At 64.7% G+C, this 55,010-nt stretch carries 55 protein-coding genes and 1 pseudogene (2 of these 56 cut by a window edge); 25 read left to right on the forward strand and 31 right to left on the reverse strand.

Translation table 11 applies throughout. The features are described from left to right. The 8 genes from ACVJGD_RS12790 to flgB form a co-directional block, all read right to left on the reverse strand. Positions 1–342, reverse strand: partial view of a Tim44 domain-containing protein gene (locus ACVJGD_RS12790; protein ID WP_456634671.1) — the 5' portion only. Its footprint begins 630 nt before the window's first position; 342 of the gene's 972 nt are visible here — the first part of the coding sequence; the start codon lies at positions 340–342; its stop codon lies beyond the left edge, outside the window. 238 nt (positions 343–580) lie between these two features. Then, complete coding sequence (gene cckA / locus ACVJGD_RS12795; protein WP_456640243.1) at positions 581–3,145, reverse strand: cell cycle histidine kinase CckA; 2,565 nt, start codon at positions 3,143–3,145, stop codon at positions 581–583. 149 nt (positions 3,146–3,294) lie between these two features. Continuing rightward, positions 3,295–4,362 carry a flagellar biosynthesis protein FlhB gene (gene flhB, locus ACVJGD_RS12800; protein WP_456634672.1) on the reverse strand — a complete coding sequence of 356 codons (1,068 nt, stop codon included), beginning with the start codon at positions 4,360–4,362 and terminating at the stop codon, positions 3,295–3,297. Positions 4,363–4,371: 9 nt separating this feature from the next. Beyond that, positions 4,372–5,142 carry a flagellar biosynthetic protein FliR gene (gene fliR / locus ACVJGD_RS12805; RefSeq protein ID WP_456634673.1) on the reverse strand — a complete coding sequence of 257 codons (771 nt, stop codon included), beginning with the start codon at positions 5,140–5,142 and terminating at the stop codon, positions 4,372–4,374. A gap of 14 nt (positions 5,143–5,156) precedes the next feature. Then, positions 5,157–5,420: a flagellar biosynthesis protein FliQ gene (gene fliQ, locus ACVJGD_RS12810; protein WP_456634674.1), complete on the reverse strand. Its 264-nt coding sequence runs from the start codon at positions 5,418–5,420 to the stop codon at positions 5,157–5,159. Positions 5,421–5,550: 130 nt separating this feature from the next. Beyond that, complete coding sequence (gene fliE, locus ACVJGD_RS12815) at positions 5,551–5,859, reverse strand: flagellar hook-basal body complex protein FliE (protein ID WP_456634675.1); 309 nt, start codon at positions 5,857–5,859, stop codon at positions 5,551–5,553. A 20-nt stretch (positions 5,860–5,879) separates the two neighbouring features. Further along, entirely contained in the window at positions 5,880–6,305 is a 426-nt protein-coding gene (gene flgC, locus ACVJGD_RS12820; protein ID WP_027583124.1) for a flagellar basal body rod protein FlgC, read from the reverse strand. A 23-nt stretch (positions 6,306–6,328) separates the two neighbouring features. Then, positions 6,329–6,739 (reverse strand): flagellar basal body rod protein FlgB, encoded by a 411-nt coding sequence (gene flgB / locus ACVJGD_RS12825; protein WP_456634676.1) that lies wholly within the window; start codon positions 6,737–6,739, stop codon positions 6,329–6,331. Between the two features lie 341 nt (positions 6,740–7,080). Here flgB and ACVJGD_RS12830 point away from each other — a divergent pair, with 341 nt between their 5' ends. From ACVJGD_RS12830 to ACVJGD_RS12840, 3 genes are all read left to right on the forward strand, one after another. Further along, complete coding sequence (locus tag ACVJGD_RS12830) at positions 7,081–8,043, forward strand: flagellar biosynthetic protein FliO (protein WP_456634677.1); 963 nt, start codon at positions 7,081–7,083, stop codon at positions 8,041–8,043. Continuing rightward, on the forward strand, positions 8,040–8,792 hold the full coding sequence (fliP, locus tag ACVJGD_RS12835; RefSeq protein ID WP_456634678.1) for a flagellar type III secretion system pore protein FliP: 753 nt from the start codon (positions 8,040–8,042) through the stop codon (positions 8,790–8,792). The genes ACVJGD_RS12830 and fliP overlap by 4 nt, the downstream gene beginning before the upstream one ends. A gap of 166 nt (positions 8,793–8,958) precedes the next feature. Further along, entirely contained in the window at positions 8,959–9,159 is a 201-nt protein-coding gene (locus ACVJGD_RS12840; protein WP_456634679.1) for a helix-turn-helix domain-containing protein, read from the forward strand. 14 nt (positions 9,160–9,173) lie between these two features. On the opposite strand, the gene ACVJGD_RS12845 is transcribed toward ACVJGD_RS12840, so the two are convergent. Both ACVJGD_RS12845 and ACVJGD_RS12850 read right to left on the reverse strand, forming a co-directional pair. Continuing rightward, entirely contained in the window at positions 9,174–10,409 is a 1,236-nt protein-coding gene (locus ACVJGD_RS12845; protein WP_456640244.1) for a YbfB/YjiJ family MFS transporter, read from the reverse strand. Between the two features lie 411 nt (positions 10,410–10,820). Then, entirely contained in the window at positions 10,821–14,594 is a 3,774-nt protein-coding gene (locus tag ACVJGD_RS12850) for a tetratricopeptide repeat protein (RefSeq protein ID WP_456634680.1), read from the reverse strand. Between the two features lie 144 nt (positions 14,595–14,738). On the opposite strand from ACVJGD_RS12850, the gene ACVJGD_RS12855 reads away from it, so the two are divergent. Further along, on the forward strand, positions 14,739–14,993 hold the full coding sequence (locus tag ACVJGD_RS12855; protein ID WP_456634681.1) for a DUF3551 domain-containing protein: 255 nt from the start codon (positions 14,739–14,741) through the stop codon (positions 14,991–14,993). A 172-nt stretch (positions 14,994–15,165) separates the two neighbouring features. Then, positions 15,166–15,687: a DUF1269 domain-containing protein gene (locus ACVJGD_RS12860; RefSeq protein WP_456634682.1), complete on the forward strand. Its 522-nt coding sequence runs from the start codon at positions 15,166–15,168 to the stop codon at positions 15,685–15,687. A gap of 32 nt (positions 15,688–15,719) precedes the next feature. On the opposite strand, the gene ACVJGD_RS12865 is transcribed toward ACVJGD_RS12860, so the two are convergent. From ACVJGD_RS12865 to fliL, 4 genes are read right to left on the reverse strand one after another with little or no spacing between them, the layout of a single operon-like run. Further along, positions 15,720–16,496: a MotE family protein gene (locus ACVJGD_RS12865; protein WP_456634683.1), complete on the reverse strand. Its 777-nt coding sequence runs from the start codon at positions 16,494–16,496 to the stop codon at positions 15,720–15,722. After that, a complete protein-coding gene (locus tag ACVJGD_RS12870; RefSeq protein WP_456634684.1) occupies positions 16,493–16,948 on the reverse strand; it encodes a DUF6468 domain-containing protein in 456 nt (151 codons plus the stop codon). The genes ACVJGD_RS12865 and ACVJGD_RS12870 overlap by 4 nt, the downstream gene beginning before the upstream one ends. A 1-nt stretch (position 16,949) precedes the next feature. Next, the gene (fliM, locus tag ACVJGD_RS12875; protein WP_456634685.1) at positions 16,950–18,146 is read right to left on the reverse strand and encodes a flagellar motor switch protein FliM; all 1,197 of its coding nucleotides are present in this window, start codon (positions 18,144–18,146) and stop codon (positions 16,950–16,952) included. Between the two features lie 2 nt (positions 18,147–18,148). Next, complete coding sequence (fliL, locus tag ACVJGD_RS12880; protein ID WP_456634686.1) at positions 18,149–18,643, reverse strand: flagellar basal body-associated protein FliL; 495 nt, start codon at positions 18,641–18,643, stop codon at positions 18,149–18,151. A 384-nt stretch (positions 18,644–19,027) separates the two neighbouring features. On the opposite strand from fliL, the gene flgF reads away from it, so the two are divergent. The 8 genes from flgF to ACVJGD_RS12920 all read left to right on the forward strand — a co-directional run bounded on the left by flgF (position 19,028) and on the right by ACVJGD_RS12920 (position 26,155). Beyond that, positions 19,028–19,792, forward strand: coding sequence for a flagellar basal-body rod protein FlgF (gene flgF, locus ACVJGD_RS12885; protein WP_456634687.1), 765 nt, complete (start codon positions 19,028–19,030; stop codon positions 19,790–19,792). Between the two features lie 16 nt (positions 19,793–19,808). Then, positions 19,809–20,597, forward strand: a complete 789-nt coding sequence (gene flgG / locus ACVJGD_RS12890) for a flagellar basal-body rod protein FlgG (protein ID WP_028163563.1) — start codon at positions 19,809–19,811, stop codon at positions 20,595–20,597. Positions 20,598–20,609: 12 nt separating this feature from the next. Then, positions 20,610–21,674, forward strand: a complete 1,065-nt coding sequence (flgA, locus tag ACVJGD_RS12895) for a flagellar basal body P-ring formation chaperone FlgA (RefSeq protein WP_456634688.1) — start codon at positions 20,610–20,612, stop codon at positions 21,672–21,674. A 5-nt stretch (positions 21,675–21,679) separates the two neighbouring features. Continuing rightward, positions 21,680–22,432, forward strand: coding sequence for a flagellar basal body L-ring protein FlgH (gene flgH / locus ACVJGD_RS12900; RefSeq protein ID WP_456634689.1), 753 nt, complete (start codon positions 21,680–21,682; stop codon positions 22,430–22,432). A 477-nt stretch (positions 22,433–22,909) separates the two neighbouring features. Continuing rightward, on the forward strand, positions 22,910–24,484 hold the full coding sequence (locus tag ACVJGD_RS12905) for a hypothetical protein (protein WP_456634690.1): 1,575 nt from the start codon (positions 22,910–22,912) through the stop codon (positions 24,482–24,484). Positions 24,485–24,665: 181 nt separating this feature from the next. Beyond that, positions 24,666–24,881, forward strand: coding sequence for a hypothetical protein (locus ACVJGD_RS12910; RefSeq protein ID WP_028163567.1), 216 nt, complete (start codon positions 24,666–24,668; stop codon positions 24,879–24,881). Positions 24,882–25,128: 247 nt separating this feature from the next. Then, a complete protein-coding gene (locus ACVJGD_RS12915) occupies positions 25,129–25,557 on the forward strand; it encodes a hypothetical protein (protein ID WP_456634691.1) in 429 nt (142 codons plus the stop codon). Between the two features lie 250 nt (positions 25,558–25,807). Continuing rightward, a complete protein-coding gene (locus tag ACVJGD_RS12920) occupies positions 25,808–26,155 on the forward strand; it encodes a hypothetical protein (protein WP_456634692.1) in 348 nt (115 codons plus the stop codon). Between the two features lie 912 nt (positions 26,156–27,067). Here the strand turns inward: ACVJGD_RS12920 and ACVJGD_RS12925 are convergent. Then, a complete protein-coding gene (locus tag ACVJGD_RS12925) occupies positions 27,068–27,853 on the reverse strand; it encodes a 2-keto-4-pentenoate hydratase (protein ID WP_456634693.1) in 786 nt (261 codons plus the stop codon). A 78-nt stretch (positions 27,854–27,931) separates the two neighbouring features. Then, positions 27,932–28,960, reverse strand: coding sequence for an SDR family oxidoreductase (locus ACVJGD_RS12930; protein WP_456634694.1), 1,029 nt, complete (start codon positions 28,958–28,960; stop codon positions 27,932–27,934). A gap of 96 nt (positions 28,961–29,056) precedes the next feature. Between ACVJGD_RS12930 and ACVJGD_RS12935 the strand changes: the two genes are divergently transcribed. Then, complete coding sequence (locus ACVJGD_RS12935) at positions 29,057–29,485, forward strand: winged helix-turn-helix transcriptional regulator (protein ID WP_456634695.1); 429 nt, start codon at positions 29,057–29,059, stop codon at positions 29,483–29,485. A 21-nt stretch (positions 29,486–29,506) separates the two neighbouring features. Here ACVJGD_RS12935 and ACVJGD_RS12940 read toward each other — a convergent pair whose 3' ends face one another. The 3 genes from ACVJGD_RS12940 to ACVJGD_RS12950 form a co-directional block, all read right to left on the reverse strand. After that, positions 29,507–30,316 (reverse strand): phytanoyl-CoA dioxygenase, encoded by an 810-nt coding sequence (locus tag ACVJGD_RS12940; protein WP_456634696.1) that lies wholly within the window; start codon positions 30,314–30,316, stop codon positions 29,507–29,509. 231 nt (positions 30,317–30,547) lie between these two features. Beyond that, a complete protein-coding gene (gene dksA, locus ACVJGD_RS12945; RefSeq protein WP_196237262.1) occupies positions 30,548–30,913 on the reverse strand; it encodes an RNA polymerase-binding protein DksA in 366 nt (121 codons plus the stop codon). Positions 30,914–31,241: 328 nt separating this feature from the next. Beyond that, on the reverse strand, positions 31,242–31,655 hold the full coding sequence (locus ACVJGD_RS12950; protein WP_456640245.1) for a flagellar assembly protein FliX: 414 nt from the start codon (positions 31,653–31,655) through the stop codon (positions 31,242–31,244). A 270-nt stretch (positions 31,656–31,925) separates the two neighbouring features. Here ACVJGD_RS12950 and ACVJGD_RS12955 point away from each other — a divergent pair, with 270 nt between their 5' ends. The 4 genes from ACVJGD_RS12955 to ACVJGD_RS12970 all read left to right on the forward strand — a co-directional run bounded on the left by ACVJGD_RS12955 (position 31,926) and on the right by ACVJGD_RS12970 (position 34,443). Then, positions 31,926–33,050 carry a flagellar basal body P-ring protein FlgI gene (locus ACVJGD_RS12955; protein WP_456634697.1) on the forward strand — a complete coding sequence of 375 codons (1,125 nt, stop codon included), beginning with the start codon at positions 31,926–31,928 and terminating at the stop codon, positions 33,048–33,050. Beyond that, positions 33,050–33,400 carry a flagellar assembly peptidoglycan hydrolase FlgJ gene (flgJ, locus tag ACVJGD_RS12960; RefSeq protein ID WP_456634698.1) on the forward strand — a complete coding sequence of 117 codons (351 nt, stop codon included), beginning with the start codon at positions 33,050–33,052 and terminating at the stop codon, positions 33,398–33,400. The genes ACVJGD_RS12955 and flgJ overlap by 1 nt, the downstream gene beginning before the upstream one ends. A gap of 21 nt (positions 33,401–33,421) precedes the next feature. Then, positions 33,422–33,919, forward strand: a complete 498-nt coding sequence (locus tag ACVJGD_RS12965) for a hypothetical protein (protein ID WP_456634699.1) — start codon at positions 33,422–33,424, stop codon at positions 33,917–33,919. A gap of 158 nt (positions 33,920–34,077) precedes the next feature. Next, the gene (locus ACVJGD_RS12970) at positions 34,078–34,443 is read left to right on the forward strand and encodes a flagellar protein FlaG (protein WP_456634700.1); all 366 of its coding nucleotides are present in this window, start codon (positions 34,078–34,080) and stop codon (positions 34,441–34,443) included. A gap of 3 nt (positions 34,444–34,446) precedes the next feature. Here the strand turns inward: ACVJGD_RS12970 and ACVJGD_RS12975 are convergent, their stop codons facing one another. The 3 genes and pseudogenes from ACVJGD_RS12975 to ACVJGD_RS12985 form a co-directional block, all read right to left on the reverse strand. Continuing rightward, positions 34,447–34,812: a hypothetical protein gene (locus ACVJGD_RS12975; protein ID WP_456634701.1), complete on the reverse strand. Its 366-nt coding sequence runs from the start codon at positions 34,810–34,812 to the stop codon at positions 34,447–34,449. An 18-nt stretch (positions 34,813–34,830) separates the two neighbouring features. Continuing rightward, positions 34,831–35,196, reverse strand: a complete 366-nt coding sequence (gene flaF, locus ACVJGD_RS12980; protein WP_027579975.1) for a flagellar biosynthesis regulator FlaF — start codon at positions 35,194–35,196, stop codon at positions 34,831–34,833. Positions 35,197–35,406: 210 nt separating this feature from the next. Then, positions 35,407–38,386, reverse strand: a pseudogene (locus ACVJGD_RS12985) (flagellin N-terminal helical domain-containing protein). A 364-nt stretch (positions 38,387–38,750) separates the two neighbouring features. Here ACVJGD_RS12985 and flbT point away from each other — a divergent pair. Next, a complete protein-coding gene (gene flbT, locus ACVJGD_RS12990) occupies positions 38,751–39,182 on the forward strand; it encodes a flagellar biosynthesis repressor FlbT (RefSeq protein ID WP_456634702.1) in 432 nt (143 codons plus the stop codon). A gap of 77 nt (positions 39,183–39,259) precedes the next feature. Here flbT and msrB read toward each other — a convergent pair whose 3' ends face one another. Both msrB and ACVJGD_RS13000 read right to left on the reverse strand, forming a co-directional pair. Then, a complete protein-coding gene (gene msrB / locus ACVJGD_RS12995) occupies positions 39,260–39,760 on the reverse strand; it encodes a peptide-methionine (R)-S-oxide reductase MsrB (protein ID WP_456634703.1) in 501 nt (166 codons plus the stop codon). 72 nt (positions 39,761–39,832) lie between these two features. Next, the gene (locus tag ACVJGD_RS13000; RefSeq protein WP_456634704.1) at positions 39,833–41,257 is read right to left on the reverse strand and encodes an NAD(P)/FAD-dependent oxidoreductase; all 1,425 of its coding nucleotides are present in this window, start codon (positions 41,255–41,257) and stop codon (positions 39,833–39,835) included. Between the two features lie 93 nt (positions 41,258–41,350). Between ACVJGD_RS13000 and ACVJGD_RS13005 the strand changes: the two genes are divergently transcribed. Both ACVJGD_RS13005 and ACVJGD_RS13010 read left to right on the forward strand, forming a co-directional pair. Then, positions 41,351–41,893, forward strand: coding sequence for a SixA phosphatase family protein (locus ACVJGD_RS13005; protein ID WP_456634705.1), 543 nt, complete (start codon positions 41,351–41,353; stop codon positions 41,891–41,893). 122 nt (positions 41,894–42,015) lie between these two features. Next, positions 42,016–42,441, forward strand: coding sequence for a universal stress protein (locus ACVJGD_RS13010; RefSeq protein ID WP_454620031.1), 426 nt, complete (start codon positions 42,016–42,018; stop codon positions 42,439–42,441). On the opposite strand, the gene ACVJGD_RS13015 is transcribed toward ACVJGD_RS13010, so the two are convergent. Further along, a complete protein-coding gene (locus tag ACVJGD_RS13015) occupies positions 42,438–42,782 on the reverse strand; it encodes a DUF1127 domain-containing protein (RefSeq protein ID WP_456634706.1) in 345 nt (114 codons plus the stop codon). The two genes, ACVJGD_RS13010 and ACVJGD_RS13015, sit on opposite strands and share 4 nt — an antisense overlap. A gap of 84 nt (positions 42,783–42,866) precedes the next feature. Here ACVJGD_RS13015 and ACVJGD_RS13020 point away from each other — a divergent pair, with 84 nt between their 5' ends. Next, positions 42,867–44,210, forward strand: coding sequence for an aminotransferase-like domain-containing protein (locus ACVJGD_RS13020; protein WP_456634707.1), 1,344 nt, complete (start codon positions 42,867–42,869; stop codon positions 44,208–44,210). A 20-nt stretch (positions 44,211–44,230) separates the two neighbouring features. Here ACVJGD_RS13020 and ACVJGD_RS13025 read toward each other — a convergent pair whose 3' ends face one another. After that, positions 44,231–44,836 (reverse strand): hypothetical protein, encoded by a 606-nt coding sequence (locus ACVJGD_RS13025; protein WP_456634708.1) that lies wholly within the window; start codon positions 44,834–44,836, stop codon positions 44,231–44,233. A gap of 72 nt (positions 44,837–44,908) precedes the next feature. Between ACVJGD_RS13025 and ACVJGD_RS13030 the strand changes: the two genes are divergently transcribed. Further along, complete coding sequence (locus ACVJGD_RS13030; RefSeq protein WP_456634709.1) at positions 44,909–45,343, forward strand: hypothetical protein; 435 nt, start codon at positions 44,909–44,911, stop codon at positions 45,341–45,343. Here ACVJGD_RS13030 and ACVJGD_RS13035 read toward each other — a convergent pair. From ACVJGD_RS13035 to ACVJGD_RS13045, 3 genes are all read right to left on the reverse strand, one after another. Continuing rightward, a complete protein-coding gene (locus tag ACVJGD_RS13035; protein ID WP_456634710.1) occupies positions 45,340–47,745 on the reverse strand; it encodes an EAL domain-containing protein in 2,406 nt (801 codons plus the stop codon). The genes ACVJGD_RS13030 and ACVJGD_RS13035 overlap by 4 nt on opposite strands. A 147-nt stretch (positions 47,746–47,892) precedes the next feature. Then, positions 47,893–49,323, reverse strand: coding sequence for an MFS transporter (locus ACVJGD_RS13040; protein ID WP_456634711.1), 1,431 nt, complete (start codon positions 49,321–49,323; stop codon positions 47,893–47,895). A 265-nt stretch (positions 49,324–49,588) separates the two neighbouring features. Then, positions 49,589–50,095, reverse strand: coding sequence for a YciE/YciF ferroxidase family protein (locus ACVJGD_RS13045; protein WP_456634712.1), 507 nt, complete (start codon positions 50,093–50,095; stop codon positions 49,589–49,591). Between the two features lie 395 nt (positions 50,096–50,490). On the opposite strand from ACVJGD_RS13045, the gene ACVJGD_RS13050 reads away from it, so the two are divergent. After that, positions 50,491–51,579 carry a lysylphosphatidylglycerol synthase transmembrane domain-containing protein gene (locus ACVJGD_RS13050; protein WP_456634713.1) on the forward strand — a complete coding sequence of 363 codons (1,089 nt, stop codon included), beginning with the start codon at positions 50,491–50,493 and terminating at the stop codon, positions 51,577–51,579. Between the two features lie 87 nt (positions 51,580–51,666). Then, positions 51,667–53,604 carry a hypothetical protein gene (locus ACVJGD_RS13055; RefSeq protein WP_456640246.1) on the forward strand — a complete coding sequence of 646 codons (1,938 nt, stop codon included), beginning with the start codon at positions 51,667–51,669 and terminating at the stop codon, positions 53,602–53,604. A gap of 224 nt (positions 53,605–53,828) precedes the next feature. Here ACVJGD_RS13055 and ACVJGD_RS13060 read toward each other — a convergent pair whose 3' ends face one another. Continuing rightward, positions 53,829–54,419, reverse strand: coding sequence for a DUF2147 domain-containing protein (locus ACVJGD_RS13060; protein WP_456634714.1), 591 nt, complete (start codon positions 54,417–54,419; stop codon positions 53,829–53,831). A gap of 162 nt (positions 54,420–54,581) precedes the next feature. Next, on the reverse strand, positions 54,582–55,010 hold the 3' portion of the coding sequence (locus ACVJGD_RS13065; protein WP_456634715.1) for an NAD(P)/FAD-dependent oxidoreductase. The gene runs 600 nt beyond the window's last position; only the last 429 of its 1,029 coding nucleotides appear in the window; its start codon lies off the right edge, out of view; its stop codon occupies positions 54,582–54,584.

Genomic DNA, 55,010 nt, shown 5'->3' on the forward strand with positions numbered 1-55,010 from the left:
CAGCAGGCCGAACAGGCCGGCACCGAGGAAGCCCGCGGCAAGGCCGCCGAGCAGGCCGCGGCCCATGCCGCCCCGGTTGAACAAGCCGCCCGAATTCGCGGCCGGCGAACCCATGTTGGTGCCCGGCTGGCTATAGGTGCGGTTGAGGGGTTGCGTCATGCCGGGCGCGGTGTTCGTGCTGGGCGGAGCGGCGAAGCTCCGCGAGCCGCGGGAACCCGAGCCGAAGCCGCCGCCGGCGCGGGCGTCGGCCGCCGAAATGCTGATAGCTGTGAGGGGCAGCGCCAGCGCGATCGCGACGGCGATGGCCCGGACAATTCCGCGCGTATGTTGCGTGAAATTCATGTGTGTTTCCTTGAATCCCCGCCATGGGGAGAGTGGCATTAAGATGGGCATGGCTGCCCAAAAGGGAAGCGGGAAAAGGAACCACGACTGCGGCCCTCAGTCGCGGGGATGTGACAATAGCCCGTCTTTTCCCGGGTTTTTGCGGATCTTTAACCCTGTCATTGCGACTGAAACGCGGCTTTCCCCGGCTGCTTTCCGTGGAGGCAGGTTGCTTCGCCGCTTCCCTGTCGCGGTCGCGCTACTGCAGCGTCATCGTCTCCTTCACGGCGGCGACGAGCTGTGTCAGCGTGAACGGTTTCGGCAGGAAGGCGAATTGCTGGTTCTCCGGCAGGCTCTTCTCGAAGGCATCCTCGGCATAGCCGGAGACAAAGATGATCTTCAGCTCCGGATTGCGGCTGCGCATTTCCTTGAGCAGCGTCGGGCCGTCCATCTCGGGCATCACCACGTCGGAGACGACAAGGTCGATCGCGCCGTTCTGCTCGTCGAAGGCCTCCATCGCCTCGATGCCGTTGGACGCCTCGATCACGCTGTAGCCGCGCGAGCGCAGGCCGCGGGCATTCAGTGAACGCAGGCCATCCTCGTCTTCGACCAAAAGGATCGTGCCCTGTCCGGTCAGGTCAGGTTTCGGCTTCGGCGGTTCGGCCGCCGGCTCCCTGGCCGCGCCATTGGTCGGCTGCGGCTCCGGCACGACCTCCTGCTCGGGCCGGTGGCGCGGCAGGAAGATGCGGAAGGTGGTGCCCTCGCCGGGCGTGGAATCGACGTACACGAAGCCGCCGGTCTGCTTGACGATGCCATAGACCGTCGAAAGCCCAAGCCCCGTGCCCTTGCCGACCTCCTTGGTCGAGAAGAACGGCTCGAAGATCTTGTCGATGATCTCAAGCGGAATGCCGGTGCCGGTATCGGTGATGTCGATCCGTACATAGTCCGCCGCCGGCAGGCCCTTGTAGGAGAGCTGGCCGGCTTCCTCGGCCGCGACGTTCTGGGTCTTGATGATCAGCTTGCCGCCGTCCGGCATCGCGTCGCGCGCATTGACGGCGAGATTGACGATCACCTGCTCGAACTGGGAGACATCGACCTTCACCGGCCAGAGGTCACGCCCGTGCACGAGGTCGAGCTTCACCTTCTCGCCGATCAGCCGGCGCAGCAGCATGGTCAGGTCGCTCAATGCGTCGCCGAGGTCCAGCACCTGCGGCCGCAGCGTCTGGCGGCGCGAGAACGCGAGCAGTTGCCGCACCAGCGTCGCCGCACGGGTCGCGTTCTGCTTGATCTGCATGATGTCCTGGAACGACGGATCGGTCGGCTTGTGCGCGTTCAACAGGAAATCGTTCGCCATCATGATGGCTGAGAGCACGTTGTTGAAATCGTGCGCGATGCCGCCGGCCAATTGGCCGACCATGTCCATCTTCTGCGACTGGTTGATCTGGTTTTCCAGCGTGCGCCGCTCGGTGGTCTCGAGCATGTAGACGATCGCGGCCTCGGCATCGCGCTCGTCCTCCTCCACCGCGGAGACGAAGAACTGCGCCCAGCGTTCCTTGGCCCCGTCGAGCATGACCTCGACCGGCGCGATGTCGCCCCTGCCCTCGGCCGCCTGGTTGATCGCTGCGATCACCAGGCTGCGGTCGCGCGGATTGACGGCGCGGAAGATGGACTTGGCGGCCGAGCCCTCCGCATTCAGGCCTTGCGCGAGCTTGGCGTAGCGGGCATTGGCCCGCACCACATTGCCGCCGCGGTCCACGGTGGCGATCGCCATCGGCGTGTGGTCGAAGAAGCGCATGAAGCGTACTTCGGCGGCGCGCTCGGGATCGGAATGCTCGTCGCGGGCGCGGCTGATGACGAGCGTGCGCGAGGCCCCTCGCGTGCCGTCGGCGCCGAAGGCGAGCTTGTGATAGAGGCGCACCGGCACGGTCTTGCCGCCGCGCCTGCGCAAATCGATGTCGAATACTTCCGTCTTCACCTCGCCCGGCGCCGGCACGATCGAGGTGAGCAGCGCGGCGCCGTCGCCGGAGACGATGTCGGTGAGCCTCAAGCCGCCCGAGCCGATCTCGGCAAGATCGTAATCGAGCCAGTTGGCGAGCGTCGCGTTGACATAGGCGATCTCGCCTGACGGCGTGACCGAGAAGAAGCCGCAAGGCGCGTGATCGAGATATTCGATCGCGTGCTGCAGTTCCTTGAAGACGTCCTCCTGGCGCTCGCGGTCGCGGGTGATGTCGGCGATCGACCACACCGCATATTTCTGTTCGCGCTTGCTCTGGCCGAGCGGCCGCACCCGCATCCTGAGCCACCGCCCGTGCAGGCCGTCATGGCCGGCGATGCGGACCTCCTCCTGCTGCCGCTTGCCTTCGCGCGCGGCCTTGAGCAGGCGGAACACGGCCTCGGAAACGTCAGGATTGCCGATGAAGACACGCTCGACCGGCCGGACCTCCTGCGGGCTGGAGGCCCCGGTCAGCGCCAGATAGGCGGCGTTGGAATAGACCACGTGGCCGTGGGAATCCGTGACCGCCAGGCCGTCATAGGCATGGTTGGCGATCCGGCCCATCACGGGATCGTCGGTGGAACGGTCGGAGAAACGGATGATCCCGGCGGCAAAGGCGAACAGGCTGAACAGCCCGACCATGGCCAGCAGCGCCAGCACGCCGAGGATATAGGGCTGCGCCTGGGCACGGCCGATGGTCATCAGCGCGATCGCCACCGCGACGAGGCCGGCCGCCACCAGCAGCACCAGGATGATGCTGCCGCTCCGCCGCGGCGGTTCGTGGGCCACGAACGGCTCGGCAGGCGGGTTGTGATCGGTCTCGGCGGTCATCGAAGGAAACTGCCCGTCGGCGGTGAAGGCGTGCAGATTCGCCCGCCCTCCTGAGTGCCTCAATCGGAGCTTGGAGCGCAAGTCCATCAGGCCGCCATTTCCCAGGTTAAGCCCATCTCAGGCCGGTTTCGTTCCATTTCTCAGGTCCACTATCCCGAAAGCCCGCGCCGCTTCAGGCCCATGACGTAGCCGATGATTTCGGCGACCGCATGATAGTGTTCGACCGGAATTTCCTCGTCGATGTCGACGGTTGCATAGAGGGCGCGGGCCAGCGGCACGTTCTCGACGATCGGGATGTCGTGATCCTTGGCGATCTCCCTGATCTTGAAGGCGATGATGTCGACGCCCTTGGCGACGCAGACCGGCGCCTGCATGCTGCGGTCGTAGGCGAGCGCCACCGAGTAGTGGGTCGGGTTGGTGATGACCACGCTCGCCTTGGGAACCGCGGCCATCATCCGCTTCTTCATGCGCTGCTGCCGCAACTGGCGGATGCGCCCCTTGATGTGCGGATCGCCTTCCGACTGCTTGAACTCCTCCTTCATCTCCTGCAGCGACATCTTCTGCCGCTCGTACCACTGCCGGTACTGGAAGAAATAGTCGGCGATCGCCACCGCGGCGAGCATGGCGACCACCGCCCCCATCAGGTGCACGGTCAGGCTGGTGGTGGCGGGCAGGATCGAGGCGACATCGATCCTGAGCAGCGATTCCAGCCGGTGCCACTCCGGCCACAGCACCGCCGTCATGACCGCGCCGAGCGCGACCAGCTTGAAGATGCCTTTGAGGAAATTCGCCGCCGCCTGCTTGCCGAAAATGCGCTTGAAGCCGGCACCGGGCGAGATTTTGTTGAATTTGGGTTTGAGCTGCTCCGTCGACCACACCAGCCGGTGCTGGATCATGTTGCCGGCGATCGCAGCCAACATCAGCATCAAGAGCGGAATGCCGACGGCGGCAATCACCGCGATGCCCAGCGTCTGCGTCAGCGACAGCAGTCCCGGGCCGTCGGTCCTGATCATCCAGGACTTGGCGATCAGGTTGCGCAGCGGCGTCAGGATGCCTGCTGCCGTCGAGTTCGAGAAGGTCGACAGCACCAGCGTGCCGCCCGCGATCACGAACCAGGTGTTGACCTCCTGGCTCTTGGCGACGTCGCCCTTCTCGAGCGCGTCATCAAGGCGCTTTTGCGTGGGGTCTTCTGTTTTGTCGTCGGTATCCTCGGCCATGGCGGCTCCCTATTTCAGTGGCGTGAGCTGGTGCATGACGCCGATGAAGTAATCGAGATAGGTCCCCATCATCGCGGCGATCACCACGGCGAGGATCAGGAACCCGGCGAGGATCGAGAGCGGCACGCCGACGAAATAGACCTGCATCTGCGGCATCAGCCGCGCCAGCACGCCAAGCCCGATATTGAAGACGAGGCCGAACACCAGGAAAGGCGCGGAAAGCTGCAGGCCGATCTTGAACGCCTCGGCAAAGGCGCGCGTCGCCAGCGCCGCCACGTCGCCGGTCGGCATCGGCGCGCCCGGCGCGAAGATCCGGTAGCTCTCGTTCAGCGCCGCGATCACCAGATGGTGGGTGTCGGTGGCAAACAGCAGCGTCATGCCGAGGATGGTGAGGAAGTTGCCGATCAACTGCCCCTGCTGGCCCTGGGTCGGATCGATCGCGGTGACGAAGCCGAGCCCGAGCTGCTGGGCGATCACCGAGCCCGCGACCGCGAGCGCCGACAGGGTCACGCGCGCGGTCGCGCCGAGCACGATGCCGATAACGATCTCGTGCATCATCAGCACCATCAGCGAGCTCACCGATGTCATGTCGACATGATAGGCATTGCGGTGCAGCGGCAGGATGATCAGCGTCAAGAGCAGCGCGATCCCGAGCTTGACCCGCACCGGGATGTTGCTCTCGCCGAATCCCGGCAGCAGCATCACCATCGACCCCATGCGGGCAAACACCAGCACGAAGGTCGCGGCGAGCGCCGGCAGCAGGGAAACGTCGATGCGCATCTACCCACAGTGCATCAACCGCCGATGATTCGCGACGATATCCGCATCATGTGAGCGTGCAGCGCGTCAGCCATGAACGGCAGCGCCAACAGCAGCGTCACGAAAATCGCGAGGATCTTCGGCACGTAGATCAGCGTCTGCTCCTGGATCTGCGTCAGCGCCTGGAACAGCGACACGATCACGCCGACCACGAGGCCGACGACCATCAGGGGTGACGACACCACCACGATGGTCCAGATCGCATCGCGCGCCACGTCGAGGGTTTCAGCACCGGTCATTTCATTTCCTCTCTGTCTCCCCTCATGGTGAGGAGGCGCGGAGCGCCGTCTCGAACCATGAGGCCCCGATCTCGCTCGTGGCCATCCTTCGAGACGCCGGCTGCGCCGGCTCCTCAGGATGAGGACCGAACTAGATCGGCATCTTCATGATGTCTTCATACGACTGGATCACCCGATCCCGCACCGACACCAGGGTCGAGACCGCGACGTCGGTCTCCGCGACCGCCGTCACCACGTCCATCACATTGGCCCGGCCCGAAGTCATCGCCACGGTCTGGGCATCGGACTTGCGACCCGCGTCCATGACGCTGCCGATGGCTTCCTTCACCAGCGCGCCGAACGAGGGGCCAGTGGTCTCGCCGCCCTTCTCAGCGCCGCCCCGCTCCATCATGCGGGCGAGGCTGGCATAGGCGTTGGCGGCAACTGTCGGTGTAGCCATGATTGATCGCTTCCTGTTCTTTACGACTTGAGGATATCGAGCGTGCGCTGGATCATCCGCCGCGTCGCGCTGATGATGTTGAGGTTCGCCTCGTAGGATCGCTGGGCGTCGCGCATGTCGGTCATTTCGACCAGCGGGTTGACGTTAGGATATTTCACATTGCCGGTTGCATCCGCGGCCGGATTGCTCGGCTCGTATTTGACACGGAATGCCGACTGGTCGGGCCGGACCCTGCCGAGCGCCACAACCTTGGCGTCCAGCGTGCGGTCCAGCGCGGAGGAGAAGGTCGGCACCTTGCGGCGGTAGGGATCCCCGCCGGCGGTCTGCGCCGTCGAATCGGCGTTGGCGATATTTTCCGAGATCACCCGCATGCGGCCGGCCTGCGCGCGCAGGCCGGAGGTGGCAATCGCCATCGAGCGGGCGAAATCGCTTCCATCGTCGGCCATGATCCCTTCCCCCTAAAAATCCGTCAGCGCTTGCCGATCGCGGTTTTGATCAGCCCGAGGCTGCGGCTGTAGAGCGAGGTCACCGCCGCATAATCCATCTGGTTGGCGGAGACCTTCAGCATCTGCTCTTCCAGGTTGACGGCGTTGCCGGCCGGCCTGGTCATGAAAGCGTTCTTCCCGCCGTCATGGTCGAAATTCTCCGGCGCACCGGACGCCGCGATATGCCCGGTGCTGGTCCGCAGCATCGGCAATGTGCCCATCGATCCGCCGACGGCTGCGCCATTGCGGTCGAAGGTCGGCTCGACCAGGTCGCGCGGCTTGAAGTTCGGCGTATCCGAATTGGAGACGTTCTCGGCGAGCACCCGCTGGCGCTCCTGGTGCCACTGCATCTTGGTACGCAGCGCTGACAGGATCGGTAGATCGTTGATGGACATCGCCGTGCCCCCGTTAACCTCTGGGGCCGTCCCCGAGGTAGGCAGAATTTGCCCGGTGTATGGTTAACGGCTGGTTAAATTGTTCCGGCAGGTCGTGGACAGGACCACCGACAACTCGCGAAACATCAGGAAATGCACATTTTCGCCACGATCGCTGCGTTAACCAGCGCGCGCGGGCGGGCTCAGAAGTCGTTTTGGAACAATCGATTCTTGGTCTATTAGTAAACATGGGCGGCGTGACTGCCGTGGGGAATTAAGAAATAAGGCTGATCTCGGGCGTGATTCGCTGATCGGATCGCTTCAGCCCGCATCCGTCGAAGCCAGCATGAAAGCAGGGCCAGATGGCCGGGGACAGTAATATGCAGATCCTGTGGTTCCTCTTTGCGTTCATCGCCGTATTGGCGCTGATCGGTCTGGCGGCGTGGCTGGTCCGCCGTTTTGCCGGCAGCCGCCTCGGGGCCAACACCAACCGCGGGCGGATGCCGCGCCTGGCAGTGATCGATGCTGCCGCGGTGGACGGGCGACGGCGCCTCGTGCTGGTCCGGCGCGACAATGTCGAGCATCTCCTGATGATCGGCGGCCCCACCGACATCGTCGTCGAGCCCAACATCGTGCGCGCGATGGCGGCCCGTGATCAGGCGCCGCCGCGTCCGGTTGTTGCCAGCGCCGAACCACCACCGCGGGTTGCGCCGCTCCCGGATACAGCCTGGGCCGAGGCCGAAAGCGCCCGCACCGATATCTTCGAGACTCCGGAGCCGGCGATACCTGAGCCGCCGCCGCGGCCCGCACGCCCGTCCTTCGCTGAAGAGCTCCGCCGCCCGGCCGGCCCGCCGCTGCCGGAGCGACGCGATCCGCTCGCCGGCTTCACGCCGGAGCCGATCGGCAGCCGTCCCGAACGCACCGAACCGCGGCCCGAGCCGATGCCGCCGCGCGTCCCCCGCGAGCGCTCCGAGCCCCTGATCCCGCGCCCGCCGCGCACGACCGAACCGAAGGTCGCGCCGCTCCGCACCCCCGAGCGCGCCGCGGCGCCGCCGCCACCCCCTCCTCCTTCACCTCCGCCGCCACCGTCAGATACGTCCAGCGCCGACGCCAATCTCGCCGAGATGGCGCAGCGGCTCGAGGCCGCGCTGCGCCGTCCGGCGAGCGAAGCCGCCGCACCGCCGGTCGCTCCCGAGCAGGCGGCGCCGCGCCCCGCGCGCAGCGAACCCCCGCCGGCGCCCTCGCCGGGGCCGCAGAAGAGCGGCTTTGAGAATCTCGAAGACGAGATGGCCTCCCTGCTCGGCCGCCCGAAGAACCCTTCGTGAGGCTGCCGAAGGTCCCGCGTAGAGTTTTATTCACCGCCGTCCTGATCGCCGCCAGCTCGCTGGCGGCGCCTGCTCTTGCGCAGGACATCAGCATCAATCTCGGCCAGGGCAATGGCGGCGTCACCGAGCGCGCGATCCAGCTCATCGCGCTGCTCACCGTGCTCTCGATCGCGCCGTCGATCCTGGTCATGATGACGTCGTTCACGCGCATCGTCGTGGTGCTGTCGCTGCTGCGCACCGCCTTGGGCACCGCGACCGCGCCGCCGAACTCGGTCATCATCGCGCTGGCGATGTTCCTCACCGCGTTCGTGATGGGCCCGGTGCTGCAGAAATCCTATGACGACGGCATCCGCCCGCTTGTCGCCAACCAGATCAGCGTCGAGGAAGCGCTGCAGCGCGCCTCCGTCCCCTTGCGCGGCTTCATGCAGAAGAACGTGCGCGAAAAGGACCTCAAGCTGTTCATGGATCTCTCCGGCGAGCCGCCGCCGGCGACGCCGGAAGACATGTCGCTGCGCATCCTCGTGCCCGCCTTCATGATCTCCGAATTGAAGCGCGCCTTCGAGATCGGCTTCCTGTTGTTCCTGCCCTTCCTCATCATCGACCTCGTGGTCGCCTCCGTTTTGATGTCGATGGGCATGATGATGCTGCCGCCGGTCGTGGTGTCGCTGCCGTTCAAGCTGATCTTCTTCGTGCTGGTCGACGGCTGGTCGCTGGTCGCCGGCAGCCTGGTGCAGAGTTACGGCGGGTAGCAGGGCGTCATGCGAACGAAGCGCAGCAAATCCATCGCCGCACCTCATGCGTAGGCGTATGGAGCGCAGCGCAATCCGGGATTATCGACACTTGCGATCTGGTCCCCGGATTGCGCTGCGCTCCATCCTGGCTACGATAGGATGACAAGGGCAACTTAGGTGCGGCATGTCAGGTGAGATAAAGCCGATCGGGACGAAGCGGGATTACGAGGCCGCACTCAAGGAGGTTGAGCGTCTCTGGGGCGCGAAGTCCGGCACGCGCGACGGCGACCGCCTTGACGTACTGGCGACGCTGATCGATGCCTACGAGACCGAGCACTATCCCATGGACCCGCCTGATCCGATCGAGGCGATCAAGTTCCGCTGACCACACTGGCTTGGCTACGAGCGCGCCCGATTGCCCAATAATCCGACCACGAGATCGACGGCGAGCGCGGCGGTGATGGCGGCTGCGCCGATCATGAACAGGAGCGCGTAATTGCCGGTGGTCTGCTCGAAGCAGTAGGACAGGCCATATGCACCGCCGGCCTGAAACAGCGCAAAGCTCGTGGTCGCTTGCGCCCAGGCCGCGCCCTGCTCGGCGCTGTTGTGCGGAACGAGTTCATGGATGCGGCCGAGCGTCAGCGGCACGACGCCGGGGGTGAACGCGCCAACGATGACGCTCGAGACGATCATCACTGCCGGAGCCGCGCTGACCGCAGGCAGCACGATCGCGATCGCCTGCACCAAAAAGGCGACGCGCAGCGCCGGGCCGAACCCTGCGCGGTCGGCGAGATGCCCGGTGACGAGGGGACCGGCAATGGCACCGATGCCGTAAAGCACCCAGTATTGCGAAGCGGCCAGAATCCCCTGCCCCAGTCCGCGCGCGACGAAGTCGACCAGGAAGACCATGTGCGGCACCAGCGCCACGGCGTTGAGGCCATACTCCGCATACAGCGCGCGGATCGCCAGTGATCCCGGCCGCGCCGCGGTGCGATGGTAGACTACGGCTTTCATGCCGCGAACCTCGGCCGGCCAGGCCTTCCAGCTCGCCAGGGTCAACAGCACGGACAATATGCCAAGCCCGTACCAGGCTTGCTGCAGCCCTTGCCGCAATAGCAGCGGCACGAGCGTGCCGGATGCAGCAACGCCGAGGCCCACGCCGGCGAAGATCACGCCGCCGACCACGCCCTTCTTGTTCGGCGGCGTGTGCGGCAGGATCGTCGACGCCGCGAGCACCATGATCACGCCTCCCGCAAGACCTGCAAGGAAGCGCCACACGAAGAACCAGGCGAAAGAGATCGGCACCGAGCAGGCAAAGCAGCAGAGCGAGGCGAGCACCATCATGGCGCGCAGCGAGCGCACCGCGCCAGCGCGAGCACCGACTTCGCGCGCGACAATCGCGCCGGCCAGATAGCCCGCTAGATTGGCTGCGCCGAGATAAACGACATCCGCCGGACTGAACCATTTCGCCGCGATCAGCGCCGGGATCAGCGGCGTGTAGGCGAAGCGCGCCAATCCGAGACCGACCAGCGAGGCGCAAAGCCCCGCTGCAGCCGAAAGCCAGACCGGTCCGCCTTCATGATGATGATTGGCTGCAACTGAATGCGGATGACGGTGAGCATGGGTGGTTGACATCGACATGGCTTAAGCAGCCTCGCCGCCGGAAAGGGAAATGGTTAGTTCTGATGCCAGCCATCGCCGACGGCGATGGCTGAAGGGCGCTGCGCTCAGTGCAGCGCAATCCGCGAGGTCCTCATCAATGTTTCTGAGCGCAGCTTCACCTCCCCTTGAAAAGCAGGGCTATCCCATATGGCCGTTTGGTGGCTGCGAACGAGGCGGGGCCTCATGGTTCGAGACGCGCCGCAAGCGGCGCTCCTCACCATGAGGGTCTAAGATCCCACCGCGAAATCAGACCTCATCCTGAGGAGCCGCGCAGCGGCGTCTCGAAGGATGGGCCGCGAAGGGACCGCCCACCAAGTTCTATTTCATATGCGATAGCCGGCCTTTCAGGAGGAAGGAAAAGTTCGGAGCCCCGATACGGGATCGCTACCTCGCCGCGCTGGCGCGCTTGACGCCGACGATCGCCGGCAACGTGTCGGGAGCGGCTTTCGTGCCGGGCACGGCGCCGGTTGCGATCGGGTCGGGCAGCGGGGCGCGGGCGGTGGCGTCGGGGAAACGGAGCTTCATGTCGCGGATGAAGCCGTCCAGCGTGTCGACGCTGGCGGCCATCCTGGCGATCTGGGAGAATTCCGCACCGTTGGCGGCAGCAGGCCTCGCTGCAATGTCGAACGCCGTCCGGTCGGCCTCGCCTGACATCAGCGGCGCATATTTGTCGCGGAAGCGCGTCAGCCCGATCGCGTCCTCGGCGAGCGCATAGCCGATCACCGCACGGATGATGTCGCCCTTCTCAGCCGCGTTCAGCGGCGTGAAGTCACGCCAGCGGTCGCCATAATAGAGTTCGATCTGCTCGGAGGCCTCGCGCCAGTGCCGCTGCGCCCAATGGATGTCGGAGCGCAGCCGGATCGCCTCGCGGCCGGAAATGTTGGAGACGATATCGAGCGCAAGATCATGCCGACCGACGTCGCTCTGCGCACGCGCCTCGAGCAGCAGCCGCTGCTGGCGCAATTCGCCTGACAGATCCGAGATGCGGGTCACGTGCAGCGCCGCGATCGCGCGCTCCGGCTTGCGGTTGGTGAGATAGACCATGGCAAGGCGCGCAGCCACCTGCGCGCGCGCGGCGCCCTCGAGCCGCTTGTCGACCTGGTATTGCAGGAGCTCGGCGGCCTGGTCCAAAAGGTCGACGCCGACGAGGCGGTCGGCCAGGCGGCGGATCATCTCGTCGCCCCGGCGACCGATCGGCGTGAGTTCGCGATATTCGTAGAACATCGTGAGCGCATCGATCGGCGGGATGCTGTCGCCGGCGGGCCCGAGGAAGAGCTGGGCGAACAGCGCGGACGCCGCATCCTGCGCCTGCCGCGATTCCGGCGAATTCGGCAGCAGCCTGGTCGCGGCGCGGGTGGCCGCGAACGCTTCCGCATAGCGCCCGGTGTCGGAATAAATCTTCGCCAGGATCTGCAGCGTGCGCAGCTCGATGCTGTCGCCGCGCCACATCACCGCGAGCAGTTCGAGCTCGCGCAGGATCTCTCCTTGCGTGATCTCGCCCCGCTTCTGCTTCAGGATGATCTCGAGCAGCTTGCCTTCGGCCGCAGCCTGCCGGTCGGGCGAGTTCGCGGCGAAACGGTAAGCGTCGAGCGCGTCCTTCTCATAGCCGAGCGCTTCGGCGAGGCGGCCGCGCAGCACTGCGGCGGCCGGCTTCAATTCCTTCGGCAGGCCGATCACCTCGAGCTCACTGCGGCGGCGCGCGGCGCCGGCAAAATCTTTCACTTCCAGCGCAGCCTTCATCGATTCCAGCATGACGACGCGCTGCAGGTCCGGCGGCAGCGTCGCGACCGAGAACTCCGCGTTCTTGAATTTCTCCCGCGCATCCGCCCATTTGCCCTGCCGCGCGAGGGCAAGCCCTTTCCACAATTGGGAATCATAGCCGTTGCCGATCGCGGGATTGGCGAGGTCCTTGAGCGCGCGCTCGGGCCGGCCCATCATGATGCTGCTGGCGGCATGGATCATCAGCACGGACGGATCCTCGGCGCCGCGCTTGCTCTCCGACAGCATCAGGTTGGCGACGCCGTGGGCTTCCTCATACATGGCGCGCGCGACGTAGAACCTGGCAAGGTTGAGCCGCGCCTGCGCGAGCTGCTCGGGCGAGGTGGTCGCCGCCGCGCTGGCCTCGATCAACGCGTCGAGCCGCTTCAGGAAGTTCTCCGCCTGGTTGTTCTTCCATTCCTCGGCATCGAACAGCGGCTTGACCGCGGCGGTGGCGCGTTCGGCGGCGACGTCGGCCGACGACAGCGTAAGCCCGCCCGGACGTCCCAGCACCACCTTGTCGGCGCCTAGTTCGGCCTTCACGTCGTCGGCGTTCGGATGCACCACGAGGCCGTGGACGGATTCAAGCAGCGACAGCTCGACGAAATCCTGTCGCCGGATGAAACCGCGGGCCGGCGGCGGCGCGGTCACGACCCACAGCACGTCGCCGGCGTCGGGATCGACCAGCCGGTGCAGTTGTCCGGGATTGGCCAGGGGCACGCTGACATTGGCGAGCGCGGGATCGCTGACATTGCGCACCACCATCAAGGGCTGCGGCGGCTTCTGCACCCGGTCGGCGAAGGTCACCGTCCAACCGGTGCCGGAGGAGCGGTCGTCGGCTTCGAGCGACGGCATCTGCGGGCGGTTGAGGCGGAAGCGGATCGCTTGTCCGTTGTCCAGCGGCAAGCGGCTGACATCGGAGATGATGGCGCCGGCCTTGTCGCGGATCGGCGCGAGGTCGATGGTCTCTTGGGAATCGAACACCAGCCACACCGCGTCGGCGCGGCGGAACAGCGCTGATGGCGTAGCCTTCTGGAAGCTGAACGTCACGCGCAAGCCATCGCTGTCGCGCCGCGCGTCGACCGTAACAGGCTTTTCGGCGGAGGGAGTCTGCGGCGATGCGGCCACGTCCTGTTTCGGCGCAGCATTTGCTGGTGACGGTGAAGCCTCTTTGACAGAGCCTGCTGCAGGCTTCGGCGGCGCGGCAGGCGCCGCTTCCGCTGGAAGCGGAGACACCTCCTGCGCAACCTTCTCCGACGCCGGCGCAGGCATCTCGGCGGCTGGAGGCTGCGCCTTCGCGGCCGCAGGCGCCGTGCTCTCGGCCGCTGCGATCGGCTCCGCCTGCGGCGCATTTGCGCCCTGCTCGGGCTTGATGGCGATCTTGGCCTGCTCCGCGAACGTCTCGGAGGTCACGGGCGCGATCGGCGCCGGCTGCTGCAACGGCGTGGATTCCCGGATCGCCTTGCCCTGCCCGGCCGCCACGGCGACCAGCGGCTTTGCCGGCGCGGGCGGAACGTTGGCGGCGTGCCCATCGGCTGCCGGCTTCTCCGGCTGCTGGAAGGCGACGTCGACGACATAGTTCTTGTCCTCGCGGAAAGAGCGCACGTCGACTTCGCCGATCAGGTTGATGTCGACAGCGGACGTGTCGGTGTCGGAGCGCTGGTTGATCGAGGCGACGTTCGGCGGCGCCGCCACCTTGGCATCCGCGAGATCGAAGCTGAGCACGCTGTTGAACAACAGCGTCAGCTTCTGCTCGTTCAGCACCGAGGACACGCTGACGCCATCGGGGATTTCGAACACGAAGCGCACGAAGGTCGGCTGCACCGAGGCGCGCACGCGCACCGGCGGCTTCTTCCTGGCCGCGTCCGCCGCCCGCTGCGCACGCAACGCGCGCTCGGCGGCGCGCGCGCGCTCGGCCAGTTCGCGGATCACGTCCGTGGGCAGAGGCGGCGGCGGCCCGGCCCAATCATCGGGCAGAAAGTCGATGAAGATCCGCTCGGCCGCGGTCATCGTGTTGATCGTCACCCGCCGCGACAGCGACAGGCGGATCGCCGTTCCGTCCGGATCGCGCCGCGCCATGCCGACATAATCGGGCACGGCATCCGCCAGTTTCTCCACGGGGATATCGACCGGCCGCTTGAAGCGGATCACGACAATCGAGCCGGCCGTCGACACTTCGGTGTCGACATCCTCGGCGAGCTTGAACACCAGCCGCGCAAAACCGTTCGCCGCCGAGAACGTCGCCGCGCCCTTGACCGGATCATCGGCGCGGGCGGCAGGTGAAAGCATCAGCGGGATCAGGAGAGCGGCAAGCGGCAACAGCCGGCCCAGGCAAAGATGCGCCGTCCGCACCAAAACGCGGCCATGCGACCCCAGTCCAGCGGCAGCCCGTCGCGCCATGCCAGTTACGTCTTTCAGCCCTCAAGCGTCGAAGCAGGCACGAATGCGCCACCCCGCATCCGAATCTTGAATTGGCTCGCTTAAGGAGTTGTTAAATATCAACATTAGGGATGATTTTGATTTGCCGGATTTGGGGAGATTCCGATGCGCCCAACGGGTCAGGCGATCCTGGTGATCGGCGCAATGCTGGCGGCGCTGCCTGCCAAGGCGCAGACCTATGATCCGCGTTACCCGATCTGCATGCAGGTCTTCAGCATTGACGGCCCTGCAATCGGGTGCGGCTATACATCGATGGCTCAGTGCAAAGCGTCGGCGTCCGGCCGCGCTGCCGAATGCTTCGCCAATCCGTATTTCGCGGGCCCGAACACGAAAGCGCCAGCCAGGACCCGTCGGCGGTAGGCAGGTTCCCCGTTGCGTTTGAGACAAACGGGCGAAGCCACAGATTGAACAACGTGCTACGCTCCACTCGCCGTGGTTGATGCAAATCAATGGCGGGCGCGTGCCATTTGCTTTGCATTCGGATGGTCATAGAGACGGAATAAAGTCAGGCGGCCATAAAGGAGAACTGCAAATGAGTGATCTTGTCGTGATCGCATTTCCAACCGAGGCGAAGGCGGAAGAGGTTCGTCAGAAATTGCTGGCCATGCAGAAGGAGTACCTGCTCGAACTGGGCGATGCGGTGATCGCGGTAAAGGATGCCGAAGGCCGGATAAAGCTGAACCAGCTCGTGAACACCACGGCGGCCGGCGCTGTCGGCGGCGCTTTCTGGGGCACCCTGATCGGCCTGATCTTCCTGATGCCGCTGGCAGGAGCAGCGCTTGGCGCCGCCGGCGGCACGCTCGGCGGATATCTGACCGATGTGGGTATCGACGACAAATGGATGAAGCAGACCGCTGAAGCCATTCAGCCCGGAACTGCGGCCCTCTTCGTGCTGGCACGCAGGGTGACCGGAGACAAAGTGCTTGAAGGTCTCAAGGGCGAAGGCGGCACCGTGCTGAAGACGTCTCTCGACCACACCAAGGAAGAGGCGTTGCGGGCGGCGCTGGCCGGCGCGCAAGCGGCTGTTCCTCCCCCACCTGCACCGGCTGCTTAGTTAGTACTGCTGCAAGCGATGCGTCGAAGCCGTCAGTTCGGCTTCGGCGCGAGCATCTTGCCCTCGATCTTGGGCAGGTCGGCGGCGGGCTGCAGCTTGTCGGGACTGGCGCGGCGGGCGAGCTCGACGGTGAGCCGCTCGGCCGCTTCCGGCTGCATCAGGCCGAGGATGTCGGCCATCTTGCGCGGCTGAATCTGCGAGGCGATCTCGTAGAGCACGCCCATTTCCAGCCGGTCGAACACCTTTGCGGCGTCCTTCGGCTTCATGCCCTCATACATCGTGACGATGCCCTTGAAGCGCGCGGCGTCGGCCTCCGCCTTCTGTGCCGCGGCGGCGCTGGTCCTGGCGTCGCTGGCCTTGGCCTCCTCCACCTTCATCTCGATGCGCTTCTCGGCCGCCTTCAGCAGGCTTTCGCGGATCTCGATCTCGCGCGCACGGGCATCCAGTTCCTGCCGGCGCGCCTGCAGCCGTTCCAGGATCGCGCGCTCGGAGGCCGAGATCTGCGGCGGCAGATTCGGATTCACCACAACGCCATCCGGCTGCGGCGGCGGATCGGTCGCTGCCGGCGGCTCTTCCTTCTTTTTCTCCTCGGGGCCGTGCACGGAGCCGGTGATGTCGTTCGGATCTCCCTTGTTCTTTCCGCCCGGGAAATTCAGCATCTCCTGCGCCCATGACGGCTTGGTCGACTGCGGATTATAGTCGAACACATAGCCGCCATCGAGCACGAGGCCCGCGACCTTCAGCACCACGAGGCCGAAGATCGCGACCAGCACGACCGGGATGACACGGATGTCGCGGAACGCGCTCATGCGGCCAGACCGCCAGCCTTTCTGCGCTCGGTGAAGGCTTCAGCCGCCGCCGCCACCGCCTTGGCCGGCGACATCTTCGGCGCTGCTGGTGCGGGGGCTGCAGCGGGCGCAGATTCCGTCACCGGCCGCCCCGCCTGCACGATCCTCGACAGCCGGCGGATCATGGCGTCGGCTTCGGAGAGCTGGCTCTTCAGATGCGCAGACATCTGCGTCGCCGCCGTGAGCTGGCTGCCGAGATTCTCGTTGACGTCGCGCACTGTGTGCTTGAGCCCGCCGATCGCGCGCTCGGCGATCTCGGTCGCGGTGATCAGTTCGGCGATGGTGGCCTTCAGCGAGTGCTCGTCGGCCTTCAGCCGCTGCAGGCGCTTGTTGAGCAGCATGCAGTAGCCGATCGTCAGCATCAACAGCACCGCGACCAGGCTTTCAATCGCAATTCCGAGGGAATGATTCAAACTATGCCTCCATCATCTTGGTCTGCTCGTCGGCCTTTTCGAACATCGCGAAGGTGGTATTCGGCTTGCGCAGATTCTTGCTGACGCGGATCGCGACGCGGTCGCCGACGCGGCCCATGCGGCCCTCGGTCAGGGTGACGTTGCCGCAGCGCACCGACACCAGCGAGTCCGCGCGGATGTCGAGCGGCAGCGTGTCGCCGACCTTCAGCTTCATCAGGTGCTTCAGCGGAATGTCGGCCTCATAGAGCACGGCCTCGACCGATATCTCGGCCTGCGCCACTTCGGTCGCGAAGTGGCCTTCCCAGATCGGATCGCGGCCGAACTTTTCGCCCATGAACATCTGCAACAGCACGTTGCGGATCGGTTCGATGGTCGCATAAGGCAGCAGCAATTCGATGTTGCCGCCGCGGTCCTCCATGTCGATGCGCAGGCGCACCAGGATCGCGGCGTTGGCGGGACGGCTGATCGCGGCAAAGCGCGGATTGGTCTCGAGGCGGTCGATGGTGAATTTCACCGGCGACAGCGGCCGGAACGCCTGCTCGGCATCGGTCAGCACGACCTCGATCAGCCGCTTCACCAGGTTGGTCTCGATCGTGGTGTAGGGGCGGCCCTCGATGCGCAGCGAGGTCTGGCCCCTGCGGCCGCCGAGCAGCACGTCGATCATCGAATAGATCAGGCTGGAATCGACGGTGGCAAGTCCGAAATTCTCCCACTCCTCCGCCTTGAACACGCTGAGCACCGCGGGCAGCGGGATCGAGTTCATGTAGTCGCCGAAGCGCACCGAGGTGATGCGATCGAGCGAGACTTCAACGTTGTCGGAGGTGAAATTGCGCAGGGATGTCGTCATCAACCGCACCAGGCGGTCGAACACGATTTCCAGCATCGGCAGGCGTTCATACGACACCATCGCGGAATCGATGATGGCGCGGATGCCGGAATGGTCGTCGAGATTGACGTCGCCGACGGTGAAGCCAAGGAGGTTGTCGATCTCTTCCTGCGAGAGGACCCGCTCGCCGCCGTTCTTGGTGCCGAAGTCACGGCTGCCGTCCTCGACCATTGCCGCCCATTGCAGCGCCATGCTCTCCGACAATTCGTTCTTCGCAGCTTCTTCCGCCGCCGCCTCGGGATCCTCGGAATCGAGCGATGCCTCCCACTGGGCGGCGATCGCATCCTGGTCCATCTGGTCGTTGCCGGCCATCGCTACTGAACCACGACTTCCTTGAACAGCACCGCGTTCACCTGGTTGGGCGACAGCGCCGCGTTGACGCGCTTGGTGAGTTCTTCCTTGAGGCGGAACAGCCCGGCCGAGCCGTTGAGATCGCTTGCGCGCAGCTCGCGCAAGTAGGTCTGGAACAGGTCGGTGACGCGCGGCAGCGACGGCTTGATCGCCTCGACCTGCTTCTCCTCCTTCACCTCCAGCACCAGCTTGACCTTCAGATACTGGATGCGCTCGCCGGGCGCGCCGACGAGGTTGACGAGCATGTCGGGCACTTCGACGAAGGCCGGCGGCTTCGGCGGCGGCGCTTCGGCGTGCACCTCCTCGCCATGGCCGCCGCGCATGAAGAAGAACCAGCCGGCGCCCCCGCCAAGGATGGCGAGGAAGCCTGCGGCAGCGATGATCAGCTTGAGCTTACCCTTCTTCGAAGCTGCGGCCTCGCCCTCGGCGCCGCCCTCCGCCTTGTCCTCGTCCGCCATCGCCCGCCCGCCCCAAAAACCGGAAACGAACGCGATTGCCCCAGCCAAGCCTTTTAAGACGCAATACCAATGCCGCCAGCGCACACGCGCTCTGTAACGGTGCAACGCTAGGGTAAGAATGGTTAACGGTTTCTTTCGATTGCGCCTCAACTAGGAAAAAACTGCCGGGCAAACATGGTCAACAAGACCTTTCTGCCGCCCTCTCCGCCCCCGGGCTGGACACCTAACCCCCTAAAAAATCATCGCTTTCCGACTTGGCACGGCTTTCGCTGAAGACAGTTGCGAGCCGGCGGGTTTGGGAGAGCCCGAAGGTTCGCAAGGTCCGGGGCAGGAGGTTTGGGAGAGCCTCTTTCTGCGGACCGTCCACGAAGGGGAGAACCGCCGATGCAGAATACGCTTCTGGTCGGACTATCGCGGCAGGTTGTGCTGGAAAGGCAGATGGATGTCGTCGCCAACAACATCGCGAACATCACGACGAACGGCTACAAGGCCGACCGCTCGCTGTTCCAGGAATTCCTGAGGTCCGGCGCGCATGAGGACAATTTTGCCCCCTCCGACCGCCGCGTCTCCTTCGTCAACGACCGCGCCACCTTTCACGACTTCTCGCAAGGACCGACGCAGGAGACCAAGAACCCGCTCGACGTCGCGATCGACGGCTCGGGCTTCCTGGTGGTGCAGACGCCCGAGGGCGAGCGCTACACCCGCGACGGCAACCTGACGGTCAACAACCAGGGCCAGCTCGTCACCCAGTCCGGCTATCCCGTGCTCGGCAATGCCGGCCCGATCGTGTTCCAGCAGACCGACAAGGACATCAACATCGCCGCCGACGGCTACGTCAGCGTGCTCGAGGGCACCGGCCGCATCGACTCCATCCGCGGCAAGCTGCGCGTGGTCAATTTCGCGCAGCCGCAGCAGCTCCTGAAGGAAGGCAGCAACCTCTATTCGGCCGGCGAAGGCAACCCGGCCGCGCCCGACACCGCCTCGCGGCTGCGCCAGGGCTTCGTCGAGAAGTCCAACGTCAATTCCGTCACCGAGATGAGCCGCATGATCGAGATCACGCGGACCTACACCCAGATCTCGTCACTGCTGCAGCAGCAGAGCGACCTGCACAAGTCGGCGATCGACAAGCTCGCCGACGTGCCCGCCTGATAGAGGAGTTTGACTGATGCGTGCTCTCTACACTGCAGCGACTGGCATGGCGGCACAGGAACTCAACGTTCAGGTGATCTCCAACAACATCGCGAACCTGCGCACCACCGGCTACAAGAAGCAGCGCGCCGCGTTCCAGGACCTGATCTACGACCATGTGCGCCGCGTCGGCTCGCAGGCCTCCGACCAGGGCACCATCCTGCCGGTCGGCATCGATCTCGGCGGCGGCGTCAAGACCGTCGGCACGCCGCGCCTGATGAGCCAGGGCACGCTGTCGCCGACCGGCAACGACCTCGACATCGCGATCCGCGGCGAAGGCTTCTTCAAGATCCAGATGCCCGACGGCACCTACACCTACACCCGCGACGGCTCGTTCATGATGGACCAGCAGGGACGCGTTGTTAACGCGCAGGGCAACCCGGTGCAGCCGACCATCACCATCCCGCAGAACTCCTCGCAGATCACGATCAACGCGCAGGGCCAGCTCACCGTGATGCTGCCGGGCTCGACCACGCCGACGCTGGTCGGCCAGATCGGGCTGACGCGCTTCATCAACAAGGCCGGCCTGCAGCCGATCGGCGACAATCTGTTCGTCGACACGCCGGCCTCCGGCACGCCGCAGGACGGCATCGCCAACACCGACGGGTTCGGCGACATGCAGCAGTCCAACCTCGAACAGGCCAATGTCGAGGTGGTCTCGGAAATCTCCGACCTGATCGCAGCCCAGCGCGCCTATGAGATGAACGCCAAGGTGATCAGCGCCGCCGACCAGATGCTGCAATCCACGTCCAACCTGTTCCGCTGAGGGAGAGTGACCATGTTCGCCCGCTCGCTCCTTCTCGCCGCGCTGCTCTTTCCGGCTTCCATCTCCCATGCCATCGCGCAGAGCCGCAGCGACATCATCGCGCCGCCGACGCTGCGCGCCAACGTCACGGTCACAAGCGACATCGTCCGCATCGGCGATCTCGTCGACAATGCCGGCAGCTTCGGCGCAACGCCGATCTACCGCGCGCCCGATCTCGGCACCACAGGCACGCTGCCGGTGGCGCAGGTGCTCGCCACGCTGCGCACCCATCAGGTGATCGGCGTCGACACCCGCGATCTGAAGGAGATTTCAGTGACGCGCGCGGCGCGCGCGATCGAGCGGCAGGAGATCGAGCTTGCGGTGGCCCGCACGCTGGAGCGCCGCAATGGTCTGGGCGAGGCCGCCAATCTCACCATCAACTTCGATCGCGACGTCGGCGACATCCGCCTCGAAGCCACCAATTCCGGCAATCTGCAGCCGGTCGCCCTCCGCTACGATCCGCGCAACAACCGCTTCGACATCACTTTCGAGATCGCGAACGAGACCGGCGCCGCGCCGACCAGGCTGCGCTTCACCGGCACCGCGATCGAAACCGTCGAGGCTGCCGTGCTGGCGCGCAGTGTCGAGCGCGGCGAAGTGCTCAAGCATTCGGACGTGCTGGTCGAGCGCCGCCCGAAGGCCGAGGTCGGCAGCGATCTCGCCGTCCGCGACAATGTGGTCGGCATGCAGGCCCGTCGCCAGCTCCGCGCCGGACAGGCGCTGAAGACCGCCGATCTCGCCAGGCCCGATCTCGTCACCCGCGACCAGAGCGTGACGCTGATCTATCAGGCCGCCGGGCTCTATCTCACGATCCGCGGCAAAGCGCTGGACGGCGGCACCGAGGGCGACGCCGTCAGCGTGATGAACCTGCAGTCCAAGCGCGTCGTCTCCGGCGTCGTCTCCGGCCGCGGCCAGGTCACGATCACCCCGCCGCGCGCAGCCCCTGCCCTTGAACCCACCGCCTCGCTCGCGCCCGCCGAGCAGGCGAGCCCCGTCGCCGTCGCCAACGTCAGTTCAGTCGCCCCGAAAGCCGAGTAACCGTGATGTCCGCTTACCGTATCAACCGCCTCGTTCTCACCGGCGCGCTGTTCGCGCTCGGTATCTTCGCGAGCGGCTGCTCCTCGATCGATCGCCTCTCCCAGATCGGCGAACAGCCGAAGCTGACCGCGATCGAGAATCCGACCACGCAGCCCGGCTACAAGCCGGTGCAGATGCCGATGCCGAAGCCGGAAGTGGCCTCCTACAGCCCGAACTCGCTGTGGCGCAACGGCTCCAGAGCCTTCTTCAAGGACCAGCGCGCCGCGCGCGTCGGCGACCTGCTGACGGTCACGGTCAATTTCACCGACAGGGCCAACATCGCCAATGAGACCCAGCGCAGCCGCACCGCCAAGGAAGATTCTGGTATCACTGACTTCCTCGGCTCCCAGACGGTTACGCAGCCGCTAAAGGTTCTGCCGGGCAAAATCCTCACCACGGACTCGACCTCCTCCAGCGACGGCAAGGGTTCGGTGAACCGCCAGGAAGCGTTGCAGACCAACGTCGCCGCGGTCGTCACGCAGGTGCTGCCGAACGGCAACCTCGTGGTCGAGGGCAAGCAGGAGATCCGCGTCAATTTCGAGATCCGCGAACTGATCGTCGCGGGCATCGTGCGGCCCGAGGACATCCAGAGCGACAACACCATCGATTCGAGCAAGATCGCGCAGGCCCGCATCGCCTATGGCGGCCGCGGCCAGATCACCGACGTCCAGCAGCCCCGCTACGGTCAGCAGGTGATGGACGTGCTGCTGCCGTTCTAGAGCATGATCCGGAAAAGTGGGAATCGGTTTTCCGAAAAGATCAAGCTCAAATAAAAAGACTTCTTCCCTCCCCTTTCTTCAAGGGGAGGGTCAGGGAGGGGATCAGGCCACAGCGCGCAGCCTCTCCTTTAACGAGCTCCCACACCTCATTGCGAACCTAGGCGCAATGAAGTGTCCCAACGCGGCCCTCGCTAGCTCCCCTGGCGAGGGTCGCGGCTTTTTCTGGCAGCGCGTCACTTCACCTCTCCCGCTTGCGGGAGAGGCGTAGGCCGCCTTTCGGCGGCCGTTCTTAAGGAACGCCGAAGCGGAGCTTCGGCTATGGCATAGCGCCGGGTGAGGGCTCTCTCCACACGAAGAATCCCACCGTGGAGAAAGCCCTCACCCCAGCCCTCTCCCGCAAGCGGGAGAGGGAGTGCAGCTTCCATCGCGGATGCAAGTCCGACCTCATCTCATCGCGGTTTGGTATAGGATTGCAGCATGCCAAGCAGAGCGAGCATTCGGCCTTACCTGCTGCGAAGCTTTTCGGTCGGCCTCGCGCTGGCCATCTCGTGCTGGCCTGAAGCGGCACCCGCCGATCCGAGCGTCGTGCTCGCGCCCGCGGCCATGGCGCGCATTGGTTCGATCGACGAGCGCTTTCAATCCTACAATGTCGAGATGGTCGAGGTGACCGGCGGTCATTTCTGGCGTCCCTATGCCGATCGGCGCAAACCTTCGTCGAAAGCGAATGGCATCCCCGCCGGCAGGGATCCGGCGATGTACGCCCACCGGAAGCCGATCGACCTCGCCAATCCGCGCCTGCGCAAGCTCGCCGCGGCGCTGGGGCCGGCCTATCTGCGCGCGAGCGGCACCTGGGCCAACACCACCTATTTCGACGACACCGATGACAGCGCGCGATCGCCGCCTTCAGGCTTCAACGGCGTGCTGACACGCCGTCAATGGAAAGGCGTGATCGACTTCGCGCGTGCGGTGGATGCAAGGCTCGTCACCTCCTTTGCAACAGGCGCCGGCACACGCGACGCCAGCGGCGTCTGGACGCCGGCGCAGGCGGAAAAGCTGATCGCGGCGACGCGTTCACTCGGCGGCAAGATCGCCGCCGCCGAATTCATGAACGAGCCCGACCTCGCCGTCATGGGCGGCGCGCCGGCCGGCTATGACGCGGCGAGCTTCGGACACGACATCGCCGTGTTCGCGCCATTCCTCAAGCGTGCGGCGCCAGAGACGATGCTGCTTGGCCCGGGCACCGTGAGCGCAGGCGGATCGAGTGATGCGCTCGGCAGTGAGAAGCTCTTGGCGGCAACAGGCCCCGTGTTCGATGCGATCTCATTCCACTATTACGGTGCGCTCTCGCCACGTTGCAGCAAGGCAGTGCCGTCGGCGGCGGCGCGCGACAGCAACGCGCTTTCGCAAGACTGGTTGTCGGGTATCGACCACGCGGCCTCCTTCTACGCAAACTTGCGCGACCGGTTCGCGCCCGGGAAGCCGCTATGGATCACGGAAACCGCGGATGCCGCCTGCGGCGGCAATCCCTGGAGCTCGACCTTCCTCGACAGCTTTCGCTATCTCGACACGCTCGGGCGCATGGCCAAACACCAGGTGCAGGTCGTCATGCACAACACGCTTGCCGCCAGCGACTACGGCCTCCTGGAAGAAAAAGACTTCACGCCGCGCCCGAATTACTGGGCGGCATTGCTGTGGCGAAAACTGATGGGGACGACCGTCCTCGACGCCGCATCGGTGGCAGCGCCGCGATTATATCTCTACGCGCACTGCCTGCGGGACAAGTCAGGCGGCGTCGCGCTGCTTGCCATCAACACCGATCGGATGGCGTCGCGGTCGCTCACATTCTCCGGGTCGGCAAAGCGTTACACGCTGACCGCAGCCAATCTCACCGACACGCGCGTGCGCCTGAACGGCCGCGAGCTGAAGCTCGCTGCGGATGATGAATTGCCCGTGCTGCAAGGCGAGCCGATCGCGACGCCACGCATCGACCTGCCTCCCGCCAGCATCACATTTCTCTCAGTCCCGGACGCGGCGAATCCCGCCTGCAGCTAGCGCCGGAAACGCCGAGCACGTTTGCATCGGACGCATACCCCGGGAAACTACGTACAGTAGGTCAGACCAAGGCTGGCCCAGATCACGTTTCGAAGAGATGTGATCACGCAAGTCCAACCGCTGGCATGAACCCTGCATAAACCAATCTAACCGGGTATTCCCCAATCAACCGAAGGTCAAAATGCTTGTTACGCTCGTCGCTATCCTCTGTAATGGCCCGCTTTGTCTTGAAAAAGTCGTCACCAACAGTGAGCAATCTGGCATCACCATGGCCGCCTGCAGTGTAAATGCGCAAATCGGTATCGCCGACTGGCTCTCCAAGGGGCCGTATCACGAGTGGAAGTTGAAGAGCTACAAATGCGTCATGGGCAAATATACGCCCAAGAACGAAGCATAGAGAACGAAGCATAGAGCACGAAGCGTAGAGCGCGAAGCATGAGAGCGTGACGCGTGAGGCGTGCCGCTCCTCCGATCAGGAGCAGTTTCCTGGAAGCGATCTCACCCACGTGTGGGCCAGGCATGGCCCCGGTTTTACGCGCGGCCTTTCACGCCCCGTTAACCTTCGCGCCCTGGCTCGCTGGAAGTTGGCGGCATCGCGCTCTAGGTAGTGCGCAACGCAAATTCTCTCGTTACGGGTGTGTTCGATGATCAGGGATGGCGAATATGCCGTATGGTTTCGGACGCCGCACGGCGAAGGCACCGGGATCGTCTATCTTGCAAATGGCAGGATCTCGGGCCGCGATTGCATGTTCACCTATAGCGGCACTTACGAGATCGACGAAGACAGGTTCACTGCGACGCTGACGACCAAGCGCTACGCCGAAGGCCCGACCACCGTGTTCGGTGTCGATGAGGTCGAGGCAAAGCTGACCGGGGTCTGCAAGGGCGCAACCGCGGTGTGCTCTGGCACCGCGGAGCAAGCGCCGGGCGTGCATTTCGAGGCCACGCTGTTTCCGAGCCCCGAGCCACAGCCGGAGCGCGGCAAACATTTTCCGACCCGCCCCGGCGTGACCAGGCTGCCGCAAAGCCAGACCGACCGCTATCGTCCAGCCAAGCCGTTCGTGGTTGGCTGAGTGAGCCTGCCCTGCCGTTCATCTCGTGATGGCCGAGATGGCGCTGGTGGCACGCATGCCGTTCGATGAACGCGTGTCGCGCCGGCGGCCAATCGTTGCGACAATTCACGCGAGCAGGAAATCTCCGCCGGGCAGAACTTGCCCATCCGCCGTCGCACTGTCCTGACGACGACGCTATCCCGTTGAAATAACTGGCGCACATGGTGGCACACCGATTGCCTTTTGCATCTCGTCACGAATGGGGTGCGACGTGCAGATATCGACGACGATCTCCTCCTATAGCCTTGTTACCGCGAGCACGAAGAACACAGCCTCGAAGAACGTCTCGAGCACTGAGGATCAAGCTTCCACTCAATCCGCTCAAGAAACGTCCCTCGGCAACGATATCGAGGAGGAGTTTCTCAAATACGCCCACATGAACCCGCTCGATCGGATGCGCGCGAACATCCTGAAGAGCATGGGGCTGACCGAAGCCGACCTGCAAAACATGACGCCGCAACAGCGCCAGGCCGTGGAGCAGAAGATCAAGGACCTCCTCGAGCAGGAATTCCACAAGAACGCGGACAAGAAAGGCCAGCTCATCGACGTCTCGGCGTAGCGAGCCGCAACTTCTTCCATCATTCCCGATGCGACGAAAGAAGTTACCGCTTCCTCCGTCATTCCGGGGCGCGCGCAGCGCGAACCCGGAATCCATTTCTCCGTTAGCGCTTGCGGCTCAATGGATTCCGGGCTCATCGCTTCGCGATGCCCCGGAATGACGGCTACTTTGGGTGCGACATAACAACCCGACGGGCAAATCACCAAAAGTATGTCCATCCCTCGCGCAAAAAATATTCCGCTTTCGCCGTCGGGCAAATCAGTGATTTAACTCCGCGCGTCTCACGGCGGATGAGGGGCGGCTCGCGATCGTCACGAACGTTGCGGTGGGATGCGGTGGACGCGATGCATGTGACTGACGAGCATGCGCATCACGGACGGCGAAGTCGTGTGGTTCTGGCGCCCCGACGCTGGCGCTAAGTTCTGTGGATCCAGTATCCGCAGAGTGACGGTGGCAAGAAAGCCCGGTCACCGGGAAGAGCACGAAGTAAGCCGTAAACCACTGCGCAGGGAAAGCCGGTGTTGCTCCGGTTGACCTGTGGTCCTACCCCCGTGCTTTTTGTTGCACGGGGCCCATGGGTGCAACCGGCACCCGGCTTTCCCTGCGCCCTCTTATCTTCAGAGGGTGAAACGAGATGCAAAGCTCGGGCAATCCATGCCGCGAGAACGCGAACTCACATCCTCACGCTGTTTGATATTTGAATCAGCACCTCACCCCACGTCGTCCCGGGCTTGCGCGCCGCGGCGAAGCCCCTTGGCGTAGCCGGGACCCGGGGACCCATAACCACAAGCCCCTGTGATCTGCTCCGCTGCAACCGCTTGCTCGCGCCACAACAACTGCCTGTGGTTATGGGTCCCCGCCTTCGCGGGGACCACCGCGAGAGGACGCGTGCGCGAACCTATCTACCACGCATCACGTGAACTTGGCCTTCACCTTGCCCAGTCCCGCGAGCTCCATCACGACGCTGTCGCCGGCATTGAGCCATATCGTCTTCACCAGACTGCCCGTCAGCACGACCTGCCCGGCGTGCAGGCCCTTGCCTTCGGCGGCGAGATGGTTGGCGAGCCAGGCGAGCGCGTGATGGGGATGGCCGAGCACGTCGGCGCCCGTGCCGCTCGCCGCCTCCTCGCCATTGATGAGAGCGCGGCCCTTGACGTCGTGCAGATCGGGCGCAGTGATGCGCGGCACTGCGGTGCCCAGCACGCAGCCGGCGGCGAAGAAGTCGTCAGCGATGAGCGTCGGCGCGCCCATCGCCTCCCATTTCACATAGCGGTCGTCGACGATCTCGATCGCGGGATGATAGACCGCGACCGCCTCCGCCACCCATTCGGCGGTGAACGGCGCCTCGCTCGGCGCCAGATCCCGCGCCAGCTTCACCGCGATCTCGCATTCGACGCCGACACGGACATAGTCAGCCATCTTGAGCTCGGCGCCGCTCTCATGCACGCCCTTCTCGAACACGCCGCCGCCGCAAGGATGGTGGATCCCGAGATATTCCTGCATCACCGCGCTGGTGCAGCCGATCTTGTAGCCGACGAGCGCGCCGACCTTCGGCAGCAGCAGGTCATGCACCGCGCGCTGGACCTGATAGCCCTCCTCCTCATCGGCCGGCACGAGGTCCACCGGCAGCGCCGCCAGCGGCGCGCGGTTACGGCGAGCGGTGGCGATGGCCTTTGCGGCCGCTGCGATCCTGTCCATGGCCACCTCCCACGTTGCGTTGTCGAGATGGCAATTCAGCACCGCAGCGCGCGCTTGACAAGCGCGTCACATTCGCCCTCACGCCTTGACGAGGCCGAGCCTGATCAGGCTCTCGGCGGTGGCAAGGATCGCCTCGTCATCGCCGCGCGGCGTCCAATTGAGCTTTTCGCGGGCCTTCGCGCTGGTGGAGCGACGGACCTTGCCGAGCATCGGCACGGCATAGCGCAGCACGGGGACGCCCATTGCGGCCAGACGCACCACCCAGTCCGGCGCCTGGAAGCGCGGCACCCGCCACGCGGCGGAACCAAGCTCGCGCCGCAGGAGATTTGCGATATCGAGCATCGACATCGGATCTCCGGCAACTGCGATGAAGCGCTCGCCACGCGCCGCGGGCGAGGTCATCGCGCGCAGATGCAGGTCAGCCACGTCGCGCACGTCGACCACCGCGAAATAAATCCGCGGCACCGCCGGCATCGCGCCGTTGAGCAGCATCTTGATGATGTCGATCGAGCCGGAGAAATCCGGCCCCAGAACCGGCCCGAACACGCCGACGGGATTGACGACGGAAAGCTCCAGCCCGTCGCCCTCTTTCGCGATGAAATCCCAGGCCGCGCGCTCGGCGAGCGTCTTCGACTTGACGTAGGCGAACACATCGTTGCCATGGAGGTTGGTCCAGCTCGTCTCGTCGAACGGCTGTGCCTGCGGCGGATGGCCGTAGCCGATCGCTCCCATCGAGGACGTCACCACGACGCGCTTGACGCCGGCATCGCGCGCGGCCCGCAGCACCCGCAGGGTTCCGTCGCGCGCCGGAATGATCATCTCGTTCTCGTCCCTCGGCACGTTGCTGCTGAGGGGAGAGGCGACATGCAGCACGTAATCGCAACCCGCCACCGCCTCGCGCCAGCCGGCATCCGCGGTAAGATCGGCAGCGAAGAACGACACGCTCTCAGGCGAAGGCGCATGGCCCTGATGCAGCATCGCGAGCACGTCCTTATCGCGCTCCAGCCGGCGCACCGTGGTGCGCACCTGGTGACCCTCGACCAGCAACTGCAGGATGGTGTGCACCCCGATGAAGCCCGATCCACCCGTAACCAAAACGGTGCTCATCCGATGAAGCCTTTCTTCAACCTTCGGCCTCGGAAATTCGCTTCGCCGGCCTGCAATATCCGCATCTGGGCCACTATCTGCGAGAGGACAAGTAGGATGAAATTCGAGACCGGTATGGAAAACAATACCATGTCGCCCCGCGATTCCACCGAATGCGGAGGCTGCGCGCCCGACCCCGCACTGCTCGACGATTTCAAGCACGCCATTCACGCGCTCGGCGGCAAATGGAAACTCGAGATTCTTTTTTCGCTGATGAACGGGGCGGTTCGCTTCGGCGCCCTGCGCCGCTCGCTCGACGGCATCACCCAGCACATGCTGACCGCGCAGCTGCGCGAGCTTGAACGCGACGGCCTGGTTCTTCGCACCGTGCTTGCCGAAAAGCCGCTGCGGGTGGAATACGAATTGACTGATGCCGCTTACGGCCTGCTGCCGGCGTTCCGGGAATTGCTGGTCTGGTCGAAGACCTATGGCTCGCGCGGTCCCGCGGCCGCGCGCGAAGCGACACTCGGAGCCGAACTCGCCTGAATGTCGCTTCGCAGCTTTACCCTACCCGGTCATTCCCAGCGCCCGCCGGATCGCGATCTCGACCGGCGAATAGGCGCCGTCGGGACGGTCGAGCCGATAGGGCTCCGCCAACGGCAGCGCCGGCTGTGCCATGAAGCGTGGCGTCGTGCCCCGATGCCGTTGCGCGGCGTGCACCAAAAAGGGATGGCAGAGATAGACCGTGCCGGCCGCCCCGGTCGCGAGCGCAACCGGACAATCGGCGCCCATCTCGTCCAGCACCATGCGGGCGCGGCCGGCCTCGCCCGCGGGTGCGAGATAGCGCGACATCGGCTGGTGCGAGCCGACCCTGATGCGCGTCGGCGCATCCTGCTCGCCGACGTCGGAGAACAGGAACAGCATCAGCAAGGCGCGCCCGCGCGAGGTGACATTGACGCGCCAGGCCGAGAAATCCCACTGCTTGTGCGGATCGCAATCCTCGCCGGGGAAGCTGAGGTCGACGTGCCAGCCGGCGTCGCCGGGATCGTCGGGGTGCGGAAAGCGCACCGGAAAGGTGCCGATATCCTGTCGCGGCCACCAGCGGCCTCTCCCGACGATCTGGTCGAGCGCGGCGTGCAGGAGCGGCGTGTTGATCGCCTGCCGGAACGGTGGCTGGCCATAGAAGCCCAGTCGCACTACCGGGCGTATCCATGTGGCCGGCTCGTGCTGCCGGCACGGCAAGTCGCGCCACAGGATGGCGCGCGCCTCCTCCGCAAGCTCACGGGGAAAAGCGTCGTCGATCCTGACGAAGCCGTGTTCGATGAATTGGGCAATTTGCGCGTCGCTGAGCGTACGCGCGCGTTCGTGGTCGGTCATGATGATGATCTCTCAAGCAGTCGCCAGACGTCATTGCGCTGCGCCATGCAGCGACGGTCCGGCTCAATCGGTCGGGTGGAATGCCGCAAGCAGCGGCGGCCGGGGTCAGCGCCCCCGGGGTCAGCGACCCAGCAAGAAGACCGAAGCGATGTTGAGAATGGATTTCATCATGTCGGCGCGAAACTACCCCCGCCAGATGGCGGTTTCAATGGGACCGCCGCGAACCCAACCCTACTCGTCGCGATAGACTTTTTCGCGCTTCTCGTGGCGCTCCTGGGCCTCGACCGAGAGCGTTGCGATCGGACGAGCCTCGAGCCGCTTGAGGGAGATCGGCTCGCCGGTCTCCTCGCAATAGCCGTAGGTGTTGTCCTCGATGCGCTGCAGTGCGGCATCGATCTTGGAGATCAGCTTGCGCTGGCGGTCGCGGGCGCGCAGCTCGATCGCACGGTCGGTCTCGGAGGAGGCACGGTCGGCAAGGTCGGGGTGGTTGACGTTCTCTTCCTGCAAGGTCTGCAGCGTGAGCTTCGATTCGCGGAGGATCTCATCCTTCCAGGCCAGCAGCTTGGCGCGGAAATAATCGCGCTGACGCTCGTTCATGAAAGGCTCTTTTTCAGAAGGCCGGTAGTTCTTCAGCTTTTCCAAAGGCAGTCCATGTCCCTGTCAGGCGGACGGAAACGGGTGATCCGCGCGGCGCCTTATATAGCTACCTCATGTGACAGACAATATCGGCGCAGCCGCTCCAAACCGCCATTTCCGCCCCCTTGCACAGGCAAGTTGGCCCCGGTGATCCGGGACCAGCCCGCCAGTTCGTCTGCCGCCAACAGGCCCGGGAATGAAGGGGCCGGATCAGCCCTTTTTGCTGAGCGGACGGGAATTAAATCCGCGCCGACCAGACCCAGGCGAATCGCTGTCGAGGCAACCGGCCTTAGGCCTGCCCTGCCTTGGCGAGCTCGACTTCGACGCGAAGCTCGATCTCGGACAGGACGGCATCGAGGCCGGGATCGCCGGACGAGGATTTCAGGCTGGCGGCGGCATCGCGCAGCCGCGCGACCGTTGCCGCTTCCAGATTGCCGGCCAGGAGGCCGATCTTGAGTTCGTCGAGCACATCGAGCGCGCCGCGGCCCCGCGCGACCGAGCGCTTGCGGCGTTCCATGGGATCCTCGACCCCCTGCAGCGCGAGCAGCGCGTCGATATTGGCGGCGGCCTTCGGCGCGGCGCCGGAGCGGACCTCGCCCGCTTCCGTCGAGGGTTCCGGCAGCGAAAAGCCGGTCGAGCTGCTGCGCCGCGTGCCGTTCGCGGGCGTTCCAAGCGTGGTGCCGTTCGGTCCTAAGATGCGCATCATCGATGATCCCGCGGGCGTGCTGGATGGAACCTTCGCCCCCTTATGGTTAACGGCCCGTAAACGACCCGGCAAAATCTGCCGCCGGCCGGCAGTTTCGACTCCGTCGGAAAACTGCGCGAAAATGACGATCACACAATTTCACTCAAGATATCAACGATTTGATCGACAGATCCACCATGGCACAGCACTCGCATAATGAACGGGGCGGATCGCCCGCTATGGGAGTGGCGTGCCGGTCCGATGGAAGACCTCGAGGGGAGCACAGGGATGCCCGGCATCCGTTCGGCACACTATTTCGCAGCCGCCTGCGCCGCGTGGCTGGCGCTCGCGCTGACCGTTTTGCCGGCCGGCGCGACGTCGCGGATCAAGGACCTCGCCAATATCGAAGGCGTGCGGCAGAATCAGTTGATCGGCTACGGCCTCGTGGTCGGCCTCAACGGCACCGGCGATACGCTCAACAACATCCCCTTCACCAAGCAATCGCTGCAGGCGATGCTGGAACGGATGGGCGTCAACATCCGCGGCGCCACCATCCGCACCGGCAACGTCGCCGCCGTGATGGTCACCGGCAATCTGCCCGCCTTCGGCACCCAGGGCACGCGGATGGACGTCACCGTCTCCGCGCTCGGCGACGCCAAGGACCTGCGTGGCGGCACCCTGCTCGTCACCCCCCTCCTCGGCGCCGACGGCAATGTCTACGCGGTCGCGCAAGGCACCCTCGCGATCTCCGGGTTCCAGGCCGAAGGCGAAGCCGCCAAGATCGTGCGCGGCGTTCCGACCGTCGGCCGCATCGCCAACGGCGCGATCATCGAGCGCGAGATCGAGTTCACGCTCAACCGCCTGCCCAATGTCCGCCTCGCGCTGCGCAACGCCGACTTCACCACCGCCAAGCGCATCGCAGCGGCGGTGAACGATTTCCTCGGGGTCAAGACCGCCGAGCCGATCGATCCCTCGACCGTGCAGCTCAACATCCCGCCGGAGTTCAAGGGCAACGTCGTCGCCTTCCTGACCGAGATCGAGCAATTGCAGGTCGATCCGGATCTTGCCGCCAAGATCGTGATCGACGAGCGCTCCGGCATCATCGTGATGGGCCGCGACGTTCGTGTCGCCACCGTCGCGGTGGCGCAAGGCAATCTCACGGTGTCGATCTCCGAAACTCCGCAAGTGAGCCAGCCCAACCCGCTGTCGCAGGGACGGACGGTGGTGACGCCGCGCTCGAATGTGCAGGTTACCGAAGACGGCAAGAAGTTCGCCGTCGTGAAGGACGGCGTCTCGCTGCAACAACTCGTTGACGGCCTCAACGGACTAGGCATCGGCCCGCGCGACCTGATCAGCATCCTGCAGGCGATCAAGGCTGCCGGCGCGATCCAGGCCGACATCGAGGTGATGTGATGCAGAGCGGATTTGTCGACGCCATCACCAATCCCTACCACGCGCCGCGCAGCAACGGCCGCAACGATCCGCAACTCGCGGACGCGCTGACGAAGGTCTCGCCGGAAATGCAGGCGAAGGCCCGCGCCAAGGCGCAGGATTTCGAGGCGCTGTTCCTCAATTCGATGTTTTCGCAGATGACGAGCGGCATCAAGGGCGAAGGCCCGTTCGGCGATACGCCCGGCACCGGCGTGTGGCGTTCGATGCTGACGGAAGAATATTCGAAATCGTTCGCGAAATCCGGCGGCGTCGGCATTTCCAACGAAGTGTTCCGCACGCTGATCCTGCAGCAGGCTGGCGGCGCCAGCTAAATTCGAGGAGAACCGCACAAGATGAACCAGCGTCTTCAACCGCGGCCGGCGCCGGCGCAGCCCGCCAAATCCGCAACCGCGACACCCGCCGAAATCCGTAAGCTCGCGGAAGATCTGATGGACGTGATGAGCGCACTGCTCGGCATCGTCGAGCGCGAGACCGAACTGGTTCGCGCCGGCAAGGTGCGGGAGGCGATGATGCTGGAATCACAGAAATCGGAATTGTCGCGCCGCTACGTGGTCGCGGTCGAGAATGTGAAGGCCGCGCAGAAGGTGCTGTCACAGGTGGTCCCCGATCTCTTGAACGCGCTGCGCCGCCATCACGACACCTTCCGCGCCATGCTGCAGGTCAACCTCACCGTTCTCGCCACTGCGCATGCGGTGTCCGAGGGCATCGTGCGCGGCGTCAACAGCGAGATCCAGCGCCGCAACATGCCGAACACCTACACCGCGGCCGGCCGGCGCGCCGCACCCGGACCGCGCCACATCACGCCGCTCGCGGTCAGCCGGTCGCTTTAAACTCGGGCGACTTCATTAAAATTGTCGCGCAAGCGTAAGCGCGGCGTTCAGCGCGTTCCCTAACAACCTATTGAGAGGTGTGGCCTATAGTTGCGGTTTATGGAGGGTTGGGATTTGACTCGAAGCATTAGCTAGTGCGCAGGCACTAGGAGGCTGCAATGAGTACAGATTTCAGCATCAAGCCGGTCGGGGTGCCGGTTGCGGCGCCGATCACCGCCCCCGTCAGCGAGGCGGCGCAGAATGCCGTCCAAACCGAGCTGCCGCCGAGCCGGAGCGTCACCGCGGCGGACGCAGGCGCGCGCGCCGGCATCAATTCCAATGTCGTCAACGCCTCCGTTTCCAACCAGGTCATTATCGATCGCGACGCCGCTTCCGTCGTCTACCAGGTCGTCGACAACCGCACGAGCCAGGTGGTGAGGCAGTTTCCCGAAGAGGCGGTGCTGCGCCGCCGCGCCTATTTCCGCGCGCTCGACCTCACGAAGGAAGCGCCGACGCGTCTCGGCGCCACCGACCGCAGGGCCTGACGCTCAACCCTGACGGCTCGCGTAAGCCTGGTCGAGATAGGTCGCCCCGGTCGCAGGATCGTTTACGACATTCTTGATCAGCGCCGTGCCGATCGAGGTCAGCGTGAACTTGGTATCGCCGACCCGGAACGACTGATCCTTGATCAGGACCTCCTGGTACTTGCTGGTGCCCTCGCTCTGGTAGTGCACCTTGGCGCGGAAGCCCGTGACGTTCGTGACCTGGATCTTGAACGACTTGTTGTTGGCGTATTTGCCGGTCCAGCTCCCCTCGTAGAGCTCGGGATCGACAGCCACATAGGGCGTCTTGGAGGGAACGTTCAGCCCGACGGCCTTATAGTTGGCCGCCAGGATGCTCATCATGTCGGCCATCCCAGCCGCTCCGCTTGCCTAGCCGCGACCGGCGAGGCCGGCGGCGAGGTTGCAGTTGATGTCGATCAGCGACTTCAGCTTCGCCGGATCCGGATTGATCTGCATCTCGACCGTCTGCTTCATCACGAACACGCCGATATTGGTGATGTTCTGGCGCACTTCGAGCGGCTGCGGATTGTCATTGGCCTGCGCCGCGCTCATGAAGATCGACCACAGGCGGCGATTGAACAGCAGCGCGTTCTGCATCGCCTTGTCGGGCCCATTCCAGTTCGCCTGGACTTCCTGAAGCTGTCGTGCAGCCTTTAACAGCGCCTGCGCTTCGATTTCACGGGGGGATGCCGTTGTGGTTGACGTACGTGCGTAGGCCTGAGCTGCATTCGACATTCACGAACCTCGGTGGGAGCGGTTTGCAGGACCGCGGGACCTCAAAAATTGCCCAACTTTCATACAGACCGTGCCTTTAAATATGGTTAGCGGCGGTTACCAAATGTGTCCGTTTTCCGGCGGAGGCCGCCACGCCACACCTTAACCAAAACGAAGACGGCGGGGTTTCCCCCGCCGTCTTGCGCCGTTGTTGATCTGGCGAGGCTACGCTTAGCGGAGCAACTGCAGCACGCTCTGCTGGCTCTGGTTGGCGAGCGCCAGCGCCGACACCGCGATCGACTGGCGGGTCGACAGCGCCTGGCTGTTGGCCGCCTCCTCGTTGGTGTCGGCCAGCGTCAGGTTGGACGAGCCGGTCTGCAGCACGTTGATCAGGTTCTTGGAGAAGTCCTGACGGATCTGCACGATCGACAGGTTCGAACCGAAGGCCGACGCCTGGGCACGCAGTGTGCTGCTGGCGTTGTTGAGGCCGCTCACCACCTTCTGCACGGAGTCGTTGTCCTTGAAGTCGCCAGCCGCCAGCGACGCAAGGCCGAGGCCCGCGGCGTTGAAGTTGACGCCCTTCACGTCGAGCTTCGACGATCCGGTTTCATTGAAGGTCAGGCTCAGCGTGTCGCCGGTAAGCAGGTTGACGCCGTTGAACGAAGCATCCTGCGCCGTGGTCGTGATCTGATCCAGGATGTTGTTGAACTGCGTCACCAGATTATCGCGGGCCTGGGACGAAGCCGCATCGACCACCGGCGCATTGATCGTCACGCCGTTGAACAGATTGCCGGCGAGCGTCGAGGTGCCGCCGATCGTGCCGATCGTGGCGGAAGCCGCGTCGTTCGACGTGGTGATCGTCAACGTGCCGTTCTGAGCCAGGGTGGCCTGCAGGTTATCAGCCGCAAGCTTCTCGTTGAGGTCGTTGAGGCTCTTCACGGTACCGCCGGTGCCGTCACCGAAGGTGATGGTGGTGGCGGTGCCGCCGCCGACGCTGCCGAACGACAGGGTCTGGCCGATCAGGGACGACGCGCTCGGCGTGCGCGCCTGGCTGACCGAGATGGCGGCGTTGGCGCCGCTGCCGCTCGCCGTGCCGAGGCCGAGCGCCTGAAGCGCAAGGGCGGCGTTGCCGTTCGCCGTGATCATCAGGTCCGCCGCAGCCCCCGTGTGCAACTGCACCTTGCCGAGGGCATCAACGTTCGACGCGACGGCGGAGCCGCCGGTGTTGCCAGTTGCCGTATCGATTGCACTGAGCAAGGCCGAGACGTTGCTGTCGATCGCGATGTGAGTGGCGTCGTTGGTGGTCCCGGCCGCGGTGAACTGGATGTCCGTGCCATTGACCGTGATCTTGTCGCCAATCTGGAAGGCCGTGGACAGCGCATCGCTGCTCGACGAAGCAGCGCCGGAGAGCAACGTGCTTCCCGTGATCAGCGGCGACGGCGGCGCCGTGCGAGCGATGGTGTTGACGCCTGCGGTGGGAGCGGTCGGGGTCGCAGCACCATTGACCGTGATGCTGTCGAGACCGAGCTTGTGCAGGATGCTGCCGTTGCCGCTGCCGCTGCCGCCGAGGGTGATATCCGCACCAGTGCTGCTCGTCAGGTTGATCTTGCCGGTGGCGTCGATGGAGGCCGTGCCGCCGGTGGCCTGGCCGATCGCGGTCAGCAGGTCGCCCAGCGTGCCGCTGGAGAGGCTGATCGAGAGGTCGTTGCCGGCGATCGAACCCGTGGTGGTGCCGCCACTGTGGAACGTGATCGTCTTGTTGTTGACGACCAGGTAGTCGGTTGCAGTGATGGCCAGGTCGAGGGTCGGCTTGCCGCCGGGAACGGCGGGACCACCAAGCCGCGTGGTCGCATCGGGTGTGGCAGGCGTCGTGCTGCCGGCGGTCGGATTCTGGCTCACGCCCGCCGCGGGGAGCCCGAGCGCCGTAAGTGCACCCGCCGCGGGTGCTCGTGATCGAGAGCGGGGTGTTGCCGGTGTGCAGCGTGATGACACCGCCCGAGATCGTTGACGTCTGGCCATTGGCCTTCGCGCCGCTGAGCGTGTCGATCGCGTCGAGCAGGTCAGTGACCGAGGAGTTGATGCCCAGGGAGTAGGAAGTGCCGGAGCCGCTCAAGCCGCCACTGAGGCCGAACGTGATCGTCTTGCCGTTGACCGTGAGTTGGTCGCCGGACTGGAACGCCGTCTGGAGCACCGAGGTGCCGATGGCAGGCGTTCCGCCCAGCAGCGTCGCGCCGCTCAGCGTCGCCGTGCTCGGCGTGCTGCTGCGGACCGTCGTACCGGGACTGAGGCCGAGCTCGGTAAGCGGCGAGCCCGTGCCGTCGACAATGACAAGGTCCGTGGTCAGACCGGTGCTGATGTTGAGTGCGCCCGTAGTCGCATCGATCGAGGACGCGTTGGCTCCGCTCGCACCGGTGATGGTGTCGATCGCGGTGAGCAGGGCATTGACGTTCTGGTCCAAACCGATGGTCCAGTTGCCGCTGCCGTCAGCGCTCGCAGCGCCGCTTGTGACGAACGCGATCGTCTTGCCGTTGACGGTGAAGCTATCGCCGTTTTGCGGCGCGGCGGCGTTGCCGGCACCGTCCGTCAAAGCGGAGAGCAGCGTCGTTCCCGCGGCGGCTGCGTTGGAGGCGCCAGTCTTGAGCGCGGTGCCGATCTTGGTGTTGTTGGCATAAACTGCCGTATCGGCAGTCGCCGCAGTGCCGACGTAAGTGGCGTCGGTGCCGATCGTCGTCGTGGCGGTGATCGCGGCGCCGATACCGGTCGAGGCGCTATAGTTCGTCAACTGGTTGTTGGTCGCGGCCACACCGGTGAAGGTCGTGTCGGCGGGCGGGCCATTGCCGAGCAGGTTGTCGGCGGTGGCGCCGTTGATGCTCACGCTGAAATTGGCCTTGGAGGAATAACCAATGGTCGACTGCAAAGCCTGGGTCGCGACCGACTTGGCGCTGTCGACCAGCTTCTGCAGCGAGGTGATGCCGGTGTTGGCGGCCTGAAGCACCTGCACACCGTTGCCGATACCATCGAGCAGGTTGTTGATGTCGCTGGCGCGGTTGTCCAGCGAGGTGGCGGTGAAGAAGTTGGTCGGGTTATCGAGGGCCGAGTTGACCTTCTTGCCCGTGGAAAGGCGGCTTTGGGTGGTGGCGAGCAGATCTGCAGTCGACTGCAGCGAGAGGAGGTTCTGGCGGACCGATGCCGAAAGAACAATGCCGGACATTTTTCATACCTTTCTGGTGTGAAACAGGAACAAGTCGGTTCCAATCGTTTTTGATCGGACGACGGCTCACCTTGGAACCAACCCTCTAAGAAAAAATGAATCTTCTCGGCGGCATTTCAGGCCATCGCAGCAGCATGAAAGTACTACGTAACGATGGAGATGCTCCGAAATACTACTGAATTAGCCGTACTTTCGGACAGAAGGGCGAGCCGAGCAGAAACGGCATTTACCAACCGTTAACCATGATCGGAAAGGATTGCAGCGCGATCGGCCGCCATCGGTCTTAACGGCGGGTGCGAGCCAGACATGATTCGATTTCGTCGCAACGACGCATCGCGCGGGAATGGCGGCAAAGGAGAATGGAATGGCATTGAAGGTCGAGCTGAAGCCGAACGAGCGGATCATTATCGGCTCCTGCGTGGTCACCAACACCGATCAGCGCGCCCGCCTGCTGATCGACGGCGACAAGATCCCGATCCTGCGCGAGAAGGACATCCTGACGCCGGAGACGGCTGATACGCCGGCCAAGCTGGTCTATCTCGCGGTGCAGCTAATGTATCTCTCGCCCGACCCGATGGCGCACCATCCGACCTATTTCAGCCTGGTGCGCGACATCATCACGGCTATGCCAAGCGGCTGGCCATTCATCGAAAACATCAACAACCACATCCTCAACGGCGATCTCTATCACGCGCTGAAGGAGTCGAAGAAGCTGATCGCACACGAAGAGGCCCTGCTGCAAAGCGCAAGGAAGATCGACGCCCCCGTTCAGGAGGACGACCGCAAGTCCGCGTGAGGCGATCAGCACGATCGAGGAAAAAGGCCTCCGAAAGGGAGGCCTTTTTTGTGCTCATTCGATCTTGCGTGAGAAATTCAGGTGGCCGAGGGGGCTGCCGGGTGAAAGACCAGCGCAAAACCATCCATGCAGTAGCGTAGACCTGTCGGCTTCGGACCGTCGTCGAAGACGTGGCCGAGATGGCCGCCACAACGCCGGCAATGCACCTCCGTGCGCACCATGCCAAAGGTGCGATCTTGGGTGGTGCCGACGGCGTTTTCGAGCGGCTGATAGAAACTCGGCCAGCCGGTACCGCTCTCGAACTTGGTGTCGGAGGAGAATAGCGGCAGGTCGCAGCCCGCGCAGGCGAAGATGCCCTTGCGATGTTCCTTCAACAGCGGGCTCGACCAGGGCCGCTCCGTGCCCTGCTTGCGCAGGATCTCGTACTGCTGCGGCGTGAGCTGCGCGCGCCACTCGGCGTCGGTCTTCTCGATCTCGAATTTCTCGGCAGCCTTTGCCGGTGAGCCGCGCAGCCAGCGGAAGGCGGCGAAGCTGAACAGGCCGGCGACGGAAGCGAGCAGGAAACGGCGGTCAATCATGATGGTCTCCGTGGAGGCGGATGACGATTGTTCGCTGTCAGATACGGCGCATCGCCTGTGACGTTACACCGTTCAGTCCCCGATCTGCTCACTTTTCTGCGAGTTCGGGCCCACCGCCGGTCGGCGGCGCGACGGCCGCGGCAAGGTGCCGGCCTGGCGATTGGCCTCGGCGAGGCGCGCGTTGCGGATGCGCTCCTTGGCGCGCAGACCTTCCCGATAACGCGCCAGTGCGTTGGCCGTGGCGGAGGCGCCGCGCCCCCAAAGGCCGATCAGATGCGCGGCGACGCGGCCGGTCGTCCCACCCGCCCAGACCAGTTCGAACGGCGAGAACAGCCGCCAGCGTTCGTCGCCCCACAAGATGCTGCGCGCGATCAATAGCCCTGCCATCGCCGAGGCGTTCATGCCCTGCCGGCCAAAGCCGCTTGCGACCCAGAGGCCTTTGCGCAATTCGCCGATCTGCGGCATGCCATGCACGGTCACACCAACGGCGCCGCCGAAGACCTCGGCGATCCCGACCTTGCCGAGCTGAGGAAAGATGGTCGCGATCCGGCGCTGGATGGCGGGCGCAAAACGCTGCGGCTTCGCATTCCACGTTGTCTCCGGACTCGCCCACATCAGCCGGTCGCCATCGACGACGCGGAAATGGTCGATGCCGTCGCTGTCGCTGACCGAGCCGCGAAAGCTGAGCGCTTCCGCGAGCCGCTCGCCAAGCGGCTCGGTCACCGCAGCATAGCGCCAGACCGGCACCAGCGTATCCGACAGGCGCTTAAGCGGTGCGCCGAGATGCACATTGCCGGCGAGCACGATGTGGGACGCGCGCAAGCGCGCCGACGGCGTAACGATGCGCTTGCGGATGCCGGAAAAGTCGATGCTGACCACCGGCGTGTTTTCGAAGATGCGCGCCCCCGCCCCCCGCGCCAGCGCCGCCAGGCCATGCACGTATTTGCGGCCATCCACCTGAAACGCCTTGGGATAGTAGATGCCGTGGAAATAGCGGCTCGTCCTGATGGTGCTGCGCACACGCTCGACCTGCCAGCCGTCGACCTCGGTCTCGAAATCCTCAGCCAGCGTCTGCAGCCGGCTGATCAGGGTCTCGCCGACATCGACGGTGGAAACCTGTAGCACGCCCTCGCTCAATGCGATGCCCGGGATCAGTTCCTCGGTCGCGATCGCGCGAACGTAGTCGACGCCCTCCTTCGACAGCGCCCAGAGTTCGCGGGCATCCTCCAGCCCGACGCGTTCGATCAGGTCGGACACCGGAAGATTGAATCCCGGCATCACCGTGCCGAGCTGGTTGCCGGAGGCGTTCCAGCCGACCTGGCGGCCCTCGAGCACAGCGACACTGGCCCCGAGCCGCGCCGCTTCCCGCGCCACCGTCAGTCCGGCAAGCCCGGCCCCGACCACGCAGATATCGACGTCCAAATCGACCGAAAGGCGCGAGGGGAACGGCACCGCATCATCGGGATCGTCGGTCGCACTTGTGGAAGGCTCGCTCATGTCGTTTTCTTACGGACCGCAGCACGGCTTGTCACCTTGTCGCGGGCATAAGCATGTAGATTAATTGAGAGCACGTGGAATAGAGATTGCGCCATGCGCCGTTTGATGCTGTTGCGTCACGCCAAGACCGAAACCGAATCGCCCTCGGGCCAGGACCATGACCGCCGCCTCGACGACCGCGGCCACCGCGATGCCGCCGAGATCGGCGGGTGGATCGGCCGGCATCCGCCGTTCCCCGACCGCGTGCTGGTCTCGCCGGCAGTCCGGGCGTATCAGACCTGGGAAGTCGCCTGGGCGGCGATGAAGGGGCTGGTGCCGCCGCCGGAGGTCGAATTCCTGCCGGAACTCTACGGCGCCGATCCGACCGAGCTGTTGCACACGATTCGGATGGCTTCGGTCAGCGACCCCAAGCACCTGATGCTGGTCGGCCACAATCCCGGCATGCACGAGCTTGCCCTCACCCTCATTGGCAGCGGCGATGCGTCCGCCAAGAAAGCGCTCGACCACAATCTGCCGACGTCGGGTCTTGCCATCTTCGACTTCCCGACGCACGACTGGACCGACGTGGCGTTCCGTCGCGGCAAACTCGTACAGTTTGTCAGCCCGAAACTATTGAAGCAGACTTCGGACGACTAGCTAGAGCGTTTTCGAGCGAAGTGGATACCGGTTCGCGTGAAGAAAACGCGTCAAAGCTAGAATCAAGGCAGGCGCGGGAATCGCCGCTTGCCGAGTCAATGTTGAGCGGACAGGAGGCGTGGATGTTCAAGTCCATTCTGGTGCCGATCGATTTGGCCGACACCGAGCTGGCGAAGCCTGCGATCGCAACGGCTGCGACGCTCGCGGAAAACTGGAAGGGCACGGTGCGCCTGCTGAACGTGCTGCCGATGACACCGGTGATGCTGGCCGAATATGTGCCGGCCGATTTCGACACCCAGCAGCGGCAGACCTCCGAGGAAGCGCTCGCGATCGTGGCACGCGAAAGCGGCATCGAGCCGTCGCGCATTTCCAGCGTGGTGCGCCAGGGCGGCATCTATCACGAGATCCTCGAGGAAGCGGCGGCAATGCACGCCGACCTGATCGTGATGACCTCGCACCGGCCGGCGATGCGCACCTATTTCCTCGGCTCCAATGCCGGCCATGTGGTGCGCTACGCCAAATGTTCGGTGCTGGTGGTGCGACACTAGAGCGTCTTCGAGCGCAGTTTACCCATTGCGGGATTGAGTGCGCCGCCGACGGCGGCCTCGATCTGGCAGCGCGAGAGCCCGATGTCGCGCAGCGCGCGGTCATCCAGTCCACGAAGTGTTTTGATGGCAGCGCGGCGCTCCACATAAGTGAGCAGCGCGTGCGCGCCCGCTCCGATCCAGCGAACCACTCCGCCTAATGCGCCCGGCTGTGCGGGCCGGCCTGCGGCTGAGGATAGCGTCGACATCGTCTTCCCTTCCGGTTGTCTCCCACGCGGCAAAGCAATGCCGTCGGCGCAAATGCGGATCGCAGCGCCGTCATTGACTTCGGATTGCTTGCGCACCCTCAGTACAATCGCAGGGTTGATACTCTCTAGATGGTCCTGTATTTGTCTCGGTTCAAGAAAAACATTGCTCTCGGTACAATTATGTCGAAGTTCGAATATCTGCGGCTTGCCGACGCCATTGCCGCTGAGATCGCCGGCGGCACCCTGAAACCCGGCGACCGCCTGCCGCCACAGCGCAGCTTCGCCTATGAGCGCAAGATCGCGGTGTCGACCGCGAGCCGGGTCTATACCGAGCTGTTGCGGCGCGGCCTCGTCATCGGCGAAGTCGGCCGCGGCACCTTCATTTCCGGCGACGCGCGGCGCGGCATCGCGCCCTCACCCGAGGCGCATGGCGCGCGCATCGACATGGAATTCAACTATCCGCTGCTGCCGCAACAGGCGGCGATGATCGCGAAAAGCCTGCAGGGGCTGGAGCGGCCGGACGCGCTGGAGGCTGCGTTGCGACAACCGACCAGCACAGGCACGCCAGCCGCGCGACAAATTTCGGCGGCGTTCCTCGCCCGCAAGGACTGGTCTCCCGCCGCCGAGCAGATCGTGTTCACCGCCAATGGCAGGCAATGCATCGCGGCGGCGCTCGCCGCGCTGGTGCCGCCGGGCGGGCGCTGCGGCGTCGAGGCGCTGACCTATCCCTTCATCAAGGGCATCGCGGCGCGGCTTGGCGTGACGCTGGTGCCGCTCGCGATGGATGAGCATGGCGTGCGGCCCGACGCCGTGCAGAAGGCGCACCGCGAGGCGCATCTTTCGGCGCTGTATCTGCAGCCGACAATTCAAAACCCGCTGGGCATCACAATGCCGGCCGCGCGGCGCGCCGATCTCCTGCGCGTGGTCGAAAAGCTCGATCTCACCATCATCGAGGACGCGGTCTATGGTTTTCTCGACGATGAGGCGCCGCTGGCGGCGCTGTCTCCCGACCGCTGCATCGTGCTCGACAGCCTCTCGAAGAAAGTCGCGCCTGGGCTTGCGCTCGGCTTCATCGTTCCGCCGCCGCGGCTGCGCGAGCTCATCATGGCCTCCGTCCGCTCCGGCGGATGGACGGCGTCAGGCTATGCGTTCGCCGCCGGGCAGCGGCTGATGGGCGACGGCACCGTATCCGAGCTCACGCGGCTGAAGCGGATCGATGCGGCGCGCCGCCAGCAGATGGCCGCGAAATTGCTTACCGGCTTCGAAATCCAGGCCAATGCCAAGGCTTATCATCTGTGGCTGACATTGCCGCCGCATTGGCGCTCGCAGACCTTCGTGGCGGCGGCCGCCCGCCGCGACATCGCATTGACGCCGTCGACGACCTTTGCGGTCGCCCCCGGACACGCCCCCAATGCCGTCCGCCTGGCGCTGGGCGCGCCGACGCTGGAGCAGCTCGAAACCGGACTGCGAGCGCTGTCGGGCATTCTGATCGCGAAGGAAGAGGATTTTGATTCGACCGAATAAACGTGGCGCTACTCGTAGAGCTACGGCAGCAACCTGTCCGGCAGATGATCGAAGCCGTAGCGGCGCGGCCGGTTGCGCCCGACGAAGCCGCCGATCTGCCAGGCGAACAGGACGGCGAATCCGACCAGGAACAGCACGGCAACGAATTCGCCCGTGAACAACGCGCGCAGCAATAGCCCGATCATCGCGACCGCCAGCACCGCCAATAGCGCGAGCGCGGCCGCATAAGTCTTCGGTCCGAGGCCGCCCACCAGCACCGCCTTGCTGCCGGCCGTCTTCATCCGCCGGTGCAGCTCCTCGATGAAAGCACGGTAGCCGTGATCCTGCGGCGCCATCAGGGTTGCGGTCTGCCAGGTGGTCGAGAGGATGGCGAGGCGTCCGCCATTGGCATTGTCGATATCGGCTCGGAAACGGCGCGACTGCATCGACACCGGACGATATGAGAGGCGGACCGCCGAGATATCGCGATAAGGCCAGACGCCGGAACGGCCGGCGATGCGCCACGACAGTCCGGCATCGGTCAATTCGAATTGATGCGCCGATCCGATCAATGATGCCTTGTAGGCATAGCGCGTCGATGCGCCCTCGCCCGGCTCCGCGCTATTGTTGGCTGATGATGTCGGCAAATTCCACAACCCGGAGCAATCGGCTGACGGCGCCGCTTGCGCGGCGCGCCGGCTTCATCCTACAAGCAGACCATGGCCGAGACGACCTCTTTTCCGCGCCACCTGATCCTTGGCGGCGCCATGATTTCCGGCGTGCTGCTGGCGCTCGCCGTGCACATGCTTGGCGCGCGCTACGGCCTCGATCTTGGCGGGCTGTGGCGCTCCGACACGCACGAATCCATGCCGGCGGGCGCGGCGATCGCCTGGTGGCTGATCGCGACGGTGGCGTTCTGTGGCGGCTATTTCACCGCGAACCTGATGCACAGCGCCGTCTCCGGCGAGATCCCGCCGCGGATGCGGCAGTTCCTGATCGCGGTCGGCGTCCTGATCCTCGCCGGTGCCGGCCAGGTGGCTTCCGCACCGAGTTCGATCTCGACCATCTCGATCGTGGAGGCAGGCCTTGCCGCGCTATGCCTCGGCGCCGCGATGGCGTTTTGCGGCGCACATTTCGCACTGCGCAGGAGTTAAGCGCTCAGGCGCTGCGGCGCCCTCTCCGCCAGGATTTTCTCCACTTCGGCGGCGGGACGTGGCGCGCTGAACAAATAGCCCTGCGCCTGCGTGCATCCCTCGCGACGCAGCAGATCGAACTGCGCATCGGTCTCGACCCCCTCCGCAGTGGTGACGATGCCCAGGCTCTTGCCGAGCCCGGTCACGGCGCGCACGATCGCCATGGAATCCTCCCGCGTGGCGAGGTCGCTGACGAACGAACGATCGATCTTGATCTTGTCGAACGGGAAGCTGCGAAGATAGCTCAGCGACGAATAGCCGGTGCCGAAATCGTCGAGCGAGATGCGGATGCCGAGCGCTCGCAATTCGTGCAGCACCGCAAGCGTCGCCGCGCTGTTCTGCAGCAGCACCGTCTCCGTGATCTCGAGCTCCAGGCGATGCGCAGGGAAGCGGGAAGCCTCAAGCGCCGCCTTCACCGAAGACACCAGGTTCGGATTCTTGAACTGGACCGGCGACAGGTTGACCGCGACCGCGACGTCCTGTGGCCAGTTCGCCGCATCCGCACAGGCCTGGCGCAGCACGAATTCCCCGATCGGAATGATCAGCCCGGTTTCTTCCGCAAGCGCAATGAAATTGGTCGGCGGGATCAGCCCGCGCAGCGAATGATTCCAGCGCACGAGGGCCTCACACGCGACGATCCGGTTATTGGCGACGTCGCGGATCGGCTGATAATGGACCTCGAATTCGTGACGCTGCAGCGCCTTCCGCAGGTCGAGCTCGAGCATGCGCCGCGCTTGCGCGCGTGCGTCCATCCCGGTCTCGAAGAAGCGGTAGGTGCCGCGGCCGTCCGCCTTGGCACGGTAGAGCGCGAGATCGGCCTTCTTCAACAATTCGTCGGGATTCTTGCCGTCCTCGGGCGCCAGCGAGATGCCGATGCTGACGCCAATCACGAGCTGATGGCCGCCGATGTCGTAAGGGGCAGCGATTTTTTCGACGACGAGACTCGCGAGCGTAGCCACCGCCGATGGGTCGCAATCGCTGCAGAACTGCACGATGGCGAATTCGTCGCCGCCGAGCCGCGCCACGGTGTCGTGCTCGGTGACGCATTCACCGAGCCGCTGCGCGACAGCCTTCAACAGCGCGTCTCCGATGGGATGGCCGAGCGAATCGTTGATGACCTTGAAATGATCGAGATCGAGGCATAACACCGCGAGCTGGTCGCTGCGCCGGGCGAGCCGCAATCCCTTTTCGAGCTGTTCGCGAAACAGCGTCCGGTTGGGCAGATTGGTCAGCGCGTCATGGCGTGCCATGTGCGAAATCCGCTCCTGCGCCTGCTGCCACTCGGTGATGTCCTCGAACGTCGCGACCCAGCCGCCGCCTTTCATCGGCTGATCGACCACGCGGATCGAGCGGCCATCCCGGGTCACGACCTTGGTCACGGTGTGGCCGGCACCGGCTTCCGCCATCACATCGGCAACGAACTGATCCGGGTCGCCGTCCCAGTCGCCGTTCAGCTTCTGGTCCCGCAGGACGTCGCGCAGCAGGCGGCCCCGCAGCGGAATGTTGGACCGGCCCATCATCGCGCCGTAACGGTCGTTGGCCAGCAGGATGCGGCCATCCGCATCGAACATGCACAGACCCTGAGACATGTTGCTGAGCGCAGTGTCGAGCAGAACCTTCTGATGACGCATCTCGCCCTTGGCGCGGCGGTCGAGCATGGCCGCAACCAGCGTGATCCCGAGAAACGCGAAGGTGGCGATCGCCGTCAGGGAGGAAAGCGCAACCGGCGAAATCGATATCTCGTCAACGGCGACGCTAGGATCGGGAATCACGGTCATTGCGCCCATGGCCGTGAAATGGTGCGCGACGACGGCCAGTGTCAGCAGTGCGGTCGCACCAATGCCGTGATTGCGATCATCGCTGCGCGTCGCAACCACCAGCGCCAGTGCCGCGAACAGGCTGCCAAGCAGGACCGAACTGAGCACGATGCCGGGCGACCATACGATGCGCGCGGGAAGTGCAACCGCCAGCATGCCGATGTAGTGCAGCGCGGCAATGCAAAGGCCAACGATCGCGCCACCAATTGCGGCGGTCGAGACGCGGTTGTTCAACAAGGCAACCGTCAATCCCACCATGGCGATCGACACCGCAAGGCCGAGCGACAGCAGGGTGAGCGGAATGTCGTATCCGACGCCCATGCCGGGCTGGTAGGCCAGCATCGCAATGAAATGCGTCGCCCAGATCCCGCAGCCGCCGGCCACCGCATCCAGCCCGATCCAGACCACGCGCGTAAGCCCTTGCGACGCCTTGGCACGGTGAAACAGGCTGATCGCGACCGCGGCGGCGAGCCAGCAGATCGTCAGGGCAAGAATGACGAAGCGCCAATCGTGCTGCGTCGTCAGGCAAATCAAGACTTGGTACATTGCAATTCCCTTCTTGCCCGGTACCAGCCCTGTCGTTGGTGGATTTGGGGTAACCGCAGCGCAATTCGTTCCGCAGATGGTGAACGAAGTTTTGAGCCCACGGCGAAAACCGCCTCAATCCGCAACCAGCGCGCGTAGTTCTGCATGTCACGCCGCGGCCCGGTCCCGCCGCAAGGCGCCGAGCATGATTGCAGCGCCGGCCGCAACCAGCAGGCCAGCCGAGACAAGCAGCGAGGTGTGCAGGCCGGCGATGAAAGCTGTGGACCGGCCGACCAGCGAGCCGAACAGCGCGACGCCCAGCACGCTGCCGGTCTGTCGGGTCGCATTGAGCACGCCGGCTGCAATGCCCGAGCGCGATTTCTCGACGCTGCCGAGCAGCGTCGACGTCAGCGGCGGGACCAAGAGGCCGAGTCCGCTGCTCATCGCGATCAGTTGCGCGCAAATCGCCCAATAGGCGGTGTCAGGCCCCAGGCCGAGCAATGCCAGACATCCCGCGGCCGACAGCAGCGTACCACCGCCTATGGTCGCGGCCGCGCCGATGCGCTCGCTGATGCGCGGCGCGATCAGATTGACGGGCAGCACCGCACCCATCATCGGCACGAAGGCAAGCCCGGTCTCGAAGGCCGACAGGCCGTTGATATCCTGGAAATACAGGCTCAGCACGAAGATCAGCCCGTAATAGGCGACGTTGACGAGGAGACCGACGAGTGACGTCGCCGTGAACATCCGTTGCCTGAACAGCGACAGCTGCAGCATCGGTTGCGGCGCATAGGCTTCACGCCACACGAAAAGCGCGCTCAGCGCCGCCGACGCAACAAAGCCTGAGACCACGAACGGATCCTGCCAGCCGCGCGCGCCGCCCTCGATGAGGGCGCCGGCAAGCGTGCCAAGGGCCGCTATCGCCGCGATTTGACCAGGCAGGTCGATCTCGCGCGAAAGCGAGCGCGTGGTCTCATGGGCGTAGCGGAAGGTGAGCCAGAGGCCGGCAAGGCCGATCGGCAGGTTGACCAGGAAGATCGCGCGCCACCCAGTGAGCGCAATCAGTGCGCCGCCGAGGAACGGGCCGGCTGTCAGCGCTACACTGGCGCCGGCTGCCCAGACCGCGACCGCGCGGCCCCGCGCCCTCTCGTCCGGATAGGCATGGCTGAGCAGTGCCAGAGAATTCGGCGCCAGGATCGCGGCCGCCAGTCCCTGGATGCAGCGCGCCGCGATCAGGAGCGGCGCGTTCGGCGCCAGCGCGCAAGCAAGCGACGCGGCGGTGAACAGCGCGAAGCCGGTCATGAAGACCCGTTTGGCGCCGATGCGGTCGCCGAGCGCGCCGGCCGTCAGGATGAAGGCGGCAAAGGCGATGGTGTAGGCGCTCACCACCCATTGCAGGTCGGACACGCCACCGCCAAGCGCGGCGCCGATCGCATGCAGCGCCGTGTTGACGATGGTGACGTCGAGCTGCACCACCCCGTAGCCGAGGCTCATCGCGGCAAGCGTCAACGCGGCCGCGAGCCTGGAACGCACCGGCCTTTCGGCCGAACGGGACGGCAGATCGACACCCTGTCGGGTCCGGAGCGGCAGGTCTTGCATGGATCACCTCGACGCAAAGCCAACGCCACATAACTCGTCTTTTCGCGAAGATATTTCGGCAATGATCGAATGATGATCGTGGATAGCGGCACCGGTACAAAAAGCCGCACCGGAGTATTCCGGCGCGGCTTTTTGTCTCAATGTCCGAGATGCCCGAGAGCATGATCCGGACTCTCCGGAACCGGCCTTCGCTCGGCGAGCGAGGCGTTGCCCGGAGATCACACTCTAATGAGCTGCAGCCCAGCCAACCTGGCCGGATCGTGATCTAGCTCGCGGCCCTGAGATTGACCTTGCCTTCGGCGAGCGAGGTCAGCTTCTTGTCGGTCATTTTTTCCTCGTCCAGCGTCTTCTGCAGGATCGAAGCGCAGTCGTCGCGGCCGAGCTGCCGTGCCCAGGCGATCAGGCTGCCATAGCGGACGATCTCATAATGCTCGGCGGCCTGCGCGGCGTTGATCAGCGCGGCGTCGAGCACGTTCTTGTCCGCCACCTCTCCGGCCACGTCGTTGGCTTCCTCGATGATGCCGTCGATCGCCGGGCAATCGACCGCCTTCACCTGGGCGCCATGCATCTGGAATACCTGCTCCAGTCGCTTCACATGCGTCCTGGTTTCATCCAGGTGAGTCAGAAAGCCCTGCTTGAGCTGCGGATCGCTGGCCTTATTGGCCATCTTCGGCAACGCTTTCACAAGTTGTTGCTCGGCGTAATAGATGTCCTGCAATTGGTGCACGAACAGATCGTTCATGCTCTTGATGTCTTTGCTGAAGAGTCCCATTGCGCGTACCCCTTTGTTCTGGGAACATGACGCGCGGCCCCCTTGTCGTCCCACCCGCAACGCCATGTTCTGTTTGCTGATACCCGCGCTAACCGGCTGGATGCACGGACGTTCCGGCGAAATCGCAAGGACCGGCCACGGAACAGCGGAACGCTGTGGCGAATTGAACCCGGCCCGGCCCCCGGCAGCGACTCACATTTTCCGATGCCCAGACATATGTACGGCGTATGACAGAAATCACGAACGAAGGCGGAAGCGTGGCTTGTCAAGGGCTGCACAAGTCTACCGTTTTGCCTTATGGGTGCTTGGGCACGGTGCGTTTGACCGTCACCCGTTACCCCATATGACCACGTAACGGGCCCCTCTTTACGAATGCCGCCCCGCCGGGAGGATGAATGCATCGGCTGCTGACCGCGCTTGGGCGTGGCTTCAAGGAAAAGATCGGCTGGAAACGGCTCGGGATCGCCGCGAGCCTTGTCATCATCGTCTTGGCGGTGACCCATCTGGTCCGGACCTTGAAGGGCGTCGATACCGCCCTGGTCCTGACGGCGTTGACCGAGATCGCCCCCCACCGCATCGCGCTCGCCGCGCTCTGCGTGGTCGGCGCCTTCTGCACGTTAACCTTTTACGACTTCTTCGCGCTTCGGACCATCGGCAAGAACCACATCCCCTACCGCATCGCAGCGCTATCCAGCTTCACCAGCTACACCATCGGCCACAATATCGGCGCCACGGTGTTCACCGGCGGCGCGATCCGCTTTCGCATCTATTCGGACTACGGCCTGACCGCGATCGACGTTGCCAAGATCTGCTTCCTCTCCGGCCTGACCTTCTGGCTCGGCAATCTCTTCGTGCTTGGGATCGGCATGGTCTGGCACCCCGGGGCGGCGTCCTCGATGGACCTGTTGCCGGAAGCCATGAACCGGCTGATCGGACTGGGCTGCCTTGCCGGCATCGGCGCCTATCTGGTCTGGCTCGTGACCGGCACCGGCCGCCGCGAGCTCGGCCAGAACGGCTGGAAGGTGATATTGCCGTCCGCCAAGCTGACGCTCGTGCAGATCCTGATCGGCGTCGTCGATCTCGGCTTCTGCGCACTCGCGATGTATCTGTTGATGCCGACCGAGCCCCATATCGATTTCGTCTCGCTGGCCGTGGTGTTCATCCTGGCTACCCTGCTCGGCTTCGCAAGCCACGCGCCGGGATCGATCGGCGTGTTCGACGCCGCGATGCTGGTGGCGCTGCCGGAATTCTCGAAGGAGCAGTTGCTGGCGACGCTGGTCGTGTTCCGCATCCTGTATTTCCTGATCCCCTTCGGCATCTCGATCTCGATCATGGGGATGCGCGAGCTCTGGCTCAACGTGGTGCAGCCGTGGCTCGCCCGGCGCAAGCTCAATGATCCGCCCTTCAGGAGGGCGGAGACCGCGGAGGCCACCGTGCGGCAGTCGGTCGAAAGTCGGCCACGCATCAAGCACCTGAAGCGGTAACAGCGACGTTATCCGGACGCGTTAATCTTTCTGGCTAATTTGGTGCGGCTCTCTTATTTCTGCCCCACCGATGCCGTCAAACGCGCCATGGTCAAAATTCCGTTCCGTTCGATCGTTTCCGCTGTGCTGCTGGCGGTTGCGCTGCTGAGCCAATCGGCCGAAGCACAGACCGCCCCCGAACAGCCGCTGCAGATCTCGTGGGAAGTCCGCAACCGTTTTCGCCTGTTCCGCGAGGAACGCGACTTCCTGTTGCAGACCGATGCCGGGCGCGGTCGCAGTGTGCTTGCCGCCGAGCAGGCGCTGGAATTGCAGAGCGACGGCCGCGGCTGGGCGCGCAATACCGTCAATCGGCTCTGCATCGACCTCGCCGGCCGCGTCAACGAGCCCTGCACCCGCGACAACGTCAAGGAAAGCTACCTGACGCCAACAGATCATCCGATCACGGCGCGTTTGGTCGGACCGATTCCGGTCGGCGCCACCTGCGCATGGTCGTTCGACGACGGCGACGGGCCCCAGACCTCCGCCTTCGACTGCGCCGAACCGGTGAACCTGCGCGTCCGCTACGGCCGCACCACCGTTGCGACCGTCGACGTCTCCGCGGGCTCGGATCCGACGCAGCGCGTCTCCACCGAGATCGCGGTGCGCGACATCTTCATCGCGGGGCTCGGCGACAGCATCGCCTCCGGCGAGGGCAATCCGGACCGGCCGATTGCGCTGGCGGAAGATGGCTTCTGCTTCCGCTCCTATCTCGGCACCGCGGGGGCGCAATATTACCGGCCGAGCCGCGCCGGCTATAAAGGCGGGCGCGCCTGCGAAGCACCGGACTTCCTCTCGGTATGGCAGAAGCACGCCGCGCTGTGGTTCAACGCGGCCTGCCATCGCTCGCTCTACAGCTACCAGACTCGCACGGCGCTTGCGCTCGCGGTGCGCTACCCGCACATCGCCGTGACCTACCTGCCGCTCGCCTGCACGGGCGCAACCATCAATGACGGGCTGTTCGGCTCGCAGCAGGCCCGCGAATGCGCGCCGAGCAAGGGCAACACCTGCTCGGGCAGCGTCAACGGCCAGCTCGCCGAATTGCGCGATGCGCTCGCGGCCGCCAAGCGCCGCCAGGCGGATCGGCAGCTCGACCTGATCCTGCTCTCGGTCGGCGCCAACGACATCTACTTCTCCGGCCTCGTCGCCGACGTGATCGTCGATACTGCGACGGAGCGCGCGCTGTTCCAGCGCGGCGGCGTCATGGCGTCCGTCGACGATTCCCGCGATGCGCTACGACGCGCATTGCCGCAATCCTTTGCCAAGCTGCGCGAGGCGCTAAAGCCGCTCGTCGGCGGCGACCTCTCGCGCGTGATCTATACGGCCTATGCCAATCCGGCGCTGTCGGACGGCGGCGTCCCCTGCCCAGGCGGCCGCGCCGGCTTCGACATCCATCCCTCCTTCAACGCCGCGCCGCAGCGGCTTGGTCCGGTGGTCGGCTATGTGCAGGACGAATTTCTTCCGACGCTGAAAGCGCTGGCGCTCTGCCAGTCCGGCATCCTGTGTCGCAATCCGCGTGCCGACCGCATGACCTTCGTCGACGCCCATCAGGACGCGTTCGCGATGCACGGCTTCTGCGCGCGTGCCACCACCGATCCGGAATTCGACCGGCAATGCTTTGCGGCCAATGGCGAGAGCTTCGATCCAGACATCGTCACCGCGGCCAGCCAGCCGATGCTGTGCGGCCGCAGCGCCTCGGAATATCGCGCCTACCTGCCGCGCGCCCGCTGGATTCGCGACGCCAATGACAGCTACTTCACCGCGATGACCTATCCGCAGGCGCTGCCGTCCTCGATGCAACCCTCCGACATCCACGATGCGACCTGGGGCGTGCTGTCGGCCGTCTATGGCGGCGCCGTGCATCCGACCGCCGAAGGCCACGCCGCGATGGCGGACGCCGCTATTCCCGCAGCAGCGGCGGTGCTGCGGCTCGATGTCGGCGTGGGTGAAGTGATCTCCGAGCCGGTGCAGCCGATCGGCGGGCGCTAACGCGCGATGCTGAGTTTGCATCCTCAATAGATGCTGCGCTCCCTCTCCCGCTTGCGAGAGAGGTCTGGGGTGAGGGTGCCTCCGCGATCAAGACTCTTCGTGTGGAGAGAGCCCTCACCCGGCGCTGCGCCATAGCCGAAGCTTCGCTTCGGCGTCTCTTAAGGACGGCCGCCAAAGGCGGCCCATGCCTCTCCCGCAAGCGGGAGAGGTGAAGTCAGCGCTGACTAGCGCGTAGGCGGCGCAGCGGGTCCGACGTTCTTCTTCGTGGCTGCGGGCGGCGGCGGCTTCATCGCGGCGGCCTGTGCCGGCAGATATTTCGCGACGATGCCGGGGTCGAGTTGCGCGATCGCCGTATCAGGCAGGCGATACCAAGTCTCGTCCTTGCCGAACAGCGAGATGCCGATGTAGCCGCGCATCGTCAATTCCTTGCCGTCGGGACTGACGCTCATCTTGGCCTTGTAGATACTGCCGTCGCGCGGATCGAGTACGTTGCCTTCCTCGTACTTCAATCCGTCGCGCTTCATGTTGCGGATGAAGGGAATGCCCAATAGCGGCGCGTTCTTGCGGTCGTCGGTGCATTTCGAACAGACCCGGGTCACGGGCTCGCCGGGCTTCGGGAACGTCTTCGCCATGATGCCTTCGAAGACGCCGTTATTGTCGACGAACAGCACCCATATCACGGGCTTGCCATCCTCGACCTTCTGCCACAGGCCCGCCGCCGACGGCTGCTGGGCCTGTGCCGGCAGCGCAGCCGCCGGCAGGAGCGCCATGATGATCGGCACTATCAGCCGAAATCGAAATCGCCAATTCCGCATCGTCGTCACCCGACTAATCCATCAAAGGAATGAACGAAGACTACGGCCATTTCGCGGAAGGTTCCAGTGGCAGCGCAGAACGATGCAAATAGCCGCAGGGCGCCCTCCGGTCCCGATCAGTCAAATTTTGACTGGAATCTACCGACCATGTTTTGACTGGGATCAGTTGACTCCGAGCTTTTTCTGCAGGCTCGACGACGACGTCGTGTACTGGAACACAAGCCGCTTGTCCGGATAGACATAGCGGTGCGCCTTCTGCGCCATCAGCGCGCCCTCGTGGAAGCCGGACAGGATCAGCTTCAGCTTGCCGGGATAGGTGTTGATATCGCCGATCGCAAAAATGCCGGATACGTTGGTCTCGAAGGCGGCGGTGTCGACCGGCACCAGATTGTTCTCCAGCGCCACGCCCCAGTTCGCGACCGGACCAAGCTTCATCGTGAGCCCGAAGAACGGCAGCATGGTATCGCACTCGACCTTCGTGATCGCGTTGTCGTTGCCCTTCACCGTCGCCGCCGCAAGCTTGCCCGCCTCGCCTTCGAGGCCGGTGACCTGGCCGAGCTTCAGGTCCATCTTGCCGCCGGCAACCAGCGC

Source organism: Bradyrhizobium sp. USDA 10063, from assembly GCF_054063735.1.

Bases quoted from the DNA above. Each gene is read 5' to 3' on its own strand.
- cckA (WP_456640243.1), bottom strand. From the start codon at position 3,145: ATGACCGCCGAGACCGATCACAACCCGCCTGCCGAGCCGTTCGTGGCC.
- flhB (WP_456634672.1), bottom strand. From the start codon at position 4,362: ATGGCCGAGGATACCGACGACAAAACAGAAGACCCCACGCAAAAGCGC.
- fliR (WP_456634673.1), bottom strand. From the start codon at position 5,142: ATGCGCATCGACGTTTCCCTGCTGCCGGCGCTCGCCGCGACCTTCGTG.
- fliQ (WP_456634674.1), bottom strand. From the start codon at position 5,420: ATGACCGGTGCTGAAACCCTCGACGTGGCGCGCGATGCGATCTGGACC.
- fliE (WP_456634675.1), bottom strand. From the start codon at position 5,859: ATGGCTACACCGACAGTTGCCGCCAACGCCTATGCCAGCCTCGCCCGC.
- flgC (WP_027583124.1), bottom strand. From the start codon at position 6,305: ATGGCCGACGATGGAAGCGATTTCGCCCGCTCGATGGCGATTGCCACC.
- flgB (WP_456634676.1), bottom strand. From the start codon at position 6,739: ATGTCCATCAACGATCTACCGATCCTGTCAGCGCTGCGTACCAAGATG.
- ACVJGD_RS12830 (WP_456634677.1), top strand. From the start codon at position 7,081: ATGGCCGGGGACAGTAATATGCAGATCCTGTGGTTCCTCTTTGCGTTC.
- ACVJGD_RS12840 (WP_456634679.1), top strand. From the start codon at position 8,959: ATGTCAGGTGAGATAAAGCCGATCGGGACGAAGCGGGATTACGAGGCC.
- ACVJGD_RS12845 (WP_456640244.1), bottom strand. From the start codon at position 10,409: ATGTCAACCACCCATGCTCACCGTCATCCGCATTCAGTTGCAGCCAAT.
- ACVJGD_RS12850 (WP_456634680.1), bottom strand. From the start codon at position 14,594: ATGGCGCGACGGGCTGCCGCTGGACTGGGGTCGCATGGCCGCGTTTTG.
- ACVJGD_RS12855 (WP_456634681.1), top strand. From the start codon at position 14,739: ATGCGCCCAACGGGTCAGGCGATCCTGGTGATCGGCGCAATGCTGGCG.
- ACVJGD_RS12860 (WP_456634682.1), top strand. From the start codon at position 15,166: ATGAGTGATCTTGTCGTGATCGCATTTCCAACCGAGGCGAAGGCGGAA.
- ACVJGD_RS12865 (WP_456634683.1), bottom strand. From the start codon at position 16,496: ATGAGCGCGTTCCGCGACATCCGTGTCATCCCGGTCGTGCTGGTCGCG.
- fliM (WP_456634685.1), bottom strand. From the start codon at position 18,146: ATGGCCGGCAACGACCAGATGGACCAGGATGCGATCGCCGCCCAGTGG.
- fliL (WP_456634686.1), bottom strand. From the start codon at position 18,643: ATGGCGGACGAGGACAAGGCGGAGGGCGGCGCCGAGGGCGAGGCCGCA.
- flgF (WP_456634687.1), top strand. From the start codon at position 19,028: ATGCAGAATACGCTTCTGGTCGGACTATCGCGGCAGGTTGTGCTGGAA.
- flgG (WP_028163563.1), top strand. From the start codon at position 19,809: ATGCGTGCTCTCTACACTGCAGCGACTGGCATGGCGGCACAGGAACTC.
- flgA (WP_456634688.1), top strand. From the start codon at position 20,610: ATGTTCGCCCGCTCGCTCCTTCTCGCCGCGCTGCTCTTTCCGGCTTCC.
- flgH (WP_456634689.1), top strand. From the start codon at position 21,680: ATGTCCGCTTACCGTATCAACCGCCTCGTTCTCACCGGCGCGCTGTTC.
- ACVJGD_RS12905 (WP_456634690.1), top strand. From the start codon at position 22,910: ATGCCAAGCAGAGCGAGCATTCGGCCTTACCTGCTGCGAAGCTTTTCG.
- ACVJGD_RS12910 (WP_028163567.1), top strand. From the start codon at position 24,666: ATGCTTGTTACGCTCGTCGCTATCCTCTGTAATGGCCCGCTTTGTCTT.
- ACVJGD_RS12915 (WP_456634691.1), top strand. From the start codon at position 25,129: ATGATCAGGGATGGCGAATATGCCGTATGGTTTCGGACGCCGCACGGC.
- ACVJGD_RS12925 (WP_456634693.1), bottom strand. From the start codon at position 27,853: ATGGACAGGATCGCAGCGGCCGCAAAGGCCATCGCCACCGCTCGCCGT.
- ACVJGD_RS12930 (WP_456634694.1), bottom strand. From the start codon at position 28,960: ATGAGCACCGTTTTGGTTACGGGTGGATCGGGCTTCATCGGGGTGCAC.
- ACVJGD_RS12935 (WP_456634695.1), top strand. From the start codon at position 29,057: ATGAAATTCGAGACCGGTATGGAAAACAATACCATGTCGCCCCGCGAT.
- ACVJGD_RS12940 (WP_456634696.1), bottom strand. From the start codon at position 30,316: ATGACCGACCACGAACGCGCGCGTACGCTCAGCGACGCGCAAATTGCC.
- dksA (WP_196237262.1), bottom strand. From the start codon at position 30,913: ATGAACGAGCGTCAGCGCGATTATTTCCGCGCCAAGCTGCTGGCCTGG.
- ACVJGD_RS12950 (WP_456640245.1), bottom strand. From the start codon at position 31,655: ATGCGCATCTTAGGACCGAACGGCACCACGCTTGGAACGCCCGCGAAC.
- ACVJGD_RS12955 (WP_456634697.1), top strand. From the start codon at position 31,926: ATGCCCGGCATCCGTTCGGCACACTATTTCGCAGCCGCCTGCGCCGCG.
- flgJ (WP_456634698.1), top strand. From the start codon at position 33,050: ATGCAGAGCGGATTTGTCGACGCCATCACCAATCCCTACCACGCGCCG.
- ACVJGD_RS12965 (WP_456634699.1), top strand. From the start codon at position 33,422: ATGAACCAGCGTCTTCAACCGCGGCCGGCGCCGGCGCAGCCCGCCAAA.
- ACVJGD_RS12970 (WP_456634700.1), top strand. From the start codon at position 34,078: ATGAGTACAGATTTCAGCATCAAGCCGGTCGGGGTGCCGGTTGCGGCG.
- ACVJGD_RS12975 (WP_456634701.1), bottom strand. From the start codon at position 34,812: ATGGCCGACATGATGAGCATCCTGGCGGCCAACTATAAGGCCGTCGGG.
- flaF (WP_027579975.1), bottom strand. From the start codon at position 35,196: ATGTCGAATGCAGCTCAGGCCTACGCACGTACGTCAACCACAACGGCA.
- flbT (WP_456634702.1), top strand. From the start codon at position 38,751: ATGGCATTGAAGGTCGAGCTGAAGCCGAACGAGCGGATCATTATCGGC.
- msrB (WP_456634703.1), bottom strand. From the start codon at position 39,760: ATGATTGACCGCCGTTTCCTGCTCGCTTCCGTCGCCGGCCTGTTCAGC.
- ACVJGD_RS13000 (WP_456634704.1), bottom strand. From the start codon at position 41,257: ATGAGCGAGCCTTCCACAAGTGCGACCGACGATCCCGATGATGCGGTG.
- ACVJGD_RS13005 (WP_456634705.1), top strand. From the start codon at position 41,351: ATGCGCCGTTTGATGCTGTTGCGTCACGCCAAGACCGAAACCGAATCG.
- ACVJGD_RS13010 (WP_454620031.1), top strand. From the start codon at position 42,016: ATGTTCAAGTCCATTCTGGTGCCGATCGATTTGGCCGACACCGAGCTG.
- ACVJGD_RS13020 (WP_456634707.1), top strand. From the start codon at position 42,867: ATGTCGAAGTTCGAATATCTGCGGCTTGCCGACGCCATTGCCGCTGAG.
- ACVJGD_RS13030 (WP_456634709.1), top strand. From the start codon at position 44,909: ATGGCCGAGACGACCTCTTTTCCGCGCCACCTGATCCTTGGCGGCGCC.
- ACVJGD_RS13035 (WP_456634710.1), bottom strand. From the start codon at position 47,745: ATGTACCAAGTCTTGATTTGCCTGACGACGCAGCACGATTGGCGCTTC.
- ACVJGD_RS13040 (WP_456634711.1), bottom strand. From the start codon at position 49,323: ATGCAAGACCTGCCGCTCCGGACCCGACAGGGTGTCGATCTGCCGTCC.
- ACVJGD_RS13045 (WP_456634712.1), bottom strand. From the start codon at position 50,095: ATGGGACTCTTCAGCAAAGACATCAAGAGCATGAACGATCTGTTCGTG.
- ACVJGD_RS13050 (WP_456634713.1), top strand. From the start codon at position 50,491: ATGCATCGGCTGCTGACCGCGCTTGGGCGTGGCTTCAAGGAAAAGATC.
- ACVJGD_RS13055 (WP_456640246.1), top strand. From the start codon at position 51,667: ATGGTCAAAATTCCGTTCCGTTCGATCGTTTCCGCTGTGCTGCTGGCG.
- ACVJGD_RS13060 (WP_456634714.1), bottom strand. From the start codon at position 54,419: ATGCGGAATTGGCGATTTCGATTTCGGCTGATAGTGCCGATCATCATG.